61 protein-coding genes (1 of these 61 running past the window's edge) are annotated in these 52,555 nt (G+C 47.7%); 59 read left to right on the top strand and 2 right to left on the bottom strand.

Annotated features, from left to right (window positions below; genetic code table 11):
- The 11 genes in view from nusA to efp are tightly spaced (at most 44 nt apart) and all read left to right on the top strand, a layout consistent with a single transcriptional unit that may run on beyond the window.
- On the top strand, window positions 1-618 hold the 3' portion of the coding sequence (gene nusA / locus NFR55_RS05420; RefSeq protein WP_251547104.1) for a transcription termination factor NusA. It extends 537 nt beyond the left edge of the window; 618 of the gene's 1,155 nt are visible here — the last part of the coding sequence; its start codon lies beyond the left edge, outside the window; the stop codon is at window positions 616-618.
- Window positions 611-886, top strand: a complete 276-nt coding sequence (rnpM, locus tag NFR55_RS05425; protein ID WP_338052317.1) for an RNase P modulator RnpM — start codon at window positions 611-613, stop codon at window positions 884-886. The genes nusA and rnpM overlap by 8 nt, the downstream gene beginning before the upstream one ends.
- Window positions 873-1,196, top strand: a complete 324-nt coding sequence (locus NFR55_RS05430) for a L7Ae/L30e/S12e/Gadd45 family ribosomal protein (RefSeq protein ID WP_251547105.1) — start codon at window positions 873-875, stop codon at window positions 1,194-1,196. Before rnpM ends, NFR55_RS05430 begins: the two co-directional genes overlap by 14 nt.
- Entirely contained in the window at window positions 1,197-3,716 is a 2,520-nt protein-coding gene (gene infB, locus NFR55_RS05435; RefSeq protein WP_251547106.1) for a translation initiation factor IF-2, read from the top strand. It abuts the gene before it with no gap.
- Window positions 3,717-3,723: 7 nt separating this feature from the next.
- Window positions 3,724-4,092 carry a 30S ribosome-binding factor RbfA gene (gene rbfA / locus NFR55_RS05440; protein ID WP_251547107.1) on the top strand — a complete coding sequence of 123 codons (369 nt, stop codon included), beginning with the start codon at window positions 3,724-3,726 and terminating at the stop codon, window positions 4,090-4,092.
- Window positions 4,070-5,011 carry a DHH family phosphoesterase gene (locus NFR55_RS05445; protein ID WP_251547108.1) on the top strand — a complete coding sequence of 314 codons (942 nt, stop codon included), beginning with the start codon at window positions 4,070-4,072 and terminating at the stop codon, window positions 5,009-5,011. The genes rbfA and NFR55_RS05445 overlap by 23 nt, the downstream gene beginning before the upstream one ends.
- The gene (truB, locus tag NFR55_RS05450) at window positions 5,008-5,859 is read left to right on the top strand and encodes a tRNA pseudouridine(55) synthase TruB (protein ID WP_251547109.1); all 852 of its coding nucleotides are present in this window, start codon (window positions 5,008-5,010) and stop codon (window positions 5,857-5,859) included. Before NFR55_RS05445 ends, truB begins: the two co-directional genes overlap by 4 nt.
- 2 nt (window positions 5,860-5,861) lie before the next feature.
- Window positions 5,862-6,752 (top strand): bifunctional riboflavin kinase/FAD synthetase, encoded by an 891-nt coding sequence (locus tag NFR55_RS05455; RefSeq protein ID WP_251547110.1) that lies wholly within the window; start codon window positions 5,862-5,864, stop codon window positions 6,750-6,752.
- Window positions 6,749-7,609 (top strand): TIM barrel protein, encoded by an 861-nt coding sequence (locus NFR55_RS05460; RefSeq protein WP_251547111.1) that lies wholly within the window; start codon window positions 6,749-6,751, stop codon window positions 7,607-7,609. The genes NFR55_RS05455 and NFR55_RS05460 overlap by 4 nt, the downstream gene beginning before the upstream one ends.
- Before the next feature lie 44 nt (window positions 7,610-7,653).
- Window positions 7,654-8,688, top strand: coding sequence for a M24 family metallopeptidase (locus NFR55_RS05465; protein ID WP_251547112.1), 1,035 nt, complete (start codon window positions 7,654-7,656; stop codon window positions 8,686-8,688).
- 10 nt (window positions 8,689-8,698) lie between these two features.
- Entirely contained in the window at window positions 8,699-9,259 is a 561-nt protein-coding gene (gene efp, locus NFR55_RS05470) for an elongation factor P (protein ID WP_251547113.1), read from the top strand.
- A 40-nt stretch (window positions 9,260-9,299) separates the two neighbouring features.
- Here efp and NFR55_RS05475 read toward each other — a convergent pair whose 3' ends face one another.
- The gene (locus NFR55_RS05475) at window positions 9,300-9,479 is read right to left on the bottom strand and encodes a hypothetical protein (protein WP_251547114.1); all 180 of its coding nucleotides are present in this window, start codon (window positions 9,477-9,479) and stop codon (window positions 9,300-9,302) included.
- 156 nt (window positions 9,480-9,635) lie between these two features.
- Between NFR55_RS05475 and NFR55_RS05480 the strand changes: the two genes are divergently transcribed.
- From NFR55_RS05480 to purB, 43 genes are all read left to right on the top strand, one after another.
- On the top strand, window positions 9,636-10,559 hold the full coding sequence (locus NFR55_RS05480; RefSeq protein WP_251547115.1) for an ATPase, T2SS/T4P/T4SS family: 924 nt from the start codon (window positions 9,636-9,638) through the stop codon (window positions 10,557-10,559).
- 4 nt (window positions 10,560-10,563) lie between these two features.
- Window positions 10,564-11,043: a stage III sporulation protein AB gene (locus NFR55_RS05485; protein ID WP_251547116.1), complete on the top strand. Its 480-nt coding sequence runs from the start codon at window positions 10,564-10,566 to the stop codon at window positions 11,041-11,043.
- 13 nt (window positions 11,044-11,056) lie between these two features.
- Entirely contained in the window at window positions 11,057-11,266 is a 210-nt protein-coding gene (gene spoIIIAC, locus NFR55_RS05490; RefSeq protein ID WP_251547117.1) for a stage III sporulation protein AC, read from the top strand.
- Entirely contained in the window at window positions 11,257-11,643 is a 387-nt protein-coding gene (locus NFR55_RS05495) for a SpoIIIAC/SpoIIIAD family protein (protein WP_251547118.1), read from the top strand. Before spoIIIAC ends, NFR55_RS05495 begins: the two co-directional genes overlap by 10 nt.
- Entirely contained in the window at window positions 11,640-12,836 is a 1,197-nt protein-coding gene (locus NFR55_RS05500; RefSeq protein ID WP_251547119.1) for a stage III sporulation protein AE, read from the top strand. Before NFR55_RS05495 ends, NFR55_RS05500 begins: the two co-directional genes overlap by 4 nt.
- On the top strand, window positions 12,833-13,324 hold the full coding sequence (locus NFR55_RS05505) for a stage III sporulation protein AF (protein ID WP_251547120.1): 492 nt from the start codon (window positions 12,833-12,835) through the stop codon (window positions 13,322-13,324). The genes NFR55_RS05500 and NFR55_RS05505 overlap by 4 nt, the downstream gene beginning before the upstream one ends.
- Entirely contained in the window at window positions 13,314-13,823 is a 510-nt protein-coding gene (locus NFR55_RS05510) for a hypothetical protein (RefSeq protein ID WP_251547121.1), read from the top strand. The genes NFR55_RS05505 and NFR55_RS05510 overlap by 11 nt, the downstream gene beginning before the upstream one ends.
- A 29-nt stretch (window positions 13,824-13,852) precedes the next feature.
- Window positions 13,853-14,329, top strand: coding sequence for a SpoIIIAH-like family protein (locus tag NFR55_RS05515; RefSeq protein ID WP_251547122.1), 477 nt, complete (start codon window positions 13,853-13,855; stop codon window positions 14,327-14,329).
- An 84-nt stretch (window positions 14,330-14,413) separates the two neighbouring features.
- A complete protein-coding gene (locus NFR55_RS05520) occupies window positions 14,414-14,749 on the top strand; it encodes an Asp23/Gls24 family envelope stress response protein (RefSeq protein WP_251547123.1) in 336 nt (111 codons plus the stop codon).
- Window positions 14,750-14,821: 72 nt separating this feature from the next.
- A complete protein-coding gene (gene nusB / locus NFR55_RS05525; RefSeq protein ID WP_251547124.1) occupies window positions 14,822-15,244 on the top strand; it encodes a transcription antitermination factor NusB in 423 nt (140 codons plus the stop codon).
- Entirely contained in the window at window positions 15,225-16,073 is an 849-nt protein-coding gene (folD, locus tag NFR55_RS05530) for a bifunctional methylenetetrahydrofolate dehydrogenase/methenyltetrahydrofolate cyclohydrolase FolD (protein WP_251547125.1), read from the top strand. The genes nusB and folD overlap by 20 nt, the downstream gene beginning before the upstream one ends.
- The gene (gene xseA / locus NFR55_RS05535; protein ID WP_251547126.1) at window positions 16,066-17,334 is read left to right on the top strand and encodes an exodeoxyribonuclease VII large subunit; all 1,269 of its coding nucleotides are present in this window, start codon (window positions 16,066-16,068) and stop codon (window positions 17,332-17,334) included. The genes folD and xseA overlap by 8 nt, the downstream gene beginning before the upstream one ends.
- Entirely contained in the window at window positions 17,324-17,539 is a 216-nt protein-coding gene (gene xseB / locus NFR55_RS05540; protein ID WP_251547127.1) for an exodeoxyribonuclease VII small subunit, read from the top strand. The genes xseA and xseB overlap by 11 nt, the downstream gene beginning before the upstream one ends.
- The gene (locus NFR55_RS05545) at window positions 17,536-18,378 is read left to right on the top strand and encodes a polyprenyl synthetase family protein (RefSeq protein WP_251547128.1); all 843 of its coding nucleotides are present in this window, start codon (window positions 17,536-17,538) and stop codon (window positions 18,376-18,378) included. The genes xseB and NFR55_RS05545 overlap by 4 nt, the downstream gene beginning before the upstream one ends.
- Window positions 18,379-18,385: 7 nt before the next feature.
- A complete protein-coding gene (dxs, locus tag NFR55_RS05550; protein WP_251547129.1) occupies window positions 18,386-20,212 on the top strand; it encodes a 1-deoxy-D-xylulose-5-phosphate synthase in 1,827 nt (608 codons plus the stop codon).
- A gap of 37 nt (window positions 20,213-20,249) precedes the next feature.
- Complete coding sequence (locus tag NFR55_RS05555) at window positions 20,250-21,101, top strand: NAD(+)/NADH kinase (protein ID WP_251547130.1); 852 nt, start codon at window positions 20,250-20,252, stop codon at window positions 21,099-21,101.
- Between the two features lie 3 nt (window positions 21,102-21,104).
- A complete protein-coding gene (gene argR / locus NFR55_RS05560) occupies window positions 21,105-21,557 on the top strand; it encodes an arginine repressor (RefSeq protein WP_251547131.1) in 453 nt (150 codons plus the stop codon).
- 4 nt (window positions 21,558-21,561) lie between these two features.
- Window positions 21,562-23,259, top strand: coding sequence for a DNA repair protein RecN (gene recN, locus NFR55_RS05565; protein ID WP_251547132.1), 1,698 nt, complete (start codon window positions 21,562-21,564; stop codon window positions 23,257-23,259).
- 102 nt (window positions 23,260-23,361) lie between these two features.
- Window positions 23,362-24,378 carry a SpoIVB peptidase S55 domain-containing protein gene (locus NFR55_RS05570; protein WP_251547133.1) on the top strand — a complete coding sequence of 339 codons (1,017 nt, stop codon included), beginning with the start codon at window positions 23,362-23,364 and terminating at the stop codon, window positions 24,376-24,378.
- Window positions 24,379-24,443: 65 nt separating this feature from the next.
- Window positions 24,444-25,058, top strand: coding sequence for a hypothetical protein (locus tag NFR55_RS05575; protein ID WP_251547134.1), 615 nt, complete (start codon window positions 24,444-24,446; stop codon window positions 25,056-25,058).
- A 39-nt stretch (window positions 25,059-25,097) separates the two neighbouring features.
- Entirely contained in the window at window positions 25,098-26,255 is a 1,158-nt protein-coding gene (locus NFR55_RS05580; protein WP_251547135.1) for a D-alanyl-D-alanine carboxypeptidase family protein, read from the top strand.
- 146 nt (window positions 26,256-26,401) lie between these two features.
- A complete protein-coding gene (gene lysA / locus NFR55_RS05585; protein WP_251547136.1) occupies window positions 26,402-27,721 on the top strand; it encodes a diaminopimelate decarboxylase in 1,320 nt (439 codons plus the stop codon).
- Window positions 27,722-28,408: a site-2 protease family protein gene (locus tag NFR55_RS05590; RefSeq protein WP_251547138.1), complete on the top strand. Its 687-nt coding sequence runs from the start codon at window positions 27,722-27,724 to the stop codon at window positions 28,406-28,408.
- Between the two features lie 18 nt (window positions 28,409-28,426).
- Window positions 28,427-29,203 (top strand): segregation and condensation protein A, encoded by a 777-nt coding sequence (locus tag NFR55_RS05595; protein ID WP_251547140.1) that lies wholly within the window; start codon window positions 28,427-28,429, stop codon window positions 29,201-29,203.
- A 26-nt stretch (window positions 29,204-29,229) separates the two neighbouring features.
- Window positions 29,230-29,901: an SMC-Scp complex subunit ScpB gene (gene scpB / locus NFR55_RS05600; RefSeq protein WP_251547141.1), complete on the top strand. Its 672-nt coding sequence runs from the start codon at window positions 29,230-29,232 to the stop codon at window positions 29,899-29,901.
- Between the two features lie 39 nt (window positions 29,902-29,940).
- The gene (locus tag NFR55_RS05605; protein WP_251547143.1) at window positions 29,941-30,528 is read left to right on the top strand and encodes a hypothetical protein; all 588 of its coding nucleotides are present in this window, start codon (window positions 29,941-29,943) and stop codon (window positions 30,526-30,528) included.
- Window positions 30,525-30,917 carry a GerW family sporulation protein gene (gene ytfJ, locus NFR55_RS05610; protein ID WP_251547145.1) on the top strand — a complete coding sequence of 131 codons (393 nt, stop codon included), beginning with the start codon at window positions 30,525-30,527 and terminating at the stop codon, window positions 30,915-30,917. The genes NFR55_RS05605 and ytfJ overlap by 4 nt, the downstream gene beginning before the upstream one ends.
- The gene (locus tag NFR55_RS05615) at window positions 30,914-32,053 is read left to right on the top strand and encodes a D-alanyl-D-alanine carboxypeptidase family protein (protein WP_251547148.1); all 1,140 of its coding nucleotides are present in this window, start codon (window positions 30,914-30,916) and stop codon (window positions 32,051-32,053) included. The genes ytfJ and NFR55_RS05615 overlap by 4 nt, the downstream gene beginning before the upstream one ends.
- Window positions 32,054-32,078: 25 nt before the next feature.
- Complete coding sequence (locus NFR55_RS05620) at window positions 32,079-32,789, top strand: pseudouridine synthase (RefSeq protein WP_251547153.1); 711 nt, start codon at window positions 32,079-32,081, stop codon at window positions 32,787-32,789.
- Window positions 32,790-32,911: 122 nt separating this feature from the next.
- Entirely contained in the window at window positions 32,912-34,285 is a 1,374-nt protein-coding gene (locus NFR55_RS05625) for a carboxyl transferase domain-containing protein (protein WP_251547155.1), read from the top strand.
- A 1-nt stretch (window position 34,286) separates the two neighbouring features.
- The gene (locus NFR55_RS05630) at window positions 34,287-34,616 is read left to right on the top strand and encodes an OadG family protein (RefSeq protein WP_251547157.1); all 330 of its coding nucleotides are present in this window, start codon (window positions 34,287-34,289) and stop codon (window positions 34,614-34,616) included.
- A gap of 24 nt (window positions 34,617-34,640) precedes the next feature.
- Window positions 34,641-34,991 carry a biotin/lipoyl-containing protein gene (locus tag NFR55_RS05635; RefSeq protein ID WP_251547159.1) on the top strand — a complete coding sequence of 117 codons (351 nt, stop codon included), beginning with the start codon at window positions 34,641-34,643 and terminating at the stop codon, window positions 34,989-34,991.
- A 13-nt stretch (window positions 34,992-35,004) separates the two neighbouring features.
- The gene (locus NFR55_RS05640; RefSeq protein ID WP_251547161.1) at window positions 35,005-36,219 is read left to right on the top strand and encodes a sodium ion-translocating decarboxylase subunit beta; all 1,215 of its coding nucleotides are present in this window, start codon (window positions 35,005-35,007) and stop codon (window positions 36,217-36,219) included.
- 29 nt (window positions 36,220-36,248) lie between these two features.
- Entirely contained in the window at window positions 36,249-37,646 is a 1,398-nt protein-coding gene (locus tag NFR55_RS05645) for an oxaloacetate decarboxylase subunit alpha (protein ID WP_251547164.1), read from the top strand.
- Complete coding sequence (gene surE / locus NFR55_RS05650; RefSeq protein ID WP_251547172.1) at window positions 37,643-38,377, top strand: 5'/3'-nucleotidase SurE; 735 nt, start codon at window positions 37,643-37,645, stop codon at window positions 38,375-38,377. The genes NFR55_RS05645 and surE overlap by 4 nt, the downstream gene beginning before the upstream one ends.
- On the top strand, window positions 38,371-39,597 hold the full coding sequence (locus NFR55_RS05655) for a BaiN/RdsA family NAD(P)/FAD-dependent oxidoreductase (protein WP_251547174.1): 1,227 nt from the start codon (window positions 38,371-38,373) through the stop codon (window positions 39,595-39,597). Before surE ends, NFR55_RS05655 begins: the two co-directional genes overlap by 7 nt.
- A 1-nt stretch (window position 39,598) precedes the next feature.
- Window positions 39,599-39,970, top strand: a complete 372-nt coding sequence (gene aroH / locus NFR55_RS05660; RefSeq protein ID WP_251547177.1) for a chorismate mutase — start codon at window positions 39,599-39,601, stop codon at window positions 39,968-39,970.
- Window positions 39,971-39,992: 22 nt separating this feature from the next.
- Window positions 39,993-40,655: a (d)CMP kinase gene (gene cmk, locus NFR55_RS05665; protein WP_251547179.1), complete on the top strand. Its 663-nt coding sequence runs from the start codon at window positions 39,993-39,995 to the stop codon at window positions 40,653-40,655.
- Window positions 40,652-41,383 carry a lysophospholipid acyltransferase family protein gene (locus tag NFR55_RS05670; RefSeq protein WP_251547181.1) on the top strand — a complete coding sequence of 244 codons (732 nt, stop codon included), beginning with the start codon at window positions 40,652-40,654 and terminating at the stop codon, window positions 41,381-41,383. The genes cmk and NFR55_RS05670 overlap by 4 nt, the downstream gene beginning before the upstream one ends.
- The gene (locus NFR55_RS05675) at window positions 41,374-43,446 is read left to right on the top strand and encodes a bifunctional 4-hydroxy-3-methylbut-2-enyl diphosphate reductase/30S ribosomal protein S1 (protein WP_251547183.1); all 2,073 of its coding nucleotides are present in this window, start codon (window positions 41,374-41,376) and stop codon (window positions 43,444-43,446) included. The genes NFR55_RS05670 and NFR55_RS05675 overlap by 10 nt, the downstream gene beginning before the upstream one ends.
- Window positions 43,447-43,567: 121 nt before the next feature.
- Window positions 43,568-45,112 carry a TFIIB-type zinc ribbon-containing protein gene (locus tag NFR55_RS05680; RefSeq protein ID WP_251547185.1) on the top strand — a complete coding sequence of 515 codons (1,545 nt, stop codon included), beginning with the start codon at window positions 43,568-43,570 and terminating at the stop codon, window positions 45,110-45,112.
- 37 nt (window positions 45,113-45,149) lie between these two features.
- Window positions 45,150-45,962 carry a dipeptidase gene (locus NFR55_RS05685; protein WP_251547187.1) on the top strand — a complete coding sequence of 271 codons (813 nt, stop codon included), beginning with the start codon at window positions 45,150-45,152 and terminating at the stop codon, window positions 45,960-45,962.
- Window positions 45,943-47,376 carry an adenylosuccinate lyase gene (purB, locus tag NFR55_RS05690; protein ID WP_251547189.1) on the top strand — a complete coding sequence of 478 codons (1,434 nt, stop codon included), beginning with the start codon at window positions 45,943-45,945 and terminating at the stop codon, window positions 47,374-47,376. The genes NFR55_RS05685 and purB overlap by 20 nt, the downstream gene beginning before the upstream one ends.
- Here the strand turns inward: purB and NFR55_RS05695 are convergent.
- A complete protein-coding gene (locus tag NFR55_RS05695) occupies window positions 47,373-48,167 on the bottom strand; it encodes a ZIP family metal transporter (protein WP_251547191.1) in 795 nt (264 codons plus the stop codon). The two genes, purB and NFR55_RS05695, sit on opposite strands and share 4 nt — an antisense overlap.
- Before the next feature lie 151 nt (window positions 48,168-48,318).
- Between NFR55_RS05695 and NFR55_RS05700 the strand changes: the two genes are divergently transcribed.
- The 5 genes from NFR55_RS05700 (at window position 48,319) to NFR55_RS05720 (ending at window position 52,372) form a co-directional block, all read left to right on the top strand.
- Window positions 48,319-49,845: a DUF1538 domain-containing protein gene (locus NFR55_RS05700; RefSeq protein ID WP_251547193.1), complete on the top strand. Its 1,527-nt coding sequence runs from the start codon at window positions 48,319-48,321 to the stop codon at window positions 49,843-49,845.
- Window positions 49,846-49,858: 13 nt separating this feature from the next.
- A complete protein-coding gene (locus tag NFR55_RS05705) occupies window positions 49,859-50,332 on the top strand; it encodes a hypothetical protein (protein WP_251547195.1) in 474 nt (157 codons plus the stop codon).
- Window position 50,333: 1 nt separating this feature from the next.
- Complete coding sequence (locus NFR55_RS05710) at window positions 50,334-50,696, top strand: P-II family nitrogen regulator (RefSeq protein WP_251547197.1); 363 nt, start codon at window positions 50,334-50,336, stop codon at window positions 50,694-50,696.
- Between the two features lie 232 nt (window positions 50,697-50,928).
- Window positions 50,929-51,843, top strand: a complete 915-nt coding sequence (locus NFR55_RS05715; RefSeq protein ID WP_251547199.1) for a class I SAM-dependent methyltransferase — start codon at window positions 50,929-50,931, stop codon at window positions 51,841-51,843.
- A 34-nt stretch (window positions 51,844-51,877) separates the two neighbouring features.
- A complete protein-coding gene (locus tag NFR55_RS05720) occupies window positions 51,878-52,372 on the top strand; it encodes a hypothetical protein (protein WP_251547201.1) in 495 nt (164 codons plus the stop codon).
- Window positions 52,373-52,555 lie beyond the last annotated feature (183 nt).

The raw sequence follows: 52,555 nt of genomic DNA on the forward strand, positions 1-52,555 counted from the left end.
AAAGTTTTCGTAAAGAAGATAAAAACGGGTCCCAAAGGTCCTCAGATTATTGTGTCGCGTACGGTAGCGGGCTTTGTGAAACGCTTGTTTGAAATAGAGGTGCCCGAAATAGCGGCGGGACTCGTGCAGATAAAGGCAATCGTGCGCGAAGCGGGATACCGCACCAAAATGGCAGTGTACAGCGAAGACAACGACATAGACGCGGTAGGCGCATGCGTAGGCAACCGCGGTATGCGCGTTAACGCCATAGTTTCGGAACTCGGCGGCGAGAAAATCGATATAATACATTGGTGCCCCGATATTTTGGAATTTATCGCTCGCGCACTCAGTCCCGCAAAAGTGGTAATGGTTCAGGTGAACGACGAGGAAAAAATCGCCAAAGCCGTTGTTATGGACGAAATGTTGAGTCTTGCCATAGGCAAAGACGGACAAAACGCACGCCTTGCGGCTCGTCTCACGGGTTGGAAGATAGACGTTAAACCGTACTCGTCGCTCATGAAAGAAGAAAACGAGGCGCAGGCGGAGCAGGAAACCGAAACGGAAAGCGTTGCCGCGCCCGCGCCCGAACTCGACACCGACACCGACTTGTTCGACGAGGACCTTGGCGAGCTTGAGTAACGAAAAGACAAAATCCAAACCGCAAAGAATGTGCGTGGCTTGCAGAGAAATGTTCGATAAAAAAGATTTATTGCGCATTGTGAGAACTCCCGACGGCATTGTGAGCGTAGACGAAAGCGGAAAGAAAAGCGGGCGCGGCGCCTACGTGTGCTCAAACGACAAATGCATTAATAAGTGCGCAAAAGGCATACTTGGCAAACATCTCGCTTGCGAAATACCGCCCGAAATATACGAGGAGATACGAACGAAACGCAGTGCGCAGAGATAAAGCGGAAACGTTGATTGGGTTTGCGGTCAAAGCCGCAAAGACGGTTTTCGGAGCGGATACTTTGGAGAGAGCCAAAACCCGATACTACGTAATAATAGTTTGCAAAACGGCGTCAGGCAACACGTTAAAGAAAATAACGGAGATTGCGGCGCAAAAGAAAACGCCCGTTATTGTAGCCGAAAACGAATTGCAGTACACGGTGGGCAGAAAAAATTGTAAAGTAATCGCAATAACCGACAGGCAGATGTCGGAAGCGATAATGGATAATCTCGGAGAGAATTATCATTTGATAAATTCGGAGGTAATGTAATTGACAGCTGAAGTCAAAAATGCGGAAACCGAAAAAAAGGAAGAGAAATTCGGAAATATCAAACGTTTGAACGCTTTGAAAACTCAAGGCGAAATTTCCGCGCTCTTAAGCGGCTTAAAAGATACCCGTCGCAAAGCGGAAGCGTTGCTCAACGGGTTCAGAGAGCGCGAAAGGGCAATCGAACGTAAAAAGAAGGAGGAGCTTGCGCGTAAAGCCGAAGCCGCCGCGCGCGAAAAGCAGCCTTTGCCGTTGCCTCCCAAAGAAGCCGAGCCTTCGGTTAAACAAGAGCCGGCGCAGGAAATTCAAAAGGAAGAGCCCAAACAGCAGCCTTCCGCCGCTCCGACGAAGCCGACCGAGCCCACAATACGCACCCGTCAGTTCGATACTACGCCGAGTTATATACGCGGCGTTATGAAACCGGTTCCGCCGCGCCCGCCGCAAAGCATAATTCGCCCCGGCGCGAATACCCGTCCGGGAATGGGCGGACCCCGTCCTTCGGGCGGTCCTCGTCCCGCAACGGGAGCAAAACGCCCGCTGTTGCCGCGTGCGGATATGGCTCCGCCTCCGCAGGCGAACAGTTCGCGCAAGTCTTTCGACAACAAAAAGAAAGACTACGGCAAGCCCGGCGACGATAAAAAGGGCATGAACAAGCGCACGCTCATACGCAAAGGCTTTATACAGGAAGATTTCGACGAAGAGCGCATGGGCACTCGCAAGCTCAAAAACCGCAAGCAAAAAGAGCAGCAGGTTTTTGTGCCTGCCAAAATCGAAAAGGCGATAATAACTACCGAAAATCTTACCGTTAAAATACTGAGCGAAAAAATCGGTAAAACGGCGCAGGATATAATCAAGCAGTTGATGATACTCGGCATTATGACCAACATCAACAGCGTTGTGGATTTCCCCACAATGGAGCTTGTGGCTAACGAGCTCGGAGTGGAACTCGAACTCAAGCTCGAGCAAACCAAAGAGGAACAGCTCGAGGCCGCGCACGAAGAAACGGACGACGAAAAAGACCTCGTAAAGCGTCCGCCCATAATAACGGTTATGGGTCACGTAGACCACGGCAAAACCTCTTTGTTGGATGCAATAAGAAAAACCGCGGTTGCTTCGGGAGAAGCGGGCGGAATTACTCAGCATATCGGCGCGTACTCGGTGGTGTGCAAAAACGAGAAGATAACTTTTCTCGATACTCCGGGGCACGAAGCGTTTACCGAAATGCGTGCTCGCGGCGCGAAAGTTACCGATATGGCTATATTGGTTGTAGCCGCCGACGACGGCATAATGCCGCAAACGATTGAGGCAATCAATCACGCCAAAGCGGCGAACGTACCCGTTATAGTCGCGATAAACAAAATCGACAAACCGGGCGCGAACATAGACAAAATCAAGCAGTCGCTTACCGAATACGGACTTGTTGCCGACGAATGGGGCGGCGACACAATGATGGTGCCCATTTCCGCCAAAACGGGTGAGGGCATAGACAAACTGCTCGAAACAATAATATTCCTTGCCGAATACAATAACTATCGCGCAAATCCCAACCGCAGTGCCAAAGCGGCTATAATAGAAGCCAAACTCGATAAGGGCAAAGGTCCTATCGCAAACGTTATCGTGCAAAACGGTACGTTGCACGTCGGCGACTATATAGTTTCGGGTTGCGTGAGCGGCAAAGTCCGCGCTATGGCGGACGACAAAGGGCGTTCGGTAAAAGAAGCAAAGCCGGGCACTCCCGTTTCTATTCTCGGTTTTTCCGAAGTACCTAATGCGGGCGAGAATATGTTCGTTGTTTCCGACGAAAAAATGGCTCGTCAGGTTGTTGCGGAGCGCGTTGCGAAAATCAAGAACGAGCAGGCAAATCAGGGCACGAAAGTTACCTGGGACGATATGCTCAATAAAATCAGCGAGAGCGAAAAGAAAGAACTCAACATCATTATCAAAGCCGACGTGCAAGGTTCGGTTGAAGCTCTTCGCGGCTCTTTGTTGAAACTCGCCAACGACGAGGTAAAAGTTACCGTAATTCACGGCGGCGTAGGCGCGATTAACCATTCCGACGTGATGCTTGCCGATGTGTCGAAAGCCATAATAATAGGCTTCAACGTTCGACCCGATACCGAGTCTAAAAACATGGCGGAAGCAAACGGCGTGGATATAAGGCTGTATCACATTATATACGAGTGCCTCGACGATATCGAACGCGCGGTTCTCGGGCTCGGCGCACCCAAATACAACGAGGTTATTCTCGGCAGAGCGCAAGTTCGCAACGTATTTAAGATTACGGGCGTTGGCGCAATTGCGGGCTCTTACGTGCTTTCGGGCAAGATAGTGCGCGGCAGTAAAGTGCGCGTGTATCGCGACGGCAACGTGGTGTGCGAGGGCACTGTAACAACTCTGAAACGCTTCAAAGAGGACGTGAAAGAGGTGGGCATAGAGCACGAGTGCGGCATAAATATCGACTCCTACACCGATATAAGAGAAAACGACGAGATAGAAGCATACAATCTCGAACCTATCAAATAATATAAGTATGAGTTACAGAACGGAAAGATTAAACAGCGAAATGCGCAGAGCTATCTCGCAAATAATATCGAGATTGAAAGACCCGCGCATTTCGGCTATGATAGGCGTTACGTCGGTAAATGTTGCCAAAGATTTGAAAACCGCAAAAGTCCGTGTGGAAATATACGGCGACCGACAAAGCGAACAGGTAAAGGAAACTTTCGAAGCGCTTTGCCGTTCGGCGGGGCATATACGCAAAGAACTTTCGCAGGAATTCAAAGATATCCGAACAATTCCGGAGCTTACGTTTATTAAAGACAATTCTTTGCAGTACAGTGCGCAGATAGACAAAATTTTAGAGGAAATCAAAAAGCATGACGATAACCGAGCGCATTGACGCGTCAAAATCCATTTTGATAATCGGACACCAAAGGCCCGACGGCGATTGTATCGGCGCCGGGCTTGCTCTTAAGCACGTGTGCGAAAATCACGGAAAGCCGTGCGATTTTATTTTCGACTCGCCCGTGCCGCAACATTTTTCGTTTATGCCCGATTTCGGTTCGCTCAATGAGCAAAAGCTCAGAGAATACGATACCGTAATATGCGTGGATTGCGCGGACGATTTTCGTACCGGCAAATATATAGGGTATGTGAACAAAGCGGCGAATTCGCTTAATATTGACCATCACAAGACCAACAACCGCTTTTGCAAAGACAACGAGGTGGTGCCCGATGCGAGCAGTACGTGCGAGGTTTTGTTCGACTTATTACACCCGCTTGGTGAAATAGACGACACCATAGCTTACTGTTTGTTTGTGGGGCTTTCCACCGACACGGGGCACTTTATGCACAGCAACACAAACGCTCGCGTTTTTCAAATTGCGGCGGAGCTTTCCAAACACGATATAAACCCCAACGATATTGCGGGAAATATTTATAAAAAGGCTACGGCGGGAAAGGTAAAACTTATCTCTAAAGCGATATCGTCTATGCGCTTTTTTGCCGACGGCAAGATTTGCGTTATAAGCGTTAAGCCCTCCGACCTTAGCGACTGCGACTGCGTGCTTGCGGATACCGAGGGGCTGATAGATTACGGCATGATGATAGGCGACGTTTGCGTTGCCGTTTGCATAACCGAGCAAGCGGCTTCTAAGTTCAAAGTAAGCTACCGCTCAAAGGGTATGGACGTTTCCGCCGCAGCCGCGGTATTCGGCGGCGGCGGACACAAACTCGCCGCGGGATGTTCGATAAACGGGCGTTACGAGGACGTTGTGGCAAAAGTTGTAAAATCCGTTACCGACGGTATGCCGCTTTGAAAGGAATATTAAACATATATAAGCCGCGCGGCATTACGAGTAGCGACGTAGTCGTAAAATGCCGCAAAATACTCGGCACGAAAGCCATAGGGCATATGGGTACGCTCGACCCTGCCGGAGAAGGCGTTTTGTTGCTCGGAGTGGGCAAAGCTACGCGGCTGTTCGATATGTTTTTACATAAAGACAAGGTATACGAAGCCGAATTTCAATTCGGTTATGAAACGGATACGCTCGACGGCGACGGACAAACCGTTGCAAAAACCGAAAATATACCTACTATGTCTGACATAGAAACAGTATTGAGCGATTTTATCGGCAAGCAAATGCAAGTGCCGCCGCAATACAGCGCAAAGAGCGTGGGCGGAGTGCGCTGTTATAAACTTGCGCGAGCGGGCAAGCAAGTAGAATTGCCGCCTTGCGAGGTGGAAATATATTCGCTCGAATTGATAAGAGAAACGCGTAAAAATACTTATTTATTCAAAATTCACTGTTCGGCAGGTACGTACGTTCGCAGTATATGCAGAGACGTTGCAAGCAAACTCGATTCTTCGGCAACCATGGTATCTATAAAGCGATTGCGTTGCGGCGACTTTTGCGTTGAGGAGAGCGTAGCACTCGAGCGGCTCGAAAGCATAAAGGAAGCCGCCGTTATACCTGTGGAGAAAGCGTTGAACGCTTTACCTGTTGTAACTTTGAAAGACGAGCAGTATACGCCGCTTTGCAACGGTATTAAAATTCCTTGCGAGGGCCGGGCGGGGGATTTTGCTCTTTGGTGTAAAGGCGAATTATTCGGTATTGCCCATACCGTAAGCGGTATCATAAAAATCAAAACATATTTGCGGGACTGAATTTGAAAATCTTTTCTCTACATTGCGAAAATAAAGTTTCGATTGCTTTGGCTCTCGGCTTTTTCGATTGCGTGCATTCGGGGCATAGGGCGCTGCTCGAACAAACAAAATCGAGAGCCGCGGGACTCGGTTGCATGCCGTGCGCCATCACTTTTCGAAACAACCCGTACTCGCTTTTGGGAAAGAGCGACAAATTGATTTTTACTTTCGAGGAGCGGGCAAGCATTTTCGAAAACGCGGGAATGGAGGGCGTTGTTGCGGTTGATTTCAACCGTGAATTCATGCAAACCGACAAACTTGAGTTTTTGGAAATGCTGAGAAATTCGTTTTCGCTTAAAGCGGTGGTTTGCGGGCACGACTATAAATTTGGGGCGGGAGCAAGCGGAAATGCCGAATATCTGCAAAAATATTGCAATAATTTCGGTATTATGTGTGACATAATACAACCTATTGAGCGAGATTTGCAAAGAATTTCGAGCACGTCCGTTCGTTCGTTGATTTCGAGTGGCGAAATCGAAGCCGCAACAAAACTGCTCGGTCACGAATATTTTGCGGAAGGCGTGGTTTGTCACGGGCGCGGAGTGGGCAGACTGTTTGATTTTCCAACGGCAAATCTCGGCTATTCTTCCGATAAACTTTTGCCCAAATGCGGAGTATATGCCACGCGCACGGTAGTGGACGGAAAAAGTTACAAGTCCGTAACCAACGTGGGCGGCAAACCGACTTTTTCGGAAACCGATTTTTCCGTAGAAACCATGCTTATTGATTTCAGCGGCGATTTATACGGCAAAACCGTGCGAATTGATTTTGTGCGGTATCTGCGCGATATCCGAAAATTCTCTTCGCCTTACGAACTCAAAACTCGCATTTACAAAGATGCGGAATGGAGATGAAGATGTTACGAATAGGACCTTCGGGCAATTGCGCCCTATTTTACGAAACGGGACACAAACATACTTACGAGGAAGCCGAATGGCTTCGTTCGCTCGGGCTTACGGCGTTCGAGTATTCGTTCGGCAGGGGCGTGGCAATAGGCGACGCCGCCGCCGAAAAAATACGCAGTGAATTTTCGAGATGCGATATCGAAATAAGCGCACATGCTCCGTATTACACGAATTTCGCAAACGCGTCCGAAAGTATGATAGAAAAATCCATAGGTTACATAGCCGCATCAATCGTCGCCATAAAGAAAATGGGCGGAAATCGCGTTGTGTTTCACCCCGCGAGTTGCGGAGAAATGCAAAGAGCCGACGCGGTTTCGCTTGCCAAGCGCAACATAGGGCTACTTATGGAGAAACTGCGCGAGCAATTCGGTAACGATTTGAACGACTGCATAATTTGCCCCGAAACGATGGGCAAACTTCGGCAGATAGGACGAGTGGAAGAAATTCTCGATTTTTGCACTCTCGACGAAAGGTTGTATCCCTGCTTCGATTTCGGGCATATCAATTCTTATCTCGGCGGAGGACTCAAAACCTACGACGATTACAGGCGCATCATAGAGCTTACCGCAGACAAGCTCGGCGACGAAAAGACCGCCAACATGCACGTGCATTTTTCAAAGATAAAGTACGGAGAAAGCGGGGAGATTAAGCATCTTACTTTTGAGGATAACGTATACGGACCCGACTATGAACCGCTCGCAAAAGTGATAGACGAGTACAAACTTACCCCGTATATAGTGTGCGAGTCGGACGGTACGCAAGTTTCCGACGCACTAATTATGAAAAACTTTCATAAAAACGATTGAATTTCGTAGCGCATATGTGTTATAATGATTTAAGCGGAGGTTTTATGTTCGATAAAAACATAGACGCATACTTGATACTGTCGGAAGCCAACAGGCGATATTTTACCGGCATAGATACGTCTTTCGGATTGGTGCTTCTTACCGAACGCGAAAAAATATTTTTCACGGATTTCAGATACGAAAGCTACGCCCGAAAAGAACTATCGGATTTTACCGTGATTACGGTTAAGTTTTCCGAGTTATACGAATTTGCCGCTCGCGAGTTGAAAAAACTCGGAGTAACGACGGTAGGCTACGAAGAAAACTATATCACCGTAGGCGAGTTTTCCGCATTGCAGTCGGCGTTGAACGGTTTTTCGCTCGTGCCCGCAAGCGGCGCACTTGCCTTGAAAAGAGCGGTAAAAACGGAAGAAGAAATTTCCAAAATAGAAAATTCGCAACGCATTGCCGAGAAAGCTCTCGCAAAAGTAATTCCGCTCATAAAGCCGGGCGTTACCGAGCGCGAGATATCCGCCGAACTTACCTTCGTTATGCTCCAGTCGGGCGCGGACGGTTTGGCTTTCGACAACATAGTGTCTTTCGGAGAGAACTCCGCAAACCCGCACCATCACCCGTCGGATAAAAAGCTGGATAAAAACGAACTTATACTCATAGATTTCGGAGCGCGTAAAGACGGATACTGTTCGGATATGACTCGCACGTTTACGCTCGGCAACCCGCACGACGAACTCAAAGCCATTCACGGCATAGTATCGGAAGCGCAGGCGTATGCCTTAAAGCACATAAAAGCCGGCATTACCGGAAAAGAAGCCGACTCGCTTGCCCGCGAATACATACGGGCCAACGGCTACGTAAAAGAATTCGGTCATTCTCTCGGCCACGGCGTGGGAATAGAAATACACGAAGAACCGCGACTCGGAGAAAAGAGCGATACCGTGCTCGTTCCGGGTATGGTAGTCACCGTAGAGCCGGGCATATATATTGACGGGCTCGGCGGCGTAAGAATAGAAGATTTGGTCGTTGTCCGCGAAGACGGCGTACTTAATTTAACAAATTTTAACAAGAATTTATATTTGTAGGAGGAACACAATGGTTTCAGCAGGCGATTTCAGAAAAGGCGTAACGGTGGAAATAGAAGGGAAAGTATACGTTATAGTAGATTTCCAACACGTTAAGCCGGGCAAGGGAGCGGCGTTCGTACGCGCAAAAATCAAAAACGTAATGACGGGACAAGTTCTCGAGCAGACGTTCAACCCGTCGGATAAATACGAGAACGCGCATATCGAGCGCAAAGAAATGCAATATTCGTACAACGACGACGGATTGTATTACTTTATGGATATGGAAACTTTCGATATGTTGCCGCTCAACTACGATATAGTATCCGAAGCGCTCAAATACATCAAAGAGGAAATGACGGTTACGGTGCAGTCTTATAAAGGCGTTCCGTTCTCGGTAGAGCCGCCCAACTTTGTGGAACTCGTAATAGCCGAAACCGAGCCCGGCATACAGGGCGACACCTCCAAAGCCGGCAACAAACCCGCCAAACTCGAAACGGGTTGCCCCATACAAGTGCCGCTTTTCATAAATCAAGGCGAAAAGATACGCGTAGATACCCGCACGGGCACATACATGGAGCGCGTAAAATAAATTTTTCCGTTTAACGCAGTGATTAAAGCAAGGGCAAGTATTATCGTCCTTGCTTTTTCGTTACGGTTATGATATAATAATTGTACGGTAAAAAGTAATTTTGTCCGTTTTTTACGAGTAGACCGTAAGAGATTGCCGCGGGCGCAAGCGCCCTCGCAATAACGTGCAAAACCAAACCGGTCATTGCGAGCGAGTTTACGAGCGTGGCAATCTCCCGCATGGAACACGTAAGGCGGCTGTATATGACTACAGTTAAATTTCATTTTATCTTTCTAATCTTTATTAAAGTATAGCGCACTATATTTCGCAAGCGAAGATATTGCGCTTTTTTTTATTTTCGGTCATACGCTAAGTTGTGCGTTCATACATTATAGCAATGATTTGCGAGGTGCTAAACAATATATTGCCGCAGACTATAGCGAGCGCGATAAAATTCTTAAACGCGGACAAGCTGTACGAACTCCGAATACGCGGCGGCAAACCCGTTTCGGTGGGATACGGACGGGGATATTATTACCTTGCCCGTCACGGCACTACCGACTCGCCCGACAACGCGTTGATTGCGAGAGAAGAAGACGTAAGGGAAATAGTTATGCGTGCGTGCGACAAATCATTGTATGCGGTAAACGACAGGATATGCGCGGGCTTTATCACGGTTAAAGGCGGCATAAGGATAGGCATAAGCGGCGAAACGGTGTTCGAAGGCAACCGCATAAAAACGGTTAAGAATTTTACCGCGGTGAACGTGCGAATACCGCACGAAGTAATAGGTTGCGCCGAAAGCATAATAAACAGCCTGCGCTCGCCGCACGGATATTTCAGCGCATTGATAGTTTCGCCGCCCGGCGCGGGTAAAACCACGCTTTTGCGCGATTTGGCTCGCCTGTCGTCTTCGGACAAGCAGGTTAAAAACGTGCTCATTGCCGACGAGCGCGACGAAATCGCCGCGTCGTATTGCGGCAAAAACACTCTCAACGTGGGCATAAACTCCGACGTTGTTTCGGCGTGCACGAAGGAATATGCCTTTATAAACGCGGTGAGGGCAATGCGCCCCGATATTATAGTTACCGACGAGTTGTGCGGTGAAAGCGACGTTGCCGCCGTTGTAAACGCCATTGCAAGCGGTGTGTGCGTTTTCGCGTCGGTTCACGCCGACAGTCATATGCGGCTTGCGGATATGCCCGTATGGGAGAGCGCTCTCAAAAACAAGAGTTTCAAGCGTTTTATAGACGTTTCCGCCCGCAACGGACCCGGCACTGTGGACGGGATATACGACGAAAACTTTGTTGCGGTTCGGTGAAATCATGATAACCAAACTTTGCATAGTGTGCCTTTGCATGACCGCATCCGCCATGATTGGATTGGCGCACATGAAAAACAAAAAACGCCGAGTTTCGTATTTTAGTTCGCTCGTAAAGCTGTGCGACAAGCTGATTTCCGAAATAGCGTTCAGAAAAGAAAATCTCAACTCCATACTCAAAGAGTTTGCGAGTTCGGATAATACGGAGTTATCGGCGCATATCGCGGCGTTTTGCGACTCGCCTTACTCGGAGCTTAAAATACGCGCCCCCTTTCTCAAAGCAGACGAGCGCAAAGCTGTGGAAGACTTTTTTTGCTCGCTCGGTTCTACCGACAGCGAAACGCAAATATTCCAACTCGAAAATCACAAAAGACGGTTTAACGAGACATATTCTGACGAAAGCGAGAAATTCAAAAAATCGGGCAGTATGGGGCTTAAATTGAGCGTACTGCTGGGAATTGCGGCAGGTATACTTATTCTTTAGAGCGAGGTGGCTTGTGGATATAAATATAATTTTCAAGATAGCGGCAGTAGGGATTATAACCGCCATAGTAGGGCAGGTTTTGAAAAAAGCCGACAAAGACGAAATAGCCACGCTCACCACCCTTGCCGGACTCGTGATAGTTCTGCTTATGGTGGTGGACCTTATCGCGGGACTTTTCGATACGCTTAAGACGATATTCGGACTTTACAGCTTATGGATATAGTCAAAATTTCCGCAATGGGAATTATTACGGCGTTTTGCGTGGTTATGCTGCGCGAACAAAAGAGCGAAATAGCCATGCTCGTGGGAATTGCGGGCGGGTGTCTTATTTTGCTCTCGCTTATAGACTACTTTACGCAGATATTCGCAACGCTGTCGGCAATTGCGAGCAAGACGGGAATTCCGTCGTCGGTTTATAAGTCTGTGATGAAAATTATTTCCATAGGATACATAGCGGATTTTTCGGCGGGCATAGTGGAGGACACGGGACAAAAGGCGCTCGCCGAAAAGATAATACTCGGCGGCAAGCTCATTATAATGGTGATTGCGCTACCTATAATCACGCTGTTGTTCGATACGATTGCGGGGGTGCTGTCGTGAAAAGAAAACTTTTGGCGGCGGTAATTTTGATTGCGCTGTATCTCGTTACGGCGGCGTTTTCGTTCGACAGTCCGCAACTTAACGCCGACAACTCCGAAGCGGAAAAAGACCTCGGCGAGAACGTGGAAGAAATAGTCGACAATCTCGACCTTGCCGAACTCGAAGCATATCTTGCGCAGTTGGCGGAGTCGCAAAAGGCGGTGATTGGTTTCGGCAGTATCAAAAACCGCATTAAGGCGGTTATAAACGGCAACTTGAGCAACGATTACGGTTCTTTTATTTCGTATATGGCGAGCATACTCGGAATAAACGTGCTGAGCTATCTTCCCGTAATAGCGGCGGTGATTGCGATAGCCGTGGCGTATAATATCATGAGCTCGCTCCGCGGCAAATTCGCTTCCGACTCGGTGCAAAACATAGTTTACTTTGCCTGCGTTTCTCTGCTCATGGTGATACTGTTTACTCAAATGTTCGCCATGATAGGAACCGTAAAACAATTCGTAAGCGATTTGCAAAAGCAGATGAGCATATTTTTCCCCGTGCTGTTAACTCTCATGACGGCAATAGGCGCGGGTTCTTCGGTTGCCGTATATAGACCCGGCGTTGCCATACTCGCAAGCGGAATATCCGAACTTATAATAGTGTTTATTTTGCCCGCGTTTATAATTTCCGTCGTGCTCACCGCCGTTGGCAACTTAAGCGACGGGGTAAAGCTCGGCAAACTGTCGGATTTCTTTTCGGGCTCGTCAAAATGGTTGCTCGGTACAGCGTTTTTTCTCTTTTCGGCTTTTATGGCGGTGCAGGGAATTACGGCGTCGGTTTACGACGGCGTTTCGATACGCACGGCAAAATTCGCCATAAGCAAGTACGTGCCCATAATAGGCGGTTATCTTTCGGACGGACTGAATCTCGTTATGTCGGGCAGCGTGCTCGTTAAAAACGCGTTGGGAACTACGGCCATAGTGTTGCTCTTCGTTTCGGTGTTGCCCGTGATAATTCAAGTGCTCGTGCTTAATCTAAGCCTGCGTTTTGCGGGCGCGGTTATAGAGCCGTTCGGCGACGGGCGAATGAGTGCACTCGTAACCAATTTGGGCAAAAATCTTACTCTACTTATTTCGATTGTGCTTGCGATTGCGTTTTTGTATTTCGTGTTTTTGATACTTATAGTCTGCACGGGGAACCTTGCCTTATGAGCGCACTCGGTGGGTGGATACTCGGCATACTCGGTATCGTGGTTATAGGCGCGGTTATAGACCTCGTGCTGCCGTCCGGCAGAATGAACAAGTACGTTAAATCGGTGTTTGCGGCGGTGACCGTGCTTGTGGTGATTTTACCCCTTCCGAACCTGTTGAAAAACGGATGCTCCGCCGACGAATTCATACCCAACATAAAAGTGGAAACGGACGACAAATATCTCGAATACACGCAAAATATCAAAAAGAACTACATAATAAAAGGGCTTAAAGCCGCGCTATCGAACGACGGGATTACTTTGGGAGAAATGAGCATAGAGGGGGATTTTTCTTCCGTTGCGCCCGTTATAACGGCCGTGAAAATAAATTTGAGCCAAGTTGTCATTGTAGGACAATCCGAGCATATAAATAAGTATGAGCTGATACGAAGCAAGGTTTGCCGATATCTTTCGGTAGACGAGGACGTGGTTGCGATTTATGAAAACTGAGAGCAAAATCAAAAAATGGATAAGTTCGCTGAAATCTAAAAAGCACCTCGAACTCGTCATTGCCGTAATAGCCGTAGTAATCATGCTCGTACTGTATTTTTCCACGAGAGCGGGTTCCGCTTCCAAAACCGAAACAGTCGCCGACTTATATTCGAGCGACTACTGCGCCAAAACCGAACGCCAGCTCGTAGAGGCACTCGAAGCCATGAAAGGAGTGGGCAAGGTAAAAGCGGTGGTAAGTTGGGAATCGGGAGTGGAAAAGGTTATTGCATACGCCACAAGCAATTCGGGTAACAGCGTTACTACAACGCCTATAGTGATACAGTCGCAGGGAATTAGTTCCCCGATTGTGCTCAAAGAGTTGTACCCCAAGGCGCTCGGCGTAATTATTATCTGTCAAGGAGGAAACAATATTGCGGTTAAACTCGATGTCATGAATGCGGTTTCGGCTTTGCTGAACATATCGCAAAACAAAGTAAACGTGTATGCAATGAAATAATAAACAATAAAAATATGGAGGACAAATTCATGTTAAGTAAAAAGAAAAAGGTTTTCATTCTTGTAGGCATGGTTGCGCTGTTGGTTGTTACGGGATGCTTGAACATCTTTTTGAACAACAAAGCCACCAAAGCTAATGCGTCGGGCGACGTAACTTACGGAAATTTCTTCAGTACTTACCGCACCGACCGTCAGGCAACCAGAGACCAAACCATTTTGTATCTCGACGCTATAATCAATAACGAGGCGTCCACCGCCGAAGCCGTTAGCGCGGCGGAAGCTCAAAAGCTCGCTCTTACCAAGAACATGGACCTCGAGCTCGTACTCGAAGGACTCATAAAAGCTCTCGGTTTCGAAGACACCATAGTAACCGCGTCTACCGACAATATAAACATTATTATCAAGTCGGACGAATTGACCGAAAACGAGGTTGCGCAGGTACTCGATATAGTCGTTTCCGAAACCGACAAAACCGCTCTCGACGTAAGAATTCTTCCCGTAGAATAATTGTTGAATTTGTGCGGAAAATTGATTGAATTTTTTGACTCGCTGTGATATACTAATACATAAGAATAAATAAAGGAGAGCTTCATGCCGCTCAAGAGCCGCTACAACGCAAACTTTACCGGCGACGTAACTTACGGACGAAATCTTATATCGTCTATAATAGTGCTTGCCGTGCAAGAAATAAACGGCGTGGCGTCGCTTCAGGGCAAGGGCATTCGTACGGAGATGATAGGCAACACGGTAAGCGTGGACGTATTCATCAACGTGGAGTTCGGCGTGAGCTGTTCGGACGTGGCGTTTCGCGTTCAAGAGAACGTAAAACGCAGCGTGGAAACCATGAGTAAGTATAAAGTGGGCGTGGTGAACGTGAATATACTCGGCATCACCATGCCGGACAAAGACTTAATAGCACCGTTGTAGACTTAAGTCTGCACAGCTAAAGGCTTTAAGAACTTAAAGCCTTTAGCTTTTGTTTTTTTAGCGAGAGGATATATGAGCAGAAAATCGGCAAGAGAAAACGCTTTCAGACTCGTTTACGAGTTTTTGGAAACGGGAGAACGCAACGACTTTACAAAAGAATTGCTTTGCAAAAACGAAGCGCCCGACGACGTGGCGTTTACGTGCGGAATTTACGATACCGTAATAGAAAATTACGAACATCTCAAAAGCGTAATTTCGCGTTACAGCAAAGATTTTGCGTTTGACAGGATATACAAGACCGATTTGGCGGCTCTTATGATTTCCGTAGCGGAGCTACTGTTTATGGAAGACGTGCCCGTTAAAGTTTCGGTTAACGAAGCGTTGGAACTTAGCCGCGCCTATTCCACCGAAAAAAGTTTTTCGTTCGTGAACGGAATTTTGGCGTCGGTAATAGCAAACAAAGAGGAGCTGAAAAATGAGCGCGAAGATAATTGACGGAAAAGCGATAGCGGAGAGAGTAAGAGCGGACGTGCGGAAAAAAGCGGAAGCGTTTGCCGCAAAGAAAGGGCGCCGCGTAGGGCTTGCCGTTATACTCGCGGGAGAAAACCCCGCGAGCAAAATTTATGTTCGCAACAAAATCAAGGCGTGTGAAGACGCGGCGATAAAGTCTTTTTCGTACGAGCTTCCCGCGGAAACTCCCGAAAACAAAATCATAGAGCTTGTGCAGGCTCTTAACGAAGATAAAAATATCGACGGTATTTTGGTACAACTTCCGCTCCCCGAAGGAGTGAACGAAAAACGCGTTTTGGAACACGTTGCGCCGCATAAAGACGTGGACGGTTTCCACGCAATGAACGCGGGCAATCTGATGCTCGGAAATCCCTGCCTTGCCGCATGTACTCCGCAAGGTTGCATTGAGCTCATACGTTCTGCGGGCGTTGAAATCGAAGGCAAGAACGCGGTAGTTGTGGGGCGCAGTAACATAGTGGGCAAACCCATGGCAATGCTATTGTTGCAAAACAACGCGACCGTTACCGTAGCGCATTCGCGCACGCAAGACCTTAAAAGCGTTACTTCGCGCGCGGATATACTCGTTGCGGCTGTGGGCATAAAAGAATTTATCACCGGCGATATGATTAAATCGGGCGCGGTGGTAATAGACGTAGGCATGAACAGGCACGACGGCAAACTGTACGGCGACGTAAACTTCGGCGAAGCGTGCGAAAAGGCGTCTTATATAACGCCCGTGCCCGGCGGCGTAGGACCTATGACTATCGCCATGCTTTTGAGTAACACGGTTGCCGCCGCGGAAAAAAATGCGTGAAAGAACTTTAACGGTATCGCAAATAAACGAATACGTTAAAGGGGTATTCGAAGACGAACTGATACTCCACGATTTGGGGGTGGAAGGGGAAATTTACGAATACAAAAAGACCGCTTCGGCAACTTTCGTAACGCTCAAGGAAAAAGACTGTTTGCTCGGGTGCGTTTCTTTCGATTCGGTTTGCGACTTTTCCGTAGGCGACAAAGTAATATTGTTCGGAAGCGTATCGTTTTACGAAAGAACGGGAAAAGTTTCTTTTGTGTTCCGTTCGGCGAAAAAGACGGGCGCAGGAGATATTCTCGCCGAATTCAACGCGCTTAAGGAAAAACTGCGCGGCGAAGGGCTGTTCGAAAACAAAAAGCCGCTTCCGCCATACGTGAGAAAGGTTGCGATAGTTACTGCGATAACCGGCGCGGTAATTCACGACTTTATAAAAACGGTGCACCGCAAGCACAAATTTTGCTCGGTTGAAATTTATCCGTCGGCGGTGCAGGGCAAAAACGCGGCTACGGAACTGACCGAAAATTTGCGGCTTGCCGATAAGAGCAAACCCGACGTTGTGATAGTGGCGCGAGGCGGAGGAAGCGGCGACGACTTGAGCGCGTTTAACAACGAAACGCTCGTACGCGCCGTAGCGGCGTGCTCAACGCCCGTAATTTCCGCGGTAGGGCACGAAACCGATTTCACGCTTTGCGATTTCGCGGCCTCGGTAAGGGCGGGAACGCCGAGCATGGCGGGCGAACTTATAAGCCGCATAAACGAAGATTTTTACGAGAGAATTTTGAACGCCGCCATGAGAATTGAACGAGGTGCGTTGGAAATATTTTCGAGAAAAACCGCCGTACTGAAACGGGCGAGCGAAACCGTAGCGCGAAAGAGCGAACTAAAATTCGAGCGCGTGCGTACAAAGGTTTTAAGTTCCGCCGAGCATATGGAAAAGCGAGTAAACGAAGTAGTTTCAAACCGTGAAATTGCGGTTAAACGCTCCGCGCTCGCAATAGCCGAGAAAACGCGAAACGCGGCAAACAAACAAAACGAGCGTTTGCAAAAAGCGGCGGCGAAACTCGACGGCAACAATCCTTTAAGAATTCTTTCCATGGGTTACGCCAAACTCACTGATAAGCGCGGGCAACCGGTTCGGTACGACAGCGTTGCCGTTGGCGACGATTTTGCCGCAGTTGTAGACGGTGGAAAATTGACTGCAAAAGTTACGGAGAAGAAAGAAAAAATTTCGGTTTTCGGAGGAAACAATGGAACTTGAAGACAAGCTCAAAGAACTGGAGCGCACCGCCGATAAGCTCGACGAAAAAGACGTTTCTTTGGAAGAAGCGATACGCCTGTTCGAAAACGGAGTGGGACTTATTCGCGAGTGTTTGGAAAAGTTAAACGAAAGCAAGGGCAAAATCGAAGCCGTAAGCGGTAAGCTCAACGAAATACTTGAAAATTGCGAGGACGAAACGAATTGAATTTCACCGATGAATACGCCGCACGCAAAGAACAATTCGAAGGATATCTCCGTTCGTTTACGAGCGAACTTTTAACCTATCCCGCAGACTTGTGCGACGCGGTTACTTATGCCCTCACAAGCGGCGGAAAGCGATTGCGCCCCGTGCTTCTTCTCGAAGCCGTTCGCATGTTCGGCGGCAAAATCGACTCGGCGGCTGTAAATTTCGCGCTTGCCGTCGAGTGCATTCATACTTATTCTCTTATACACGACGATTTGCCTTGCATGGATAACGACGATATGCGCAGAGGGCAACCCACGTGTCACAAAAAATTCGGCGAAGCAAATGCGGTGCTGGCGGGCGACGCGCTTTTGAACCTTGCCTACGAGCTGATGCTCGGCTCGGCGGCTCTTGCAGACAACTCCGAAAGGTATGTGAAAGCCGCTTGCGCCGTAGCTCATGCCGCGGGCGGCAACGGCATGGTGGGCGGGCAGATATGCGATATGACGAACGCGGTTTCGGATAGCGTCATAAATTATATTTACGAGAACAAAACCGCCGCTTTAATAAAGGCGGCGTTGCGTGCCGGCGCGATAATAGGCAACGCCAAGGAAGACGATTTGAAAAAGATATGCGAATTCGGCGACCTGTTCGGGTATTGTTTTCAGTTGTGCGACGACCTGTTGGATAAAGATACCGAAAGCGCAGACAAGCAAACTTATCTTTCGCTTCACGGCGAAGAGGATACAAAGCGACTCTTAAAACAAAAGACCGTAGCCGCGTTATCTATTTTACAAAATATGGAAAATTCCGAATTTTTACTCGAACTTACAAAAAGTTTTATGGAGCGCAAAGAGTAATAAAACTTTGGACGAAATAATAAAACAAGTTAATTCTCCCGAGCGGCTTAAAGAACTGAGCTGTAAAGAACTCGGCGCATACTGCGACAGCGTGCGCAAATTTATCGTTGAGTCGGTTCGACACAGCGGAGGGCATCTCGCCTCGAGCATAGGAGCGGTGGAACTCGCCGTAGCTTTGCATTACGTTTTCGACTGTCCGAAAGACAAAATACTGTGGGACGTGGGGCATCAGGCATACGCGCACAAAATAATCACGGGCAGGGCGGAGAATTTCGGCGCGTTACGCGCCAACGGCGGCATATCGGGATTTCCCAAAATGACGGAGAGCGAGTACGACTCTTTTACCATGGGGCACAGTTCCACGTCTCTGTCGGTGGGACTCGGATATGCTCGCGCCCGCGATACTCTCGGCGAAGATTACAACGTAATTAGCGTTATAGGAGACGGGGCGTTTACGGGGGGAATGGCTTTCGAGGCGCTCAACGATATCGGTGCGTCCAAAGCCAAAATGATTATAGTTCTTAACGACAATAAAATGTCCATTTCCAAAAACGTGGGCGCGATGAGCGAATATCTTGCCAAACTCAGGCTTAGCAAACGATACAACAGGCTCAAAAGCACCGTAAAAAAGGGCGTGCTCGGTATTCCTTTGTTCGGGTCGAATTTGTATAAAGCTCTCGTGAGAACCAAGCACGGGGTAAAATCGGTTGTGCAAAGCAATAAAATGTTCGAGCAAATGGGCATTAAATACTACGGACCGATTGAGGGTCACAATCTCGCAAACTTAATAGAAATTTTCAAGCAAGTAAAGAACGAGGACGAACCCGTTTTAATTCACATACTTACGCAAAAGGGCAAAGGATATCCAGTGGCGGCTTCCGACCCTACCAAATTTCACGGTATCGTGCCGCAGGGAGCAACAAACGAAAAATCATTCTCGCAAGTTCTTTCCGATTTTTTGTGTACCGAGGGCGAGAAGAACAGTAAAATAACGGCAATTACCGCGGCTATGTCGGACGGAACGGGGCTAACCGCGTTTGCCGAAAAATTTCCCGACCGACTTTACGACGTGGGAATAGCCGAACAACATGCGGTAACTCTTGCGGCGGGACTTGCTGCGGGCGGACTTAAGCCGTATTTTGCCGTGTATTCGAGCTTTTTACAGCGCGGATTCGACCAAGTGTTGCACGACGTGTGCATAAACAATCTCGGCGTGACCTTTCTTATAGACCGAGCGGGCGCGGTGGGGGCGGACGGAGTAACTCATCAGGGATTATACGATATAAGTTATCTTTCGTTAATTCCCAATCTTTCTATACTCGCGCCCAAAGACGGTTGCGAGTTCAGGCAAATGCTCGAGTTTTCTCTTTCGTACGATAAGCCGCTTGCTATCCGCTATCCCAAAAGTTACCTTTGCGACAGTGCCGAAAACGGTTCGTTCGAGTACGGAAAGTGGGAGATTTTGAAACGCTCCCAATCGGGCGTTTACGTTTTGGCGGTGGGAAATAGGGCTGTGTGCGCGGCGAGCGGTATCGAAAACGCGAATATCGTTTCGGCTCGGTGCATAAAGCCGCTCGACTCCGAATTTTTGCAACAAATCAATCGCAAAGGCAACTTGATAATCACCGTGGAAGACGGAGCAAAGCGCGGCGGTTTCGGGCAGTCGGTTTTGGCGTATCTCAATGAAATAGGGCAGAACGCCAAAGTGGAAACGATAGGCTATCCCGACGAATTTTTAGACGATTTTTGTATAGAACATTCGCTCGAAGCCGCGGGCATAACCGAAAGCGGAATTTTGAGCGTTATAAAAAACTTTGGAAACAGTATTCAATAAACTTGAATATTTATAAATTTTCATGTATAATAAAAGCATGAAAGTAGGGATATATACCAATATCCATAAAGACAAAGGATTTGCCGTAACCGAAAAACTCATAGAGAATTTTTCGGAGCGCGGTATTTTATGTTACGCTCACGATAATTTGAAAGGCAAAGTGGAGTGCGCGGGTTTCTTTTCCGAAAACGACGAAAACGGGCTCGATATGATGCTTACCGTAGGCGGCGACGGCACAATGCTTAGCATATCGAAGTGGTGTGCCGTAAAAAAAATACCGGTGCTCGGTGTAAATTTGGGCAAGCTCGGCTTTTTGACCGAAGCCGAACCCGAATGTTTCGATAAACTCGCGCAAGATATAGTAAGCGAAAACTACACGGTGGAAAAACGCACCGTGCTTTGCGCAAAACTCGACGAAAAGCGTTTCTACGCTCTCAACGAAATAGTTATAGCGCGCAGAAACGTATCCAAAATGATTATGCTCAAAGTGGATATAGACGGCGCGCCCGTAGATATGTATTACTGCGACGGTTTCATTGCGTGCACGCCCACGGGTTCTACCGCGTATTCGCTTTCCGCGGGCGGACCGGTTATAAGCCCAACGGCGAACGTATTTGCGCTTACTCCGGTTAATTCGCACTCCATGCATTCGCGTCCCATAGTGATAGGCGACGACGAAACGATAGGCATTACGCTTCAGGCGCGAGCCGACGACGCAATGGTGATAGCCGACGGAAAGAACGTATGCGTTCTGCCCGAAAAGAAAACCATACGCATATTCAAAGCTCCCAAACGCGCGTTATTCGTAAGGTTGAACAAAAACGGGTTTTACGAGCGATTGTTGCGCAAACTGAATTCTTGGAGCCTTACGCCTGCGGAGGAGTCTTAACTTATGACGAGAAACGCAAGACAAATCAAAATATTGGAACTCATAACCGAAAACGTCGTAGAAACGCAAGACGATTTAACCCGTATGCTTAAAGAAGCGGGTTTTAACGCCACGCAAGCAACCATTTCCCGCGATATAAAAGAGCTCGGCATAGTAAAGGTTACGCACGACGGTAAAAAACAAAAGTACGTGCGGGAAATAGGCGACCGCAGCGTATCCAATAAACTCGTAAGCATTTTCAAACATGCGGTGGTATCAATCGTAAACGCGGGAAATATCATCGTTATAAAAACGATTTCGGGCAGCGCGAATATTGCCGGCATGATGCTCGACCGTCTTGAAAATCCCGATATACTCGGGTGCGTGGCGGGCGACGACACCGTAATGGCGGTAACCAAGAGCGAAAGCACGGCGCAACAAATAAGCGAGTCGCTTTCGTCGTTGTTGGAGCAATAGAGCCATGCTGAAAAGACTTACCGTAAAAAATCTCGCGCTCATAGAAAAGCTCGAACTCGAACCGTGCGCAAAACTCAACATAATGAGCGGCGAAACAGGCGCGGGCAAATCCATAATAGTAGACGGTATAATGCTTTTGCTCGGAGCGCGTTACGATAAAACGCTGTTGCGATACGGCACCGAAGCGGGTTACGTTGAGGGTGTGTTCGACGTTTCCGAACGTGCGAAAGCGGTTATGAACGATTTCGGTATGGAAGAAGACGATTGCATAATTATAAACCGCAAATTTTATGCCGACGGAAAAAGCGAAATACGCATAAACGGCAGAACCGCAACTTCGGGAATGCTCAAAAGTCTTACGGCAACGCTTGTGGATATATACGGGCAGAACGAATATCAGTCGCTCATACGCACGAGCGAACACCTGCGTATCCTCGATTATTACGCTCGCGAAGAACTCGCTAAAGTTTGTTCGCATTACGCGCAGGTTTATACGGAATACAAAGATACCGTAAATAAACTCTCGAAGATTGGCAACGCAAGCGAAAGAGAGCGGGAAATAGACCTGTTATCGTATCAGGTGAGCGAAATAGAAGACTCCGCTACCTACGAAAACGAAGAAGACGAACTGATAGAAAAACGCAACGTGATAACCTCGGCGGAAAAAATATACGCCGCGCTCGGACAGGCTCTGCACTCTCTAAACGAGCGCGAAGACGGTTCGGCAAGCGAGCTTATAGGCGACGCTCAACGCGAAATAAGCGCGATTTCGGGCTTGAAAAGTTTGTTTGCCGAGATATACGACAGGCTCGAAACCGTTTCCATAGAAATAGGCGACGTTTGCGACGTTATACGCGACGAACTCGACGGACTGAATTTCGATATGGGCGAACTTGACGAGCTTGAAAAACGGCTTTCGGCAGTGCGTTCGCTCAAGCGAAAATACGGCTCGTATGCCGAAATGATTAAATATAAAACCGCGGCTAAGGAAAGACTCGAATATCTCGAAAACGCCGACAGTCATTATTTTAAGCTCGAAACGCGCAAAAAAGAACTCACGAGCGAACTTTATGCGCTTGCAAAAGCTATGCACGATATACGGCTTTTTAGCGCGGAAGAATTTGCAAACAAAATTAAAAAAGAGCTTCACGAGCTCGGAATGGAAAACGCCGATTTTGCCGTGCAAATTTCCGAGTTTCCGCAAATTGCCGATTTCGAAAAACGCTTCGGTCCGCTCGGCGCGGATACCGCGGAGTTTTATCTTTCGCCGAACGCGGGGCAACCGCTTAAGCCGCTTATAAAAATTATTTCGGGCGGCGAAATGTCACGCTTTATGTTGGCGTTAAAGGTTATTTCCAACGAAACCGACGATATACCCACAATGATATTCGACGAGATAGACGCGGGTATAAGCGGAATTACGGGCAGAGTTGTTGCCAAAAAACTTGCGGTGATTTCGCGCAAACATCAAATACTATGCGTGACGCACCTCGCTCAAATAGCCGCAATGGCGGACTCTCACTATTATATACGCAAAGAAACGGCAAACAACAGCACCGTTACCGTCGTAACCGAGCTTGACAAAAACGGTATGATAAACGAAATATCGAGGTTATCGGGCGGACAGGGAATTAGCGAGCAGTCGGCTTCGAACGCCGAAACGATGAAACGCTGGAGCGACGATTACAAAGCCACTTTATAGTACTCGAAATTAAATATCGCTATTAAACGCCGAAAAGTCTTTTCATTTTTAGGAAAGACTTTTTTCGCATATTAGCCGCGCCGGCGCGACAAACTATATACCATGAGCGTAAAAAACATAAGAAAAAATTATTGGATAATAGCTTATATTTTCTTTTTGGTTTTTATTTTCGGTTTATACACGCCCGCAAATGCTCAAAACGCGAATGCCGAGCCTGCGTATTCGGTATATCTCGGAGGTTTTCCGATAGGACTGACGCTGAAACCCAAAGGCGTTATAGTGGTAAGACCTGCGCCGATAGAAACCGAGCTCGGCAGCGTTGTGGCTAAATCGCCTTTGAGCGGCGGCGATATAATAGAGAGCGTAAACGGGGCGGAGGTAAGAAACATAAAGGATATAGATACGGCATTATCCGCAACCGAAGATATGACGGCTAAACTCGGAGTACGCAGAGGCACTGCGCTTTTGGATATAACGGTAAACTTGATTCGCGAAGATATGACGGGCGAAAAGCGACTCGGTTTAAGAGTGCGCGAAAGCGTTGCGGGCGTGGGTACGGTAACTTACGTTAAACAAGACGGCTCGTTCGCTTGCTTGGGGCATCCGATAACTTTGGAAAACGAAAGTTTTGCACCCTGTTTCGAGGGTTACTCGTTCGATTGTAAAATCTTAGGTTGCAATAAAGGCGTAAGAGGACGAGCGGGAGAGCTTAAAGGGGCTTTCTCGAGTTCCGTGCCAAACGGAACACTATATAAAAACTGTAAAAGCGGAGTTTTCGGCAAATTCAAAAATTACGAAGGCGGCGAACTCACCGCAGTTGCTCCTCGGCAGAGCGTGCGCCTCGGCAAAGCGTATATACTCGCAAACGTAAACAATTCCACAGAAAGGTACGATATAGAAATAGTTAAAACGTCGTCCCAAAACTCGGTTTCCGATAAAAGCATGATAATAAGAGTAACCGATAAGCGGCTTATTTCCGCAACGGGCGGCATAGTGCAGGGAATGAGCGGCAGTCCTATAATACAAAACAACAGATTGGTAGGGGCGGTAACGCACGTTTTTGTTTCAGACCCTACGAAAGGATACGGCATTTATGCCGATTGGATGATGGAAAATTAGTACTATGTGTGGCATACTATAGGATTTTGGGTCATATTTTGTCGTTTTTCTATATATGATATTATATGATAAAAATAAACGCTTACAACCTTTTATATGATTTCAGGGATTTTCTGAAAGAAAATATCGGGAAATTTACGATAATAGCCTTAATAAATATAGCGGCAATCGCGCTCGGAATACGTAGCGGATTTGCGGTATATGACGCGGAAAGCTACTTGATTACGCACCAAACGAACGAGTTTTTGCTAATCACCGCCGAAAGAGGGATATTCGCTTATTTTTTCATAAATCTTATAACGTACTTAATATTGTTTTCACTGCTTGCTTTGCTTTCGGCGCACTTTTTACTCTCTTATTTATGCTTTGCGATACTGTTTTTCCAAACTTACTATTTCGCAATGTATTTGAGCTTATATATAGCAATGCTCAAGCTGTCGGTTTTGCCGTTTATATTATGTTGTTTGCTTCCGTGTTTTTTACTGTGTACGTTTATTCTCGCCACAGTGGCGGTAATGACGTTAAACCGAGCGCACGACCTAAGATGCTACGGGTGCGGGCGTTCAAACTGCTTTCCCGTATACATGCAACGCTTGCTTTTACCGTGTATTACGTTAAGCATAATACTGATTTTATTCGCAATTCCGTCATATTTTTTAACTATAGGTATAATTTTATAAATATGACTACATATTAGTACAAACGGAGGAAATATACGTATGAAGAAATTTTTAATACTGTCGCTTACCGTAATACTCGCATTCGGCATATTTTGCGGGGCTACGGTAACCGCAAACGCCGAACAAACGGTTTCCGCGCTCGATATTAAAGCGCGTTCCGCTTTGCTCATGGATTACGATACGGGCACTATAGTGTTTGCCAAAAACGAGAAAGAGCGCATGCCCATAGCAAGTATGGTGAAAATCATGACATTGTTGCTTGCGCTCGAAGATATCGACGCAGGCAAACTCTCGGTAGACGATACCGTTCGCGCGAGCGAAAACGCCGCTTCCATGGGCGGTTCGCAGGCGTTTTTGGACGCGGGAAGCGATTATACCGTAAACGAGCTTCTTAAAAGCATTGTGGTGGGCTCTGCAAACGACTCGTGCGTGGCTATAGCCGAGCACATATCGGGCAGCGTGGACACGTTCGTTGCGCGAATGAACGAAAAAGCCAAATCGCTCGGCATGCTCGACACTCGCTTTATAAACTGCACGGGCTTGCCCGGTGCGGAGCAGTACTGCTGTGCGCACGACGTCGCTCTTATGACGAGAGCTCTCATAAGTCACGAAAAGTTTTTCGATTATTCCAAAGTATGGATGTTCGATTTTGCACATCCGAGCGGAAGAGTAACTCAGCTATCCAACACCAATAAACTCATAAGAGCTTACGAGGGTTGCGACGGCGGCAAAACGGGCTTTACCAACGACGCGAAATTCTGTCTTTCGGCAACCGCAAAACGCGGCGACACCCGCCTTATAAGCGTTGTGTGCGGCGCGGAGTCGTCCAAAGTGCGCAACGCGCAGAACGCCGCGCTCTTCAATTTCGGCTTTGCCAACTACGAAACGAAGCAGGTGGTTAAAGCTGGTATTGCGGCGGATACGGAATACTCGGTAAGCGGCGGCAAAGAGAGCGCGATTAAAGCGGTGCCCGCGGCGGATAAATTCGTATTCCTTAAAAAAGGCGATACGCCCGCGCTCGAATACAACTACGAAATACCCGAGCTTCGTGCGCCTATCGAGAGCGGCGACGTTATAGGAACGCTCAAAGTGACCAATAAAGGCGAAGCGGTGTGCGAAGTTCCGCTCGTGAGCGACCGCACCGTGCTTAAGTCGGGATATCTCGATATAGTGGACGATTTCATAGCAAACTGGTAATCTAAGCTATATATTTATAAAGAAAGCGCATTTCACATAGCGGAAGTGCGCTTTTTCGTCAAGTCGCGCAATATTATGGTTCTCCAAACATTTGACTTAAACGCGCTAAAATGGTATTATTGTTCTATTCGAATTCGAGGGTTGAAATGAAATATCGCGACACGCTCAAAATTAACGAACAGGGACACCTTGCCATAGGCGGGGCGGATTGCGTTGCCCTTGCCGAAAAATACGGCACGCCTTTGTACGTTATGGACGAAGAGCACATACGCACCGTTTGCCGCGGATACAAAAAACTCCTTGATACGCGGTACGCTAATTCCCGCATACTTTATGCCTCCAAAGCGTTCGCCGCTCTCGCCGTATACGGCATAGTGCACAGCGAAGGTCTGGGAGCGGACGTCGTTTCGGGCGGCGAGCTTTATACCGCGCTCAAAGGCGGAATGCCCGCAGAGGAAATTTATTTTCACGGCAACAACAAATCGCGCGACGAACTCGAATTCGCCGTGAAAGAAAACGTGCACGCCGTTGTGGTCGACTCGTACTACGAAATAGAAACTTTAAGCGAAATTGCGAGCAAATTAGGCAAAACGCAAAAAGCGCTCGTTCGCGTAAATCCCGGCATAGACGCGCACACGCACCGTTTTATACAAACCACGCGCACCGACAGCAAGTTCGGTTTTTCTATTGCGGACGGGAGCGCACTCGCAACGATAAAAAAAGTTTGCGCAACAAAAAATCTTCGATTTATAGGATTGCACTGCCATATAGGGTCGCAAATATTCGAACAAAAGCCGTTCGAACTTGCCGTTGAAAAGATGACCGATTTTATTTCGGCACTAAACAAAGAGAATATATCGGTTGAAGAACTCGACCTCGGCGGAGGATACGGGGTAACGTATACCGACGACGACAAACCGCTCGAGCCGCATCAATACGTAAGCATAATAATCGACAAACTCGACGAATGCCTAAAGCACAAAAAAATCGCGCCACCCAAACTCATTCTCGAACCGGGGCGTTCGATAGTGGGTGAAGCCGGCATAACTTTATATACAGTGGGCGCGATAAAAGAAATCAAGGACATGAAAAAGTATATCGCGGTAGACGGCGGCATGTTTGAAAATCCGCGCTTTGCTTTATATCAGAGCAAGTACGCCGCCGTGCTCGCAAACCGCGCCGCGGAAAAAGCGACCGAGAAAGTTACGGTTGCGGGCAAATGTTGCGAAAGCGGCGATATACTCATAGAAGATATCATGCTTCCCAAAGCAAAATCGGGAGATTTGCTCGCGGTTTTTACTACGGGCGCATACAACTATTCCATGGCAAGCAACTATAACCGCAATCCCGTACCGCCCGTAGTGCTGGTAAACAACGGAGAAAGCGACTACATAGTAAAACCTCAGAGTTACGAAGATATCATTTCACGCGACGCCATACCGCCGCGTTTGGGAGCGAACAAATAAGTGCTTTATTCTAATTTCAACATTGCCGATATCTTAATCGTTGCGCTTGTGGTGCTTATCTCTATGATACTGCACGAGCTTGCCCACGGTTACGTTGCTTTATGGAATGGCGACGCAACCGCCAAAGTAAACCGACGGCTTACGCTCAATCCGCTTGCGCATTTCGATATAATCGGATTTTTCATGCTCATGACGGTAGGTTTCGGTTACGCCAAGCCCGTTCCCGTAAACCCGTATAATTTCCGACACCAAAAACGGGGCATATTTACGGTGGCAATCGCGGGCGTTACGGTAAACCTCGTTCTCGCATTCTTCTCTTCGGGTTTGATGTTTTTGTTCGGTTGGCTCATGGTAAAATTCCCGGGCGGGATAAACGTATTGAGTTATTTTTTCGCGTTTTTCCAATATATGGTTTTGGTTAACCTCGGACTGTTCTTCTTCAATCTTTTACCAATTCATCCGCTCGACGGGTTCAGAGTTATAGAGGCGTTTACGAGATACAACAACAAAGCAGTGAGGTTCTTTCGCAATTTCGGACAGTACATTTTGCTTGCGCTTGTGGGCATAAGCATATTGGCCGATATATTCGGTTTGCCCATTTGGTGCGACCCGCTCGGAGCATATATATTCTATGCCCGAAACGGTGTTTACAAACTTTTCGGCAGTTTTTGGGGACTGTTTTTCTAAAACTTTTACGGACGAATTATGGCTGAAAACACTGATAACAATATAATACAAACCGCCGAGCTTCCCGAAGGGGAAGAAATAAACGAGGCGTCTTACAAAGTCAAGCTCGAGTCTTTCGAAGGTCCGCTCGACCTTTTGTTGCACCTCATAAAAGCCGCCAAGATAGAAATAAAAGACATTTTCGTATCGCAGATTACCGAGCAATACATAGAGTATATAAACGATATAAAAGAGGTGGATTTGGAGAACGCGTCCGAATTCATCGAAATGGCGGCGTGGCTCATAGAAATAAAGTCCAAATCGCTGTTACCCAAGCCGCAGGAAGAAGTTCCCGAGGAAGAAGACTCCGAAAAACAGCTCATACAGCGTTTGGAAGAATACAAGCTGTATAAGGAAGCCTGCCAAAAGATGAAAGAGCAGGAAACCGTGGGAATACATTTCCGCAGTCCCGACGCGAGCGTGGGCGAGCCGCGGTTCGTACTCAAAGATATGACAATGGAAGGACTGATGAAAGCACTGCGCAAAATGTTTCTCAAGATGGAGAAACGCAGTATAACTCAAAAAGAGCGGCATATAACTCTCGACAGGTTCACCGTAGCCGAAAAAATGTCGCACATAAAAGATTTCATGCTTTTGAGAGATACCGCCACATTCGACGAGCTGTTCGAAGACGATTACTCCAAAAGCGAAATAATCACAACCTTTCAGGCTTTGCTCGAACTCCTCAAATTACAGTTCGTGAAAGCCGAACAACAAGAAATTTTCGGCGAAATTCTTCTAAAGAAAGTAGCTTAACATAATTTATCGCAAAGGAAAGAAACATGCAGATAGAATTACTCGATGAAATTATTGAAGCGTTGCTGTTCGTATCCGGCGACGGCATAAGCGTATCCGAAATAGTCAACCTGCTCGAACTGCAAAACAGCGAGGTAAAGCAGTCGATTACGCGGCTTAAGAAAAAATACGGCGGAAAGTGCGGTATTCATCTTCTCAATTACAACGGCAAAGTTCAATTCGGTTCGAACCCCGCGTATTCGGACGTGATATCCTGCGTGTTAAATCCCATAAAAGAAAAGGAACTCAGCACCGCCGCGCTCGAAACCGTTGCCATAGTTGCGTATAAACAGCCCGTAACGCGTTTGGAAATAGAGCAGATACGCGGAGTGAATTGCGACTACGCGGTTCAAGTGCTGCTCAAGCACAACCTCATAGAGGTGGTGGGGCGCAAGGACGTTGTGGGAAAGCCGCTTTTGTTCGGCACTACCGACGCTTTTCTCAAACGCTTCCAAATAGAGAGCGTGGAACAGCTTCCCGACTACGAGCAGTTGCTTGCGAGCATAAAGGTTTTGGAAGAGGGCAACAAAGCCAAACCCGAAGAGGTGAGCCTTTATAACGAATTCGAACTGCCGCCCGAGGAAAGCGAGCCCGAACTTCCCGAAGAGGAAACGCCCGATTTCCTTGCCGAAGAAACGGATTTGCAAAAAATAGAATAACCGCATAAAAAAATCCAAACCGAAAAAGACTAACAGCGTATGTTGGTCTTTTTTGCCGTTTTGATACTCGCGTTAACTCTTGTGGTAATTCACATAAGGGTAGGCGTTAATTTTTACCTCGACCTGTTCGGAAACGACGGTTTTATAAAAATATATATTTTCGGTATCCGCGTTTTCAAAGCCGCGGTACATTTCGAGCACAGCGCGAGCAATACGAACAACTTGATTATAGAACACGGCAAGAAAACGGGCAAAATACACCTTAACACCGATACCAAAGATAAAAAATCCATAGCAGCAATGATGAAAAATCCGGCGTTTTCTAACGTGCTCGTGCAAAAGGTGTCGGCGCATTTCACCGTGGGGAGAACGAACGACTCGTTCTTTACGGTTGCGCTGTTGCAAACTTTCAGAGTGCTTTTTTACGCGGTTATGGCTGTGATAAAGTGTCGATACGACGTGAAAATAACCGAGTCGTTTACGCCCATATACAATCGCGACGTACTGCAGGTGGATTTTATAGGCATAATAGGCATTTCCATTGCAGATATTATAGTTAGTCTTGCGGGCTCGAAATTGAAAAAACAGCCCCGAAAGTTAAAGAAGCAGGAGGTTGCTAAAATATGATTTTACAAAATAACGAACATCCGGTAGAACGGGTAATGGACAATGCGTTTACCAAAATACGCACTTTGGTGGACGCCGACACCGTGATAGGCAATCCGGTAATAACCGCCGACGGAGTAAGCATTATTCCGCTTAGCAAAGTTACCATGGGATTTTTGACGGGCGGCGGCGAATACAGCGATATGGCGCAACAAAATCTTTCGGAGTATCCGTTTGCCGGCGGCAGCGGCGCGGCGGTATCGGTAGCTCCCATAGGATTTTTGGTGAGCGACGGCAAGAGCGTAAAAATAATCAAAATGGACGACAAAAACCCGTTCGATAAGATATTAAATCTTATTCCCGAAGTAGTTGACGGTTTGTTCGATAAAGAGGATTGCAAGAAAAAATGAAAGGCACGGCGATAAGACTGGTATCTTTTGCCGTTTTGCTCGCGTTGCTTGCCGGCATAGTCGCGCAATCGTTTAAGGCTTTCGCCGAAGACAAAGCGTTTACGCACGCACAGTGCATGGCGGTGATAGAGTGCGGAACGGGAAGACTGCTTTATTCCAAATCACACGAAACCAAACGCCCCATGGCGAGCACCACGAAGATATGCACGGCTATTACCGTACTCGAAAACTGCGACGACTTACAAAAAACAATCACAGTACCCGACAAAGCGGTGGGAGTGGAAGGTTCTTCCATTTATTTACAAAAAGGCGAAAAAGTAAAGATAATCGACCTTTTGTACGGGCTTATGCTTCAGTCGGGAAACGACTGCGCCGAAGCTCTCGCGATAACAATCGGCGGCAGTTTGGAGGACTTTGCCGCGCTCATGAACGAAACGGCGAAAAAAGCGGGTGCGAAAAACAGTAATTTCGTAACTCCGCACGGACTGCACGACGACAATCACTACACTACGGCTTACGACCTCGCGCTCATCACCGCTTACGCTTTCCGCAATCCTGTGTTTGCCGAGATTGTGAGCACCAAAAAGCATTTGATGCCGTGGGAAGGGCGCGACTATCCGCGCGTTATAGTAAACAAAAACAAGATACTTTCCACCTATGAAGGCGGCGACGGAGTGAAAACGGGCTTTACCAAAAAGGCGGGCAGGTGTCTTGTTTCGAGCGCAACGCGAGGCGGCATGCGTGTTATAGCGGTGGTGCTCAACTGCGGACCGATGTTCGAGGACTGCGCCGCGCTCATGGATAAGGCGTTCGCCGAGTATTCGCTCACCGAGATTGTGGGCGAAAAACAAATCGAATGCGCCGTGAAAGTGAAGGGCGGAAAGCAACCCGAAGCGCGAGCAACCAATCTAAACGCGTTGTATTATCCGCTCAAAGAATGCGAAAAAGAAGATATAAAATGCGAGGTATCGGCTACCGATACGCTTAACGCGCCCGTATCGAACGGGGCGGAATGCGGAAAATTTTGCGTATATCTTAAAAATCAGTTGCTTTTTGAGGAAAAATTATATACTATTGATAGTGTTGCCGAACTTGATTTCAAAGACAAACTAAACGACTTAATCGAGGCTTGGTAAAATTTCTTAAAAAGCGAGCGAAAAATTGAGGATTAACAAGTATCTCGCCGAATGCGGTTTTGCCAGCCGCAGAGCGAGCGAGAAGATAATAACCGACGGCAGAGTAAAAATCAACGGAAAGACGGTAACCGAATTTGCCGTATCGGTGGAAGAAGGCGATTTCGTAACGGTGGACGGAAAACGCGCCGAGCCGATACACAAACATATTTACCTTATGCTCAACAAGCCCAAAGGCTGTATAACCACCACGAGCGACGAAAAGGGCAGAAAAACCGTAATGGATTTGCTCGGCAAAAAGTTCGAGGGCAAGCGCATTTTCCCCGTAGGCAGACTTGACTACGACACCGAAGGGCTGTTGCTGCTCACCACCGACGGGGACCTTTGCAACCGCATATCTCACCCGCGCAACGAGATAACCAAAACGTATATTGCCAAAATCGAAAACGAGGTTTCGGAAGACGAACTCAACAATATACGCGGCGGCGTAATACTCGACGGAGTGAAAACAAAACATTGCCGCGTTTCGGTGCTCGAATTCGACGGCAAAATAACTCGGCTCGAGGTTGTGATTAGCGAGGGCAGGAACAGGCAGGTGCGCAGAATGTTCGAAACCATTAACCGCGAGGTAATATTCTTAAAGCGCGTAGGCGTGGGAGAACTCAAGCTCGGCGGCTTGGGACGGGGAGAATGGCGCGAACTCAAACCCAAAGAAATCGAGTACCTTAAAAAGGTATAAAAAATACTTTGAAATCATTGAAAATGCAGGCTGTAAACGCTTGTATTTTTTTTGTGATTACGCTATAATAATATTGTGGAAATTTTGGACTTTTAATCGGAATATCTATTTGGAGGCTTAAAATGAGTAACGCGATTTTTACAGAACTTACGAAAAACGCGGAAACGGCGACGAAAGAAATAATGAAAACGGTTTCGGCGATAGTCGACGAAAATTCTTTCGTGGAAACGGACAAATTTATTTGCGGAAACACCGATTTGGGCGAAGCTGTAGGCGAGGGAGTCGTAGGCGGCTTTGCCCATATTTTTGACGTTCGCGTAGGGCTGTTCGCAACAAATCCCAAAGTGCTCAAGGGCAGCATAGGAAAGGCGAACGCGAAGAAGATAGTCAAAATAATCGACTCGTCGGTTAAAGCGGGATTGCCCGTTGTGGCAGTGCTCGACACGCAGGGTGCGCGTTTCGGCGAGGGTATAGACGCCATGGAAGGATACGCGGAGATTTTCGCCGCTCTTTCCGACGCTTACGGCATAGTTCCCACCGTTACGGCGGTGAAAGGCGCGGACTACGGATTATCGAGCTATTTCTGCGCCGTGTCAGATTTGTGCGTGGCGTTTGCGGGCGCGCAAATAGCAACGTCGAGTCCGCTTATTCTCGCGGGCAACGGAAAAGACGACCCCGCGAAAATTTGCACCGGCAAACTGCTCGGCGAAACGTCGGACGTGGTAACCAACGTAGTGGCAAATGAAAAAGAGCTTAAAACCGTTATATCGTCGTTTTTGTCGGCTGTAACCGAACCCGTTAAGCAAACTGCGGATAATCCCAACCGCACGGCCAAAGCGGCGGCATTGAAAAAGTGCGACGATATGTTGAAAGAAATTTTCGACGCAAACAGCAAATTTGCGGTAAGAGAAGGTTTCGCAAAAGAGGTTTATACCGGTTTTGCCCGTATGGACGGCATTGCGGTGGGATACGTTGCTGTCGACGGAAAACTCACCAAAGAAGGGGCGGGCAAAATAACCGAACTGCTCAATACCTGCGAGTCGTTCTCGCTTCCCGTAATAAATTTGGTTAACTGCGACGGAGCGGAAAGTAGCTCGGCTTCGGACGGAGCTACAATTCGCGCGGTATCGGATATGATGTTTACTTTCAACAGCCTTTCCGTGCCCAAACTCGCGCTCGTATACGGCAACGCCATAGGGCTGGGATACACCGCGTTTGCGGCAAAGAGCAACGTGGATTATTCGGTTGCTTGGACGGATGCGAAAATAGGAACGGTGAGCGGGGAAGCGGCGGCGCAACTACTTTACGCCGACGAAATATCCAAAGCCAAAAACAAAGCGCAAGCCGCGGCAAAACTCGCTACGGCGTATGCGGAAGAAAATTTGCTTGCTCCCGCCGTTGCCAAAAAAGGATATCTCGATAACGTAATCGAGCCTGCGCTCAGCCGTCCTTATCTCATTGCCGCGCTTCAAACTTTTATGAGCAAGGAGCACTGAAATGACAAACACGTTATTTGCGTTCAAACTGTTCGAGTTCCAAATGTCGCTCGGCGACGCCGCAATAATAGCCCTGCTCGGCTTGCTCATAGTGTTTGCTGTGCTTGCCGTGCTCGTAGGTCTGCTAACTGCGTTTAAGGCGATATTCAACATTAAAATAGCGAAAAAGAGCGATACCGCCAAGCAGAGCGTAGCCGCTCAAAACGACTCCGCCGACGATTTCGACGAAATAGTTGCCGCAATATCGGCGGCTATCGCGTGCATGAACGAACAAGACGGCGAAACGGCTTCTGCGCCGTTCGTTATAAAAAGCATTACTCAAATAAAATAAATTTCCGAGGGAGGAGACTCAATTATGCGTAAATTCAATGTAACTGTAAACGGTAAGACCTATGCGGTGGAAGTGGAGGAAACCGAGGGCGGCGCACAAGCCCCCGTGTCGGCGGCTCCCGTTGTTGCCGCGCCCAAGCCCGCAGCCGCGGCAGTGCCTGCCGGCGGAACCAAGCTCAACGCTCCCATGCCCGGACTCGTGCTCAAACTTAACGTAGCGAACGGCGCGACGGTGAAAAAGGGCGATAAACTTTTGGTTCTCGAAGCCATGAAAATGGAAAACGATATAGTTTCTCCCGCCGACGGCGTGGTGGCTTTTGCCGTAAAACAGGGCGATAACGTAGAAACCGGCGCGGTTTTGGCGTCGATAAACTAACGGAGAGATTTCTATGAACATAATAGAAATGCTCAAAAGCCTATGGCAAAGCACGGGATTTGTGCAAGGAACGTGGCAAAACTACGTTATGATACTTGTATCTTTCGTACTGTTTTATCTTGCCATAGCTCGTAAATTCGAGCCGCTCCTTTTGCTTCCCATAGCTTTCGGCATGCTAATGGTAAACATTCCCGGAGCTGCCGACGTACTGTTTTTCAAAGGCTACGGAAGCGGCGCGGCGCACACTCTCGAAGAGAGCGAAAGCGCTACGGGCGGACTCTTTTACTATTTGTATCAGGGCGTAGACAAAGTTATATATCCGCCGCTCATATTCCTCGGAATAGGAGCAATGACCGATTTCGGACCGCTGATTGCGAACCCCAAAAGTTTGCTTATTGGCGCGGGCGCACAGCTCGGCATATTCATTACCTTTTTCGGAGCTATTTTGCTCGGATTTAAGGGAGCGCAAGCCGCGTCAATCGCTATAATAGGCGGCGCGGACGGTCCGACCGCAATATATCTGAATCAGCAGTTGTCGCAAATGTTCGACGGTGCTTTGGCTTCGGGTGACAAGGTGGGCGAACTGTTGCCGGCAATAGCCATTGCCGCATACAGCTACATGGCGTTGATACCCGCCATACAGCCGCCCATAATGAAACTGCTCACCACCAAAAAGGAACGCGCTATTCGCATGGAACAGCTTCGTCCCGTGTCCAAAAAGGAAAAAATCATTTTTCCCATAGTCGTGGTTTGCCTTGTGGCTATAATATTGCCGCAAGCGTTGCCGCTCGTGGGTTGCCTTATGCTCGGCAATCTCTTGAAAGAAAGTACCGTAACCGAACGCCTTGCAAAGACCGCAAGCAACGAACTTATAAACATAGTTACGATAATACTCGGGCTCATGGTAGGCGCGAAGGCTATAGGACCTACTTTCCTTAAACCTCAAACGCTCGGCATTATCGCGCTCGGACTCATAGCTTTCTCGCTCGGAACGGTGGGCGGCATACTCGTTGCGAAAATAATGAACGTGCTTTCGGGCGGTAAAATCAATCCGCTTATAGGTTCGGCAGGCGTGTCCGCCGTTCCCATGGCGGCTCGCGTATCGCAAAAGGAAGGACAAAAATACGACCCCGACAACTATCTTTTGATGCACGCAATGGGTCCCAACGTAGCCGGCGTTATAGGAAGCGCGGTTGCGGCGGGCGTACTGCTTGCAATACCCTGGTAAGCATATCCGCAATATAAGGAGAATTTATTATGGCAAAAGTCAAAATCATGGAAACGATACTGCGCGACGCGCACCAATCGCAAGCTGCAACGCGCATGTCTATAGACGAAATGCTTCCCGCGTGCGAGAAGCTGGATAAAATAGGTTACTACGCGCTCGAAGCTTGGGGCGGCGCAACCTTCGACTCGTGCTTGCGTTATCTCAACGAAGACCCGTGGGAAAGATTGCGCAAACTCAGAAAAGCGTTGCCCAACACCAAATTGCAAATGTTGCTTCGCGGTCAAAACCTGCTCGGCTACAAGCATTACGCCGACGACGTGGTAGACAAATTCTGCGAAATGTCGGTAAAGAACGGCATAGATATAATCCGTATTTTCGACGCGCTCAACGACCCGCGCAACATGCGCCAAGCCATAGAGAGCACCAAAAAGCACGGCGGCACGGTTGAAGCGGCGTTTTCTTACACCACGAGCGAAGTGCACACCGTAGATTACTTTGTGGACCTTGCCGTAGAGCTCGAGAAAATGGGAGCGGATATCATCTGCATAAAGGACATGGCAAACCTTTTATTGCCGTATACCGCATACGAGCTTGTGAGCCGCTTGAAAGAAAAGGTGAAAGTGCCTCTGCATTTGCACACGCACAACACGGCGGGCATAGGCGATATGACCAATCTCAAAGCCATAGAGGCGGGTTGCGATATAGTAGACACCGCGCTTTCTCCGCTCGGCAACGGAACGAGTCAGCCCGCAACCGAGCCGCTCGTAGCCACCTTAAAGGGCACGGAATACGATACGGGCATAGACCTTACCGCTCTTAACGAACTTACCGTATATTTCAAAAAAGTTGCGGAACGCCTTACGAAAGACGGTTTCTTGAGCCCGCAAGTTCTCAAAGTGGACGTAAACGCGCTCATATATCAAGTACCCGGCGGAATGCTCAGCAACCTTATAAGTCAGCTTAAGCAGCAGGGCGCGTCCGACAAGTTGCTCGACGTGCTCGAAGAAGTTCCCAGAGTACGCGCCGACCTCGGTTATCCGCCGCTCGTTACGCCTTCGAGCCAGATAGTGGGCACGCAAGCCGTTCTCAACGTGGTTACGGGCGAACGCTACAAAATGGTAACCAAAGAAACCAAGGGCATGCTCACGGGCGAATACGGCAAACTGCCCGTAGAACCCAAAGCTCAGGTAATCAAAAAGATAATAGGCGACGCAGAGCGCATAACCTGCCGTCCCGCCGATAAAATCGCGCCCGAGCTCGACGCGTTCCGCAAAGAAATAGAAAACTATATCGAGCAGGAAGAAGACGTGCTCACTTACGCGTTGTTCCCGCAACTCGCTTTGCCCTTCTTCAAGAGAAGAAAAGCCGCCAAATACGGCGTAGACGAAACCGTGTTCGAAAAGAATTCGCCCGTTCATCCCATATGAGAATTCTTCTCACCAACGACGACGGCATAGACGCGATAGGACTTAACGCGCTGTATAACGCGCTCAAAACGGAGCACGACTGCACTGTGGTTGCGCCCGACGGAGAGCGCAGCGCGAGCAGTCACTCTCTCACCATACACCGCGATTTGTCTTTTCGCAAAACCGAAACGGGGTACGCGGTGTCGGGCAGTCCTGCGGATTGCGTAAAACTCGGCATATTGCATTTATTGCCCGAGCCGCCCGACTTGGTGATATCGGGTATAAACAACGGGTCAAATCTCGGCTCGGATATTATGTACAGCGGTACGGTTTCGGCGGCTCTCGAAGCGGCGTATTTGGATTTTCGCGGCATAGCCGTAAGTCTTTCGTCTCACAACGCGCCACGAGAATTTTACGATAAAGCCGCAGAGCTCGTTTTGCAAAATCTCGAAAAGTGGATTTCTTTGCCGATAGGCTCGCAAACCGTGCTCAACGTAAATTATCCCGTTAAAGCTCCGTACATAGGCATGAGATACACCAAAGCGGGTATCAATCTTTACAACGACCGATTTGTGGACGGCGAAATTGCGGGCACGGTAAGGCTGAAAGGGATTGCCGTGGCTCACGATAAAAACGACGAAGACTGTGACGTGGAACTCATTAAAAAGGGTTACGCCACGGTAACACCGCTCAAACTCGACCGCAACGACTACGAATGCCTTTCCGCGTTGCAAAGGCTTGAAAAATGTTAAACCGTTTCGACGTAATTATAATAGGAGCCGGTGCCGCCGGACTTGCGGCTGCCGGCTTTATTAAAAACCGTTCCGTATGCGTTTTGGAACGCAACGAAAAGTCGGGCAAAAAATTGTATATAACGGGCAAGGGAAGATGCAACGTAACCAACGATTGCCTGCCCGCCGACTTTCTCGGTTCGGTGGTTACAAATCCCAAATTTTTGTATTCGAGCGTTTACGGATTTACTCCCGCCGATACAAAAGAGCTGTTGCGAGCGCACGGAGTGGAAACCAAAACGGAACGGGGCAACAGAGTGTTTCCCGTTTCGGACAAGGCAAGCGACGTAATAAAAGCGTTGTACGCTCACGCGCAAAGCTCGGGAACGCGTTTCGTATTCAACGAGCGCGTAAAAAGCGTTAAGCACGACGACGGAAAGTTTACGGTTACCGCGCAAAACGAACAATACGTTTGCGATAAACTGCTTATCGCCTCCGGTGGCAAAAGCTATCCCGCCACGGGAAGCACGGGCGACGGTTACGCGTTTGCAAAAAGTTTGGGGCACAATATAGTATCTACTCGTCCGTCGCTTGTGGATATGAACACCGAACAAAACGTATCCTCTCTTGCGGGACTTACTCTGAAAAACGTTTGCGTAAAAATCGAAGCGGACGGCGCGAAATACTCGCAGTTCGGCGAAATGCTGTTTACGCACAGCGGCGTGAGCGGACCTACAATACTCAGGCTGTCGGCTTACGTAAACCGTTACTCTCCGCCGCTCAAACTTTATATAGACTTAAAGCCCGCGCTCGACGAAAATACGCTCGATAAACGCGTTACCGAGGACTTTGCCGCAAACGCCAACAAACAGCTCAAAAACTCGCTCGACGCGCTGTTACCCAAAGCCATAATAGATACGGTGCTTGCGCAAAGCGGATTACAAACGGACAAAAAAGTAAATATTATTACGGTACGGGAGCGTGCGCAACTCGTGCATACGCTTAAAAATCTCCGCTTCGATATCACATCTCTCGGCTCGTTCGAAAACGCAGTAGTCACTGCGGGCGGCGTAGACGTGAAAGAAATTCATCCCAAAACAATGGAGAGCAAACTCGTAAAAAATTTATACTTTGCGGGCGAAGTAATAGACGCGGACGCGCTGACGGGCGGTTACAATATCCAAATAGCCCTCTCCACGGGTTATGCGGCGGCGAAAGCCATAAACGAAGGAGAACGATAAAATGTATTTTGCCATTCGCGGAGCTACCACGGTAAGCAAAGACGACAAGCAAGAAATAATAAGCGCGACCGAAGAACTGATTTCGCAAATCATAGCGAGAAACGGACTTAACGGCGAAAATTGCCGATATGTTTCGCTCATTGCAAGCACCACCGTCGATATCCGCTCTTATTATCCCGTGCGAGCGGTGCGGGAAAGCGGACTGCTCGGCGCAGTACCTTTGTTCAGTTGCATTGAGCCCGATATAGACGGCTCGTTGCCGTTGTGCATAAGAGTTATGCTTACGGCGGATATCCCTAATTCCGAAAGGGAAATAAAGCACGTTTATTTGAGAAACGCCGCGAAACTCAGACCGGATATTTCGGCACAATAACAACGATACGGAGAAAAACGAAATGAACATAGCCATAGACGGACCTGCCGGCGCGGGTAAAAGCACTATAGCCAAACGGCTCTCGGGAGAGCTCGGCTTTTTATATCTCGACACGGGCGCAATGTATCGCGCAGTCGCGCTCGCAATGCTCGGCAAAAACGTGCCCGCAGATAACGAAAGCGAAGTTGCGAAAGTGCTCGAAACCGCCGATATAGACATACGCTACGAAAACGGAAAGCAAAAAGTGTTTCTCGGCGGCGAGGACGTAAGCGAGCGCATACGAGAGCACTCGGTATCCAAAGCCGCGAGCGACTTTTCGGCTCTTCCTTGCGTAAGGCTCAAAATGGTGGAGCTTCAGCGCGAAATAGCGGGCAAAACCGATACGATATTAGACGGCAGAGACATAGGCACATACGTATTGCCCAAAGCCGAAATCAAGTTCTTTTTGACGGCTTCGGTTGAAGAACGGGCGCGGCGCAGATATGCCGAACTCAAGGAAAAGGGGGCGGACTGCACCCTCGACGGAATACGCAAAGATATCGAAACGCGCGACTACAACGACTCGCACCGCGCATTCGCGCCGCTTAAAAAAGCAGACGACGCCGTGGAAATAGACACCACGGGCATGAGCATAGACGAGGTTGCGAAATTTATGCTCGGTATAGTAAACGGGAAACTTAAATGAGAAGATTTTACGGATTTATAAGGGGCGTGTTTTATCTGCCCTTTAAGCTACTGTATCCCACCAAAGTGCTCAACAAGCGCAACATGCCGCGAACGGAAAGACTTATTTCGGTTAGCAATCATTTTTCGTGGAAAGATATTCCGGTGCTCGCTATAAACGTGCCGGGGTATCGCAGATTTATCGCAAAAAAAGAGATAGGCAAAAACAAGCTCGTGCACAAGCTCGCCGATATGCTCGGAGTAATCTTTATCGACCGCGGCAAAGCGGATATGAAAGCCATACGCGAAAGCATAAACGCGCTTAAAGCTGGTGACGGCATAGCTATCTTTCCGGAGGGAACGCGCCACGCCGAGCAAGACAGTTCTTTGCAGGAAATAAAAGGCGGCGTAACTTTGCTCGCCATTAAGGGCAACGCTCCCGTAGTTCCCATGATAATAAACAAAAAGGAACGCATATTCCGCCGCAACTATATTTACGTCGGCGAGCCGTTCGACCTCGGGGAATTTTACGGCAAACTGCTCGACGCCGACACCATTGCCGCGGCAAGCGACAAAGTTGCCTTGCACATGCAAAAGGCGAAAGAGGATATGGCGGTTTTCATAAAAGAAAAGCGTTGGAAACAACAAAAAAAGGAACGCAAAGCGTTTCTTAAAAACGAAAGACGCATGAACAAAAGAGCAAAGAAAGATTATGCGGCTTACAAACGGTCACGCAAAAAATGCAACTGATTTTCGCAAAAAACATAGGCTTTTGCTTCGGAGTGCAAAACGCGGTAAACATAGCCGAAAAGGCGGGCAACGCCTACACGTACGGGCACATAATCCATAACGAGCACGTTATAGAGAAACTGCGCTCGGGCGGCATTACGGCAATTGAGGACTTAAGCGGATTAAAAGCGGGCGACACGCTTATACTCCGCAGTCACGGCGCACCCAAATCAGTATACGAACAGGCGGAAAAAGCAGGCGTAAAACTCATAGACGCAACTTGCCCGTTCGTAAAGAAAATACACGATATAGTGCGCGATATGTCGCAAAAAGGTTACCGTATAGTAATAGCGGGCAAAGCGTCGCACCCCGAAGTAATAGGCATAAGAGGGTGGTGCAAAGACAGCGTAGTTGTAGACGAAAAAAGCGATTTATCCGCCCTTACCGATTACGACAAGATATGCGTAGTGGCGCAAACAACATCGGACATTGAAAATTTTTCCGCTATTATAAAAAAAATTGTCAAACTGCCGTTAAAAACAGTTGAAATCTTTAACACAATTTGCTATACTACTATCAGGCGGCAAATCGAAGCCGAACGCTTGGCGGCGGTTTGTGACGCGATTGTGGTTATAGGAAGCAAAACCAGTTCCAATACGAACAAATTATTCGCTATCTGCGCGGCAGTGTGTGAGAATTGCTATCTTATCCAAAACGCTGCCGAATTACAAAATATCAATTTTAGTCCCTATGCCGCAATCGGAGTAACGGCAGGGGCGTCAACTCCGTCGGAGTTGATTATGGAGGTAAAGGAGTATATGAGTCAACAGTTTGAAGAGGTTCAGAACAAGGAATTTATCGAAGCGGTAGAAGAATCTCTTATGAGCTACAAAGAGGGCAAACGCGTGAAAGGCACTGTTATCGGCGCAGACGAGAAGGGCATTCACGTAAACATCGGCGGCAAGAAAGACGGTCTTGTTCCGAAAGACGAAGTTGTTATCGAGGGAGAATACAACCCCGCGGATTACGCCGAGGGCACCGAGATAGAAGCTATCATCATCAGTAAACAAGATACGGAAAGCGGCTGCGTACTCCTTTCCAAAAAGCGCGTAGACCAAATCAAAGAAGGCGACAAAATCGTTGAAACCATTCGCAACGGCGCGGTGTTCGAACTCGTTGCGGACAAAGTTACCAAAGGCGGATTGCTCGGAAAGCTCGGAACGTATACCGTGTTTATTCCCGCGTCGCAGATACGCGAAGGCTTCGTGAAAGACCTTAAGCAATACGTAGGCAAAAAGTTGCGCCTCACCGCTCTCGAAATAGAGGACGACGAGAAGCGTCATAAAATAGTAGCTTCGCAAAGAAAAGTTTTGGAAGAAGAAAGAAAGGAACGCGAAGATATATTCTGGGCGAACGTTCAACCCAACGTTATCGTACACGGCAAAGTTAAGCGCGTTACCAATTTCGGCGCGTTCGTATCGGTAGACGGTTTCGACTGCCTTGCGCACATAGTCGACCTTTCGTGGAACCACATCAAAAAAGTGGAAGACGTGCTTACCATAGGCGAAAGCTACGATTTCCTCGTGCTCGCCGTAGACCGCGAGAAAGGAAGAGTTTCGCTCGGTTACAAGCAGCTCCAACAGCATCCGTTCATTAAGTGCATAGAAGAGCACCCCGTCGGCAGCATATGTCACGGAAAAGTTGTAAGCATAGTGCCTTTCGGCGCGTTCGTTGAGCTTGCCCCCGGAGTGGAAGGACTTGTGCACGTAAGCGAAGCGGCGCACACCTTTGTAAAGAACATAAACGAGGTTGTGAAAGTAGGCGACGAGGTAGACGTTATGATACTTGCCGTAGACGAAGCGGCTCGCAAAATAACGCTCAGCATAAAGGCCTGCTCGCCCGACGAAAACGCCGGCGAAGAAAAAGCTACCGGCGAAGCCAAAGAACCGCGTGCGGACAAAAAGCCCAAACGCGCAAAATCGGCAAAACCCGAAACCGAAGACGGCGGCAGTCAGTGGAACGAAGATATCGTAAACAATCCGTTCGCCGACCTTCTCAAAGACCTCGGCGAAGACAACAACTGAAAATAAACTTTAAGAATTGCGGCGTGTTATGCGCCGCTTTTTCTATTCAAATGTTTTACTTTTAGCCCCGAATATAGTATAATGGTTGAGTAACCCACGATAAAGCGTTTGGAGGTACCGATTGGAAAAATTCTATGCGATTTGCCCTTTCTGCAAAAAGAGTATTTTCGTAGAGGCGAATTCGGACGGCGAATACGTTTGTTCGGTATGCGGACAAACGCTCGATACCGAATATTTGCGCAATAACGATTACGTAATAGACATAACCGCGGCGGACGAAGAGTATAACGCCGCTCAACAGTATTTCATAAACGCCGATTTCAAAGAAGCGGAAACTCATTTTGCAAAAGTTTTAGGATATCACCGTAATCATTATCTTGCCGAATACTACCGTGCGCTTTGCGAAATTTACGAGAACGAGCAAAAAACGGATTTCGACGTTCCCAAACGCTTGGTTTCCGCTATAGTAAATTCGGTGGAAATGCTCGGCTTATGTCAGGCAAACATACAGGCTCGAATAGATTTTTTGATATCGGTGCTAAATCAAGCCAACATAATCCTTTCGTCTTATTTCAACCGAATATACGATAATTACGAAAAAACCGAGATGTGGGATATACTGCGCGACAAGTGCCTTTTAATAGCCTCGGCGGTAAAAGACGTGGCGAATATAGACAAAGAGCAACTCATGGTATTCGAACAGTCTATAGCGAAATCGCTCGTAAGTATTGCCGATATTGGCATATGCGCTTGCAGAAAGATAGTCGAAAGCCATTTGATAAACGAAAAGATACTCGATTTGCCTACCGATTATCAGCACGAACGCGCAAAATCGTATTACGGGATTTTATTGTATTACGCGTCTTCGCTCGACCCGAGTTACGGCGCGAACGAATACAAGCCCGACTACACGGCAAACTTACTGTTCAATCAAAACACCATAACCAAACTCAACCGCTACAATTCGGAAAACAAAGCCGCGCATAAAAAGTATTTGTCTACGCCGGGCGAAGCGCTCGAAGATTTTCGCAAGAGCGCGAAAACGGCAATAAAATTTTCGTATCACACCTGTTTCGGGAATTTATCGGCGCAACAGACCGACCAAGCGAGGATTGCGCTTATAAACGACTCCGTATCGTTTTGTTTCGAGCTTTTATCGCCGCGCATATATATCGACCGCGACAAAAAGATTGTCGTAGACGTATATTCGCATGCCGATTCGAAAGATATTGCCGTATTCGCGGACAAATTTCTAAACGAATTTTGCGAATACAATTCCAAACTCACAGCCGACTACGTAAATAAGTTTTATATGTCGCTCCACGAAAAGGCGAAATATCATTATACATCGGTTTACGCCGAATATAACAAGATAGTGGATAAGCTGAAAGACGCGCAAAATAGCGAATACCGCTATTACAAAAACTTTTTGCACAACATGATATACGCTTGCGCGCTTGCGCTTACCGATACTCTTTCGTTTGTTAGTCATCCTATTGGCGAGCGGCTCAAAACGCTCAAACTCGGCAAGCAAATCACCGACGAATTTCTTTTGCTAAACGACTACAAAGTGGAAGAACTGGAACAATCGGCGAAATATTCGGACGTGCTTGATATATTCAATGCGTTCGACAGGAGTATAGAGGAGCTGTCCGCAAGAAAGTAGTCGGCATATCGGTTTTCGAAAATTCATATAATTATGTATGATTTTCGATTTGCACAACGACTTGCCCACAGGCAAGCTATCAAATAAGGATAAAAGACTCGAATATGTAAACACATCCGACGACGTAATATACGCGTTTTGGACCACCGAGCTGAGCGACGCGACAGGATTTATACGAAACGGCATAAACGAATTGTTTTCGGCAAATCAAGCGTTCGCCATAGAAGACCTCGGCTTTGCAAACCGTTTGGACGTTGAAACAATATGCGATATAAAACCGTATTACTGCGGGCTTACGCACAACGGCGACAACGCTCTTGCCGGCGGTGCACTCGGACACGGTCGTTTGACGGTGTTCGGAAAAGCTACGGTGAATAGGCTGAACCGCGCCGCTATAGCGATAGACTCCGCGCATCTGAACCGAGAAAGTTTCTTCGACGTAGCGAACGCAGCCTACAGGCTGATAAACACCCACACGGGCTTAAATTCACTGTGCGAACACCCGCGCAACCTCACGGACGAACAGGTGAAACTCATACTTTCGCGCGGAGGGATAGTGGGGCTTACCGCGGTGCGCGATTTTATAGGCGGCAACAGCTCCGCGGACTACATTCGGCTCATAGACGGGTTCGTGCAAAAGTTCGGAATAGACGGAGCTTGCATAGGAACCGATTTTCACGGAACAGAGCCGCTCGAAAATTTACGCAATTACGACGATTTCGAGCAAATAGAATACGCGCTCGAAAACCTCGGATACGAGAGCGCGGACGTGCGCAAAATATTTTACGATAACGCAAACAACTATTTCAAATACAGGAGATACAATCCAAATGAAACACGACACTTATGAAAATCCGCTTATTTCACGGTACGCCTCCAAAGAAATGTCCGAAATTTTTTCGGACGATAAAAAATTCGGACTTTGGCGCAGTTTGTGGATAGCTCTCGCGGAAAGCGAAAAAGAACTCGGTTTGCCAATAACTCAAAGGCAAATCGACGAAATGAAAAAATATCGCAACGATATAAATTACGAGGTTGCGCAAGCTCGCGAAAAAGAGGTGCGCCACGACGTTATGAGCCACGTGTTCGCGTTCGGAACTCAAGCTAAAGAAGCTATGCCAATAATCCATTTGGGCGCGACAAGCTGTTTCGTTACCGACAACGCCGAAATACTCATACTCAAAGAAGCTCTCGAACTTATAAAAGCAAAACTTGTTGCGGTAATGCAAAAACTCAAAAAGTTTGCGCTCGAATACAAAGATATGCCCGCGCTCGGATTTACGCACTTGCAACCGGCGCAACTCACGACGGTAGGCAAACGCGCCTCGCTGTGGCTTCAAGATTTATTGATGGACTACGAAAACCTCGAGCACCTTTTGCGCACCGTTAAGCTCCGCGGAGTAAAGGGCACAACGGGAACGCAGGCGAGCTTTCTGAGTTTGTTCGAAGGCGACGGCGACAAGGTGGACAAGCTCGAAAAACTCGTTACCGAAAAAATGGGACTCGAAAAATCCTACGGAGTGACAGGGCAGACCTATCCTCGCAAATTCGATTACAACGTAACGGCAGTGCTCAGCATGATAGCTCAAAGCGCGTACAAATTTGCGGGCGACTTGAGAGTTTTGCAGAACATGAAAGAAATGGAAGAGCCGTTTGAAAAGTCACAAATAGGGTCGTCGGCTATGGCGTATAAGCGCAATCCCATGCGTAGCGAAAGAATGTGCGCACTCGCGCGTTTCGTTGTTTCTACGCCCGTTAACGAGGCCATGACGGCTTGTACTCAATGGTTTGAAAGAACACTCGACGACAGCGCAAACAAGCGTATAACACTCGCTCAAGCCTTTCTCGCGCTCGACGGAGTACTCAATCTTTACAACAACATTACCGAAAACATGGTTGTTTACGATAAAATCATACGCAAACACATCATGGCGGAACTTCCGTTTATGGCAACCGAGGAAATACTTATGGCGTGCGTAAAGGCAGGGGGCAACCGTCAGGAATTGCACGAAAAGATACGCGAGCACTCCATGGAGAGCGCGCGACTCGTAAAAACCGAAGGCAAGGAAAACGACCTCATAGACCGCATAAAAGCCGACGCCGCGTTCAAAGCGATACACGGCAAAATAGACGGCATTCTCGCTCCCGAAAACTTTACGGGAAGGGCGGCTCGTCAAACCGAAAAATTCATTGCCGAAGAAATCGACCCCGTACTCGAAGCGAACGAAAAGTATCTGAATATTTCGGCTCAAATAAACGTTTAGCCCAAAGCTACGTCCATAAGCATCATAACAATAAATCCCGCTATGCAACCTATGGCGGCAAGGTTTTTGTTTTCTCCCGCGGCTTCCGGAATGAGTTCGCTCGCAACCACGGCTATCATTGCGCCCGCCGAAAACGACAGGCAAAAGGGCAGGGCGGCATTTATGGCGGTGCACAGGAAATAGCCTATCATAGCTGCTATAGGTTCTACAAGTCCGCTGAATTGTCCGCACAAAAAAGCTTTTCGGCGGCTCACGCCGTCGCGCCTGAGCGGCAACGCCACCGACGCGCCTTCGGGAAAATTTTGCAGTCCTATGCCGAGCGCAAGTATCAGCGCACCCAAAACCGTACTGCCGGGAGTGCAAGCCGCAGCCGCGCCGAACGCAACGCCTACGCTCATGCCCTCGGGAATATTGTGCAGAGTTATGGAAGCAACTAAAAGTATACTGCGTTTTTTGCTTTTGTTTTGTTCGTCGTTTTGCATGCGAACGGTTTTATCGAGCAGTTTGGCCGCTCCTATCACAAACAAACCGCCTGCCGCAAAGCCTACGCACGGAAACAGCCAGGGAAGATATCCGAGCTCCGTGCCCAAATCTATGGCGGGCGAAAGCAAAGACCAAAACGAAGCCGCTATCATTACACCAGCGGAAAAGCCCATAAGAGCGTTCATTACCCGCGCGTTTACCTTTTTGAAAAAGAACACGAGCGACGCGCCGAGCGCAGTGACAAGCCAACAAAAAACCGACGCTATCAGTGCTAACCAAACCGTCGGTATGTTTTCCAATAAATCCATTTCGTTTCTCCGTTAGTAACCGATAAAAAGACTTTTACGCCTTATTGCCAGTGTATGACAAAATCCGCTCGAATGTTAATTATGCGTAAAATGCCTCGGATACTATTGACACGAAATCGAATACCATGTTAAAATAATATGCGGAGGTAATATGGCTAAAATTCTATTGTCTAAATTAAAAGAAGCATTGTTGTCCGTATTACCGATAACGCTTATAGTTCTTATAATATCGTGCACTCCGCTCGTTAATCTAACGATAACCGAAATAGCGGTTTTTGCGGTGTCGGCGGTGTTTCTTATAGTGGGAATAGGTTTGTTCAATCTCGGGGCAGACCTTGCAATGACTCCCATGGGCGAGCACGTAGGCTCGGGTCTTACCAAATCCAAAAAATTGAAAATTTTGCTTTCGGTTTGTTTCGTTATGGGACTGCTCATTACCATAGCCGAACCCGATTTGTCGGTACTTGCAAAGCAGGTTGCCGAGGTTATGAACGGAACTTTGCTCATTGTTACCGTGGGTTTGGGCGTGGGCTTATTTTTGCTTATCGCCGTACTTAAAATAGTTTTCCGCAAAAGTCTTTCGTCGCTTTTGATGTTCTTTTACATGATGCTTTTCGCTTTCTGCGCTATCATGATAGGAAGCGGCAAATTCGATTTCGTTCCGCTCGCTTTCGACTCTGGCGGCGTAACCACAGGTCCTATCACCGTGCCGTTTATAATGGCTCTCGGCGTGGGCATTGCAAACACCATAGGCGGACGGGACGCGAGCGAAAACAGTTTCGGACTTATCGCGCTGTGCTCTATAGGACCTATGATAGCGGTTATGGTGCTTTCGCTCACCACAAAAGGCGGGCTTACCTACGCTTTGCCCGACTATTCCATGGAGTCCAATTTCGGAATGAATTTCCTTTGGGTGGTGCTCGAAACCGTGAAAGAGGTGGCTATCGCGCTTGCGCTCATAGTTGCGTTTTTCCTTATTTTGCAATTCACCGTTCTTAAACTGCCCAAACGCAAGCTGATGCAGATAGGCGTGGGAATAGCGTATACTCTCGTTGGTTTGGTGATTTTCCTTACCGCCGTTAAAGTGGGTTTCATGCCCGTAGGCTTTAAGCTCGGAAAAGAAATAGCCGAAACCAACAAAATATTCGTTATTGTTCTGAGTTTTGTTTTGGGCATGGTGGTTGTTTTGGCAGAACCCGCCGTGCACGTACTCAACAAACAGGTAGAAGAAATTACGGGCGGGGGAGTTACCAAACTGCAAATGTTGCTCGCGCTCTCCATAGGCGTGGGCATATCCATAGGGCTGTCGGTAATTCGTATCATATTCGGATTTTCCATACTTTACTATCTTATACCAGGATATCTGCTTTCGCTCGGGCTTTCGTTCTTCGTTCCCAAACTCTATACGGCTATAGCGTTCGACTCGGGCGGAGTTGCCAGCGGACCGCTCACGTCGAGCTTTATTTTACCGCTCGCAATAGGCGCGTGCGCAACTATCGCGGGCGAGGCAAGCGTATTGAGCCTTGCTTTCGGAGTTGTGGCAATGGTTGCCATGACCCCGCTTATAACAATTCAGGCACTCGGTTTCAAAGCCGTAACGTCGGCAAAGGTACGCCAAAGAATTACAATGAAGCGTATACTTTCCGCCGACGACGAACAAATCGTTTACTTTGAATAACGGAGGGTAAGCCATGACCGAAAAACGCGAAGAAAGAAAAGCCAAGCGCAAAGAGAAAGCCGCGGCGGTAAAAGAAAAAATAAAATCCGCCGTAGAAAAGCGCATTACAAAGCAAACAAACCCCAACGCCGTTACTCAAAACCGCCTTGAACTGCTTATAACGGTGGTGAGCAAGAGTAAAGCCGAATACTATCTCGATTTGATACAGTCGTTTGAAGTTAACATGCAGTTTTTGGCGCTCGCCCGAGGCACGGCAGACGAAAAGATGCGCAGTTATATAGGACTGACCGATTCCGACAAAGCGGTTATTTTCAGCGTTATTCAGGAAAAGAAAGTACCCGACGCAATGCACATGCTCGAAGACAAATTCGACACCATAAAAAACGGCAAAGGCATTGCGTTCACCGTGCCGTTCAGTAGCGTTATAGGTACTCTAATATACGGATTTTTAAGCAATAACCGTATGGCGGTAAAGGAGACGAAATAAAATGGATAAAAAAAGCTCGTTCGAACTGATACTTTGCATAGTAAACACAGGCTTTTCCGATATAGTAATGGACGCCGCCAAAGAAGTCGGAGCACGCGGCGGCACGGTTATACACGCGCGCGGCACGGCAAACAAAGAGGCGGAAGAAATATTTCACATCACCATACAGCCCGACAAAGAAATAGTCATGATACTTGTATCGTCGCAAATAAAAGACGACGTACTGCATGCCATATATAAAACCGCAGGACTGAAATCCGAAGGGCAAGGCATAGCGTTTTCGCTTCCCGTAAACAACGTGGTCGGGCTTTCGGGCGGAATTAAAATCCCGCAAGCCGAAGAGCAACGCATGGATAACATTTGATAGGGAATTTCATCGCATAAACAAATAGACGAATTTTACCGTAATGTAAGAAAAACGCCGCTTATGCGCGGCGTTTTTCATAGGGATTAAAGCAAGGACGATAATCAGTCCTTGCTTTTTTAGTACGGTTATGCTATAATGATTGTACTATAAACAGTAATTTAACGTAGTGAAATTAAAAAAGAATATATAAAGTAAGATAAATCAAACGACTACAAACACAAGTAAAACTATGAATACTATATGGTCGAAATATATACAAGGCGCACAGACTTTGTATTACAGTCGCAAGTTGCGGTTTGATGATAAATTCGCAAGCGAGTACAAAGAGTTATTCGGTTTAGACGAAACAAATCAACTGAAAATTCTTGAAATAGGTTGCGGTTCGGGTGCGCTTGCAGGCTCGCTCGCACGTTGGTATCCAAATGCCGAGATAATCGCCATTGACCGCGACGGCGAATTTATACGCTTTGCCAAAGAACACGAAACAGGCGTAACTTTTATCGAAGCCGATATTGCCGCATTACCGTTTGCAAATGAGAGCTTTGACGTTGTGATTTCAAACACCGTTTGCGAGCATATAGAACATTCCGTATTTTACAAAGAGCAACTGCGCGTATTGAAACCGAACGGAATTTGTTTGGTGCTTTCTTCGCGTAAAGGCATAACGGTTGCGCCCGAATGCTACGTGCAAAACGATTACGAAAAAGAGTTTTGGCAAAAAGCGGAACAATTCGATAACGCCGTTGAAAAATACGGCGTGGGTAAATATTATCTGAACGAGGCGAAATTGCCTGCCGCTATGGAACGATACGGATTTAAGAGCGTTAAAACGGGATATATCATAGCAAATTTAACGCCCGATAATCCCGATACTGCGCCCGAATTTGCCCGTGCGATAATCGACGCCGCCAGGTATGCGGCAATCGAATCGATAGAATCGGTTGAGTATTCTATGCCCGAATGCTTTTCAAATCGAGAAATAGCCGAAATGAAACGCATTGTAAATAATAAGTATGATACCCGCATCAATCAATATGACAACAACGAAAAGCAATGGGATACGACCGTATCGGTAACTATGGTATTGCGCGGAATTAAGCCGAATGTAACGGAGATTTGCAAAACAGCATCAAAAGTGATATAATGAGATTATATATAAGAAATATCCGGAGATTGATATGAAAGATAAAGAAATGACTTATGAAGAAAAGTTGAACGTAATGGAAAAATTCGGTCTGCAAAAAGAATGGGCGAAGTGGGAATTGAAACAGGAAAACGAATATTTTGCCGTTCTTCCCTCTTTCCGCTTTTTGAAGCCGATTAGCGACCACCTTGAATTTCATAGGGGCGGTTTTGCAAATATGATAAAAAAATACATAGAGCAAGGCGTCCTTGACGAAAGGTTTCCCGAAGTATCCGCGCTGATAAAAGAAGGCGCTTCGATAGGAAGCATAGAAAAATTTGCGTTTGAAAGAGTGCAAGAAGCCGTCGAGTGCATTTTGTACCAACTCGGCGACCAGGAGTGCGCAGAATGCGCAGACGTGTTTGACGAGATAGATTGTTCAAAAATAAAAAAGATGCGCCTTATGGAAATCAATGACGACGGAACGCCGACAGGTCGGCGCGCCGTTGAGCTTCACGGAAAAATTCCGTTTTCCGATATGGAAGATTGACCGTGTTGAAATAATATCGCTATATGCAGTAAGAAAAAATTCGAGAAATAATATTATGGATTGTATCGAAGTATTCAGACAAGCTGAAAAAGAAATTGCGGAAAGCGGAAAACTCAGTCTGACCGCACGGCGAAAAATTTGGCAGACTATGGGCGAAATCGAACCGCGCGACCGCGACTCTAT

Source organism: Pumilibacter intestinalis (genome assembly GCF_943193005.1).
Taxonomy (GTDB): domain Bacteria; phylum Bacillota; class Clostridia; order Christensenellales; family Pumilibacteraceae; genus Pumilibacter; species Pumilibacter intestinalis.

Bases quoted from the DNA above. Each gene is read 5' to 3' on its own strand.
- NFR55_RS05625 (WP_251547155.1), top strand. From the start codon at position 32,912: ATGAGTAACGCGATTTTTACAGAACTTACGAAAAACGCGGAAACGGCG.
- rbfA (WP_251547107.1), top strand. From the start codon at position 3,724: ATGAGTTACAGAACGGAAAGATTAAACAGCGAAATGCGCAGAGCTATC.
- folD (WP_251547125.1), top strand. From the start codon at position 15,225: ATGAGCGCGAAGATAATTGACGGAAAAGCGATAGCGGAGAGAGTAAGA.
- surE (WP_251547172.1), top strand. From the start codon at position 37,643: ATGAGAATTCTTCTCACCAACGACGACGGCATAGACGCGATAGGACTT.
- NFR55_RS05630 (WP_251547157.1), top strand. From the start codon at position 34,287: ATGACAAACACGTTATTTGCGTTCAAACTGTTCGAGTTCCAAATGTCG.
- NFR55_RS05575 (WP_251547134.1), top strand. From the start codon at position 24,444: ATGATAAAAATAAACGCTTACAACCTTTTATATGATTTCAGGGATTTT.
- NFR55_RS05615 (WP_251547148.1), top strand. From the start codon at position 30,914: ATGAAAGGCACGGCGATAAGACTGGTATCTTTTGCCGTTTTGCTCGCG.
- NFR55_RS05675 (WP_251547183.1), top strand. From the start codon at position 41,374: ATGCAACTGATTTTCGCAAAAAACATAGGCTTTTGCTTCGGAGTGCAA.
- NFR55_RS05570 (WP_251547133.1), top strand. From the start codon at position 23,362: ATGAGCGTAAAAAACATAAGAAAAAATTATTGGATAATAGCTTATATT.
- NFR55_RS05485 (WP_251547116.1), top strand. From the start codon at position 10,564: ATGATAACCAAACTTTGCATAGTGTGCCTTTGCATGACCGCATCCGCC.
- NFR55_RS05510 (WP_251547121.1), top strand. From the start codon at position 13,314: ATGAAAACTGAGAGCAAAATCAAAAAATGGATAAGTTCGCTGAAATCT.
- NFR55_RS05520 (WP_251547123.1), top strand. From the start codon at position 14,414: ATGCCGCTCAAGAGCCGCTACAACGCAAACTTTACCGGCGACGTAACT.
- nusB (WP_251547124.1), top strand. From the start codon at position 14,822: ATGAGCAGAAAATCGGCAAGAGAAAACGCTTTCAGACTCGTTTACGAG.
- NFR55_RS05505 (WP_251547120.1), top strand. From the start codon at position 12,833: ATGAGCGCACTCGGTGGGTGGATACTCGGCATACTCGGTATCGTGGTT.
- NFR55_RS05495 (WP_251547118.1), top strand. From the start codon at position 11,257: ATGGATATAGTCAAAATTTCCGCAATGGGAATTATTACGGCGTTTTGC.
- efp (WP_251547113.1), top strand. From the start codon at position 8,699: ATGGTTTCAGCAGGCGATTTCAGAAAAGGCGTAACGGTGGAAATAGAA.
- xseA (WP_251547126.1), top strand. From the start codon at position 16,066: ATGCGTGAAAGAACTTTAACGGTATCGCAAATAAACGAATACGTTAAA.
- cmk (WP_251547179.1), top strand. From the start codon at position 39,993: ATGAACATAGCCATAGACGGACCTGCCGGCGCGGGTAAAAGCACTATA.
- NFR55_RS05460 (WP_251547111.1), top strand. From the start codon at position 6,749: ATGAAGATGTTACGAATAGGACCTTCGGGCAATTGCGCCCTATTTTAC.
- NFR55_RS05445 (WP_251547108.1), top strand. From the start codon at position 4,070: ATGACGATAACCGAGCGCATTGACGCGTCAAAATCCATTTTGATAATC.
- NFR55_RS05700 (WP_251547193.1), top strand. From the start codon at position 48,319: ATGGCTAAAATTCTATTGTCTAAATTAAAAGAAGCATTGTTGTCCGTA.
- NFR55_RS05555 (WP_251547130.1), top strand. From the start codon at position 20,250: ATGAAAGTAGGGATATATACCAATATCCATAAAGACAAAGGATTTGCC.
- NFR55_RS05715 (WP_251547199.1), top strand. From the start codon at position 50,929: ATGAATACTATATGGTCGAAATATATACAAGGCGCACAGACTTTGTAT.
- NFR55_RS05515 (WP_251547122.1), top strand. From the start codon at position 13,853: ATGTTAAGTAAAAAGAAAAAGGTTTTCATTCTTGTAGGCATGGTTGCG.
- NFR55_RS05605 (WP_251547143.1), top strand. From the start codon at position 29,941: ATGTTGGTCTTTTTTGCCGTTTTGATACTCGCGTTAACTCTTGTGGTA.
- NFR55_RS05640 (WP_251547161.1), top strand. From the start codon at position 35,005: ATGAACATAATAGAAATGCTCAAAAGCCTATGGCAAAGCACGGGATTT.
- NFR55_RS05655 (WP_251547174.1), top strand. From the start codon at position 38,371: ATGTTAAACCGTTTCGACGTAATTATAATAGGAGCCGGTGCCGCCGGA.
- purB (WP_251547189.1), top strand. From the start codon at position 45,943: ATGAAACACGACACTTATGAAAATCCGCTTATTTCACGGTACGCCTCC.
- NFR55_RS05695 (WP_251547191.1), bottom strand. From the start codon at position 48,167: ATGGATTTATTGGAAAACATACCGACGGTTTGGTTAGCACTGATAGCG.
- NFR55_RS05685 (WP_251547187.1), top strand. From the start codon at position 45,150: ATGATTTTCGATTTGCACAACGACTTGCCCACAGGCAAGCTATCAAAT.
- NFR55_RS05705 (WP_251547195.1), top strand. From the start codon at position 49,859: ATGACCGAAAAACGCGAAGAAAGAAAAGCCAAGCGCAAAGAGAAAGCC.
- NFR55_RS05645 (WP_251547164.1), top strand. From the start codon at position 36,249: ATGGCAAAAGTCAAAATCATGGAAACGATACTGCGCGACGCGCACCAA.
- lysA (WP_251547136.1), top strand. From the start codon at position 26,402: ATGAAATATCGCGACACGCTCAAAATTAACGAACAGGGACACCTTGCC.
- NFR55_RS05595 (WP_251547140.1), top strand. From the start codon at position 28,427: ATGGCTGAAAACACTGATAACAATATAATACAAACCGCCGAGCTTCCC.
- xseB (WP_251547127.1), top strand. From the start codon at position 17,324: ATGGAACTTGAAGACAAGCTCAAAGAACTGGAGCGCACCGCCGATAAG.
- NFR55_RS05580 (WP_251547135.1), top strand. From the start codon at position 25,098: ATGAAGAAATTTTTAATACTGTCGCTTACCGTAATACTCGCATTCGGC.
- NFR55_RS05465 (WP_251547112.1), top strand. From the start codon at position 7,654: ATGTTCGATAAAAACATAGACGCATACTTGATACTGTCGGAAGCCAAC.
- NFR55_RS05670 (WP_251547181.1), top strand. From the start codon at position 40,652: ATGAGAAGATTTTACGGATTTATAAGGGGCGTGTTTTATCTGCCCTTT.
- aroH (WP_251547177.1), top strand. From the start codon at position 39,599: ATGTATTTTGCCATTCGCGGAGCTACCACGGTAAGCAAAGACGACAAG.
- NFR55_RS05720 (WP_251547201.1), top strand. From the start codon at position 51,878: ATGAAAGATAAAGAAATGACTTATGAAGAAAAGTTGAACGTAATGGAA.
- ytfJ (WP_251547145.1), top strand. From the start codon at position 30,525: ATGATTTTACAAAATAACGAACATCCGGTAGAACGGGTAATGGACAAT.
- NFR55_RS05475 (WP_251547114.1), bottom strand. From the start codon at position 9,479: ATGCGGGAGATTGCCACGCTCGTAAACTCGCTCGCAATGACCGGTTTG.
- NFR55_RS05635 (WP_251547159.1), top strand. From the start codon at position 34,641: ATGCGTAAATTCAATGTAACTGTAAACGGTAAGACCTATGCGGTGGAA.
- argR (WP_251547131.1), top strand. From the start codon at position 21,105: ATGACGAGAAACGCAAGACAAATCAAAATATTGGAACTCATAACCGAA.
- NFR55_RS05480 (WP_251547115.1), top strand. From the start codon at position 9,636: ATGATTTGCGAGGTGCTAAACAATATATTGCCGCAGACTATAGCGAGC.
- scpB (WP_251547141.1), top strand. From the start codon at position 29,230: ATGCAGATAGAATTACTCGATGAAATTATTGAAGCGTTGCTGTTCGTA.
- recN (WP_251547132.1), top strand. From the start codon at position 21,562: ATGCTGAAAAGACTTACCGTAAAAAATCTCGCGCTCATAGAAAAGCTC.
- NFR55_RS05710 (WP_251547197.1), top strand. From the start codon at position 50,334: ATGGATAAAAAAAGCTCGTTCGAACTGATACTTTGCATAGTAAACACA.